This is a genomic window from Calothrix anomala FACHB-343 (genome assembly GCF_014696435.1).
GTDB lineage: Bacteria > Cyanobacteriota > Cyanobacteriia > Cyanobacteriales > Nostocaceae > Aulosira > Aulosira anomala_A.
Window position 1 is genome coordinate 1 of the sequence record NZ_JACJQG010000018.1, and the last position, 57,671, is coordinate 57,671.

General features: G+C 41.0%; 44 protein-coding genes, 1 tRNA gene and 1 pseudogene (1 of these 46 running past the window's edge). 17 read left to right on the top strand and 29 right to left on the bottom strand.

All coding sequences use genetic code 11. The features are described from left to right. Positions 1–94 precede the first annotated feature (94 nt). The 4 genes from H6G08_RS12385 to H6G08_RS12400 form a co-directional block, all read right to left on the bottom strand. Positions 95–703, bottom strand: coding sequence for a PAS domain S-box protein (locus tag H6G08_RS12385; protein WP_190542489.1), 609 nt, complete (start codon positions 701–703; stop codon positions 95–97). A gap of 882 nt (positions 704–1,585) precedes the next feature. Further along, entirely contained in the window at positions 1,586–4,408 is a 2,823-nt protein-coding gene (locus H6G08_RS12390; protein ID WP_190542492.1) for a family 10 glycosylhydrolase, read from the bottom strand. 391 nt (positions 4,409–4,799) lie between these two features. After that, positions 4,800–6,122 (bottom strand): TIGR03279 family radical SAM protein, encoded by a 1,323-nt coding sequence (locus H6G08_RS12395; protein ID WP_190542495.1) that lies wholly within the window; start codon positions 6,120–6,122, stop codon positions 4,800–4,802. A gap of 239 nt (positions 6,123–6,361) precedes the next feature. After that, positions 6,362–7,327, bottom strand: coding sequence for an undecaprenyl-diphosphate phosphatase (locus H6G08_RS12400; RefSeq protein ID WP_190542498.1), 966 nt, complete (start codon positions 7,325–7,327; stop codon positions 6,362–6,364). Positions 7,328–7,779: 452 nt separating this feature from the next. Between H6G08_RS12400 and H6G08_RS12410 the strand changes: the two genes are divergently transcribed. Continuing rightward, the gene (locus H6G08_RS12410; RefSeq protein WP_190542504.1) at positions 7,780–8,559 is read left to right on the top strand and encodes a DUF3120 domain-containing protein; all 780 of its coding nucleotides are present in this window, start codon (positions 7,780–7,782) and stop codon (positions 8,557–8,559) included. A 681-nt stretch (positions 8,560–9,240) separates the two neighbouring features. Continuing rightward, positions 9,241–9,996 carry a hypothetical protein gene (locus tag H6G08_RS12415; RefSeq protein ID WP_190542507.1) on the top strand — a complete coding sequence of 252 codons (756 nt, stop codon included), beginning with the start codon at positions 9,241–9,243 and terminating at the stop codon, positions 9,994–9,996. 365 nt (positions 9,997–10,361) lie between these two features. Here H6G08_RS12415 and thrC read toward each other — a convergent pair whose 3' ends face one another. Continuing rightward, positions 10,362–11,453 carry a threonine synthase gene (gene thrC / locus H6G08_RS12420; protein WP_190542510.1) on the bottom strand — a complete coding sequence of 364 codons (1,092 nt, stop codon included), beginning with the start codon at positions 11,451–11,453 and terminating at the stop codon, positions 10,362–10,364. 316 nt (positions 11,454–11,769) lie between these two features. Between thrC and H6G08_RS12425 the strand changes: the two genes are divergently transcribed. After that, the gene (locus tag H6G08_RS12425) at positions 11,770–11,961 is read left to right on the top strand and encodes a hypothetical protein (protein WP_190542514.1); all 192 of its coding nucleotides are present in this window, start codon (positions 11,770–11,772) and stop codon (positions 11,959–11,961) included. A gap of 139 nt (positions 11,962–12,100) precedes the next feature. Here the strand turns inward: H6G08_RS12425 and H6G08_RS12430 are convergent, their stop codons facing one another. Continuing rightward, on the bottom strand, positions 12,101–14,467 hold the full coding sequence (locus H6G08_RS12430; RefSeq protein ID WP_190542517.1) for a hypothetical protein: 2,367 nt from the start codon (positions 14,465–14,467) through the stop codon (positions 12,101–12,103). 197 nt (positions 14,468–14,664) lie between these two features. On the opposite strand from H6G08_RS12430, the gene H6G08_RS12435 reads away from it, so the two are divergent. Then, entirely contained in the window at positions 14,665–16,314 is a 1,650-nt protein-coding gene (locus H6G08_RS12435; RefSeq protein ID WP_242046139.1) for an iron uptake porin, read from the top strand. A gap of 155 nt (positions 16,315–16,469) precedes the next feature. On the opposite strand, the gene H6G08_RS12440 is transcribed toward H6G08_RS12435, so the two are convergent. The 7 genes from H6G08_RS12440 to H6G08_RS12470 all read right to left on the bottom strand — a co-directional run bounded on the left by H6G08_RS12440 (position 16,470) and on the right by H6G08_RS12470 (position 26,519). Further along, positions 16,470–18,158, bottom strand: coding sequence for an iron uptake porin (locus H6G08_RS12440; RefSeq protein WP_190542520.1), 1,689 nt, complete (start codon positions 18,156–18,158; stop codon positions 16,470–16,472). 711 nt (positions 18,159–18,869) lie between these two features. Continuing rightward, entirely contained in the window at positions 18,870–20,603 is a 1,734-nt protein-coding gene (locus H6G08_RS12445) for a diflavin flavoprotein (RefSeq protein ID WP_190542744.1), read from the bottom strand. A 104-nt stretch (positions 20,604–20,707) separates the two neighbouring features. Beyond that, positions 20,708–21,220 carry a phosphate-starvation-inducible PsiE family protein gene (locus tag H6G08_RS12450; protein ID WP_190542523.1) on the bottom strand — a complete coding sequence of 171 codons (513 nt, stop codon included), beginning with the start codon at positions 21,218–21,220 and terminating at the stop codon, positions 20,708–20,710. 339 nt (positions 21,221–21,559) lie between these two features. After that, complete coding sequence (locus tag H6G08_RS12455) at positions 21,560–23,290, bottom strand: diflavin flavoprotein (protein WP_190542526.1); 1,731 nt, start codon at positions 23,288–23,290, stop codon at positions 21,560–21,562. A gap of 767 nt (positions 23,291–24,057) precedes the next feature. Further along, positions 24,058–25,083 carry a 2-hydroxyacid dehydrogenase gene (locus H6G08_RS12460; protein WP_190542530.1) on the bottom strand — a complete coding sequence of 342 codons (1,026 nt, stop codon included), beginning with the start codon at positions 25,081–25,083 and terminating at the stop codon, positions 24,058–24,060. A 319-nt stretch (positions 25,084–25,402) separates the two neighbouring features. Then, positions 25,403–26,083: a PAS domain-containing protein gene (locus tag H6G08_RS12465; RefSeq protein ID WP_096646305.1), complete on the bottom strand. Its 681-nt coding sequence runs from the start codon at positions 26,081–26,083 to the stop codon at positions 25,403–25,405. Beyond that, the gene (locus H6G08_RS12470) at positions 26,064–26,519 is read right to left on the bottom strand and encodes a hypothetical protein (protein ID WP_190542533.1); all 456 of its coding nucleotides are present in this window, start codon (positions 26,517–26,519) and stop codon (positions 26,064–26,066) included. Before H6G08_RS12470 ends, H6G08_RS12465 begins: the two co-directional genes overlap by 20 nt. 533 nt (positions 26,520–27,052) lie before the next feature. On the opposite strand from H6G08_RS12470, the gene H6G08_RS12475 reads away from it, so the two are divergent. The 3 genes from H6G08_RS12475 (at position 27,053) to H6G08_RS12485 (ending at position 28,412) form a co-directional block, all read left to right on the top strand. Then, positions 27,053–27,364: a hypothetical protein gene (locus tag H6G08_RS12475; protein WP_190542536.1), complete on the top strand. Its 312-nt coding sequence runs from the start codon at positions 27,053–27,055 to the stop codon at positions 27,362–27,364. 227 nt (positions 27,365–27,591) lie between these two features. Then, positions 27,592–28,140 (top strand): GAF domain-containing protein, encoded by a 549-nt coding sequence (locus H6G08_RS12480; protein WP_190542540.1) that lies wholly within the window; start codon positions 27,592–27,594, stop codon positions 28,138–28,140. Positions 28,141–28,142: 2 nt separating this feature from the next. Further along, the gene (locus tag H6G08_RS12485) at positions 28,143–28,412 is read left to right on the top strand and encodes a Precorrin-3B methylase (RefSeq protein ID WP_190542543.1); all 270 of its coding nucleotides are present in this window, start codon (positions 28,143–28,145) and stop codon (positions 28,410–28,412) included. A 131-nt stretch (positions 28,413–28,543) separates the two neighbouring features. On the opposite strand, the gene H6G08_RS38680 is transcribed toward H6G08_RS12485, so the two are convergent. Both H6G08_RS38680 and H6G08_RS12490 read right to left on the bottom strand, forming a co-directional pair. Next, on the bottom strand, positions 28,544–28,993 hold the full coding sequence (locus H6G08_RS38680; protein WP_277877820.1) for a class I SAM-dependent methyltransferase: 450 nt from the start codon (positions 28,991–28,993) through the stop codon (positions 28,544–28,546). A gap of 18 nt (positions 28,994–29,011) precedes the next feature. Then, positions 29,012–30,112, bottom strand: a pseudogene (locus tag H6G08_RS12490) (RNA-guided endonuclease InsQ/TnpB family protein); the annotation flags it as partial. 61 nt (positions 30,113–30,173) lie between these two features. Here H6G08_RS12490 and H6G08_RS12495 point away from each other — a divergent pair. Beyond that, positions 30,174–30,347 carry a hypothetical protein gene (locus H6G08_RS12495; protein WP_190542546.1) on the top strand — a complete coding sequence of 58 codons (174 nt, stop codon included), beginning with the start codon at positions 30,174–30,176 and terminating at the stop codon, positions 30,345–30,347. A 19-nt stretch (positions 30,348–30,366) separates the two neighbouring features. On the opposite strand, the gene H6G08_RS12500 is transcribed toward H6G08_RS12495, so the two are convergent. The 3 genes from H6G08_RS12500 to H6G08_RS12510 all read right to left on the bottom strand — a co-directional run bounded on the left by H6G08_RS12500 (position 30,367) and on the right by H6G08_RS12510 (position 32,485). Then, positions 30,367–30,663 (bottom strand): hypothetical protein, encoded by a 297-nt coding sequence (locus H6G08_RS12500; protein ID WP_190542549.1) that lies wholly within the window; start codon positions 30,661–30,663, stop codon positions 30,367–30,369. A 254-nt stretch (positions 30,664–30,917) separates the two neighbouring features. Further along, positions 30,918–31,370, bottom strand: coding sequence for a response regulator (locus tag H6G08_RS12505; protein WP_190542553.1), 453 nt, complete (start codon positions 31,368–31,370; stop codon positions 30,918–30,920). 149 nt (positions 31,371–31,519) lie between these two features. Continuing rightward, on the bottom strand, positions 31,520–32,485 hold the full coding sequence (locus H6G08_RS12510; protein WP_190542555.1) for a cobalamin-binding protein: 966 nt from the start codon (positions 32,483–32,485) through the stop codon (positions 31,520–31,522). A gap of 116 nt (positions 32,486–32,601) precedes the next feature. Here H6G08_RS12510 and H6G08_RS12515 point away from each other — a divergent pair, with 116 nt between their 5' ends. Both H6G08_RS12515 and H6G08_RS12520 read left to right on the top strand, forming a co-directional pair. Then, on the top strand, positions 32,602–32,748 hold the full coding sequence (locus H6G08_RS12515) for a hypothetical protein (RefSeq protein ID WP_190542559.1): 147 nt from the start codon (positions 32,602–32,604) through the stop codon (positions 32,746–32,748). Continuing rightward, positions 32,721–34,739, top strand: a complete 2,019-nt coding sequence (locus tag H6G08_RS12520) for a PAS domain S-box protein (protein WP_190542562.1) — start codon at positions 32,721–32,723, stop codon at positions 34,737–34,739. The genes H6G08_RS12515 and H6G08_RS12520 overlap by 28 nt, the downstream gene beginning before the upstream one ends. A 169-nt stretch (positions 34,740–34,908) precedes the next feature. Here the strand turns inward: H6G08_RS12520 and H6G08_RS12525 are convergent, their stop codons facing one another. Together H6G08_RS12525 and pruA are read right to left on the bottom strand one after the other, a co-directional pair. Next, positions 34,909–35,373 (bottom strand): GNAT family N-acetyltransferase, encoded by a 465-nt coding sequence (locus H6G08_RS12525; RefSeq protein ID WP_190542565.1) that lies wholly within the window; start codon positions 35,371–35,373, stop codon positions 34,909–34,911. Between the two features lie 162 nt (positions 35,374–35,535). Then, the gene (gene pruA, locus H6G08_RS12530) at positions 35,536–38,511 is read right to left on the bottom strand and encodes an L-glutamate gamma-semialdehyde dehydrogenase (protein WP_190542567.1); all 2,976 of its coding nucleotides are present in this window, start codon (positions 38,509–38,511) and stop codon (positions 35,536–35,538) included. Between the two features lie 128 nt (positions 38,512–38,639). On the opposite strand from pruA, the gene H6G08_RS12535 reads away from it, so the two are divergent. Together H6G08_RS12535 and H6G08_RS12540 are read left to right on the top strand one after the other, a co-directional pair. Beyond that, positions 38,640–39,527 (top strand): class I SAM-dependent methyltransferase, encoded by an 888-nt coding sequence (locus tag H6G08_RS12535; RefSeq protein ID WP_242046140.1) that lies wholly within the window; start codon positions 38,640–38,642, stop codon positions 39,525–39,527. A 279-nt stretch (positions 39,528–39,806) separates the two neighbouring features. Continuing rightward, positions 39,807–40,493: an HD domain-containing protein gene (locus H6G08_RS12540; protein WP_190542570.1), complete on the top strand. Its 687-nt coding sequence runs from the start codon at positions 39,807–39,809 to the stop codon at positions 40,491–40,493. Here the strand turns inward: H6G08_RS12540 and H6G08_RS12545 are convergent, their stop codons facing one another. After that, positions 40,494–41,441: an RluA family pseudouridine synthase gene (locus H6G08_RS12545; protein WP_190542750.1), complete on the bottom strand. Its 948-nt coding sequence runs from the start codon at positions 41,439–41,441 to the stop codon at positions 40,494–40,496. A 1,489-nt stretch (positions 41,442–42,930) separates the two neighbouring features. On the opposite strand from H6G08_RS12545, the gene H6G08_RS12550 reads away from it, so the two are divergent. Both H6G08_RS12550 and H6G08_RS12555 read left to right on the top strand, forming a co-directional pair. Next, complete coding sequence (locus H6G08_RS12550) at positions 42,931–44,028, top strand: response regulator (RefSeq protein ID WP_190542573.1); 1,098 nt, start codon at positions 42,931–42,933, stop codon at positions 44,026–44,028. Positions 44,029–44,112: 84 nt separating this feature from the next. Beyond that, entirely contained in the window at positions 44,113–44,523 is a 411-nt protein-coding gene (locus tag H6G08_RS12555; protein ID WP_190542576.1) for a response regulator, read from the top strand. Positions 44,524–44,601: 78 nt separating this feature from the next. On the opposite strand, the gene cobA is transcribed toward H6G08_RS12555, so the two are convergent. The 5 genes from cobA to H6G08_RS12580 all read right to left on the bottom strand — a co-directional run bounded on the left by cobA (position 44,602) and on the right by H6G08_RS12580 (position 50,388). Further along, a complete protein-coding gene (cobA, locus tag H6G08_RS12560; RefSeq protein WP_190542579.1) occupies positions 44,602–45,384 on the bottom strand; it encodes a uroporphyrinogen-III C-methyltransferase in 783 nt (260 codons plus the stop codon). Beyond that, complete coding sequence (locus tag H6G08_RS12565; RefSeq protein ID WP_190542582.1) at positions 45,381–46,091, bottom strand: sirohydrochlorin chelatase; 711 nt, start codon at positions 46,089–46,091, stop codon at positions 45,381–45,383. Before H6G08_RS12565 ends, cobA begins: the two co-directional genes overlap by 4 nt. 53 nt (positions 46,092–46,144) lie before the next feature. Further along, positions 46,145–47,371 carry an RNA-guided endonuclease InsQ/TnpB family protein gene (locus tag H6G08_RS12570; RefSeq protein ID WP_190542585.1) on the bottom strand — a complete coding sequence of 409 codons (1,227 nt, stop codon included), beginning with the start codon at positions 47,369–47,371 and terminating at the stop codon, positions 46,145–46,147. Positions 47,372–48,037: 666 nt separating this feature from the next. After that, the gene (locus H6G08_RS38520; protein ID WP_313941850.1) at positions 48,038–49,171 is read right to left on the bottom strand and encodes a GUN4 domain-containing protein; all 1,134 of its coding nucleotides are present in this window, start codon (positions 49,169–49,171) and stop codon (positions 48,038–48,040) included. A gap of 8 nt (positions 49,172–49,179) precedes the next feature. Continuing rightward, positions 49,180–50,388: an RNA-guided endonuclease InsQ/TnpB family protein gene (locus tag H6G08_RS12580; protein WP_190542588.1), complete on the bottom strand. Its 1,209-nt coding sequence runs from the start codon at positions 50,386–50,388 to the stop codon at positions 49,180–49,182. Positions 50,389–50,446: 58 nt separating this feature from the next. Here H6G08_RS12580 and H6G08_RS12585 point away from each other — a divergent pair, with 58 nt between their 5' ends. After that, a complete protein-coding gene (locus tag H6G08_RS12585) occupies positions 50,447–50,638 on the top strand; it encodes a hypothetical protein (protein ID WP_190542591.1) in 192 nt (63 codons plus the stop codon). Between the two features lie 163 nt (positions 50,639–50,801). On the opposite strand, the gene H6G08_RS12590 is transcribed toward H6G08_RS12585, so the two are convergent. Next, positions 50,802–51,182 (bottom strand): DUF4359 domain-containing protein, encoded by a 381-nt coding sequence (locus tag H6G08_RS12590; RefSeq protein WP_190542594.1) that lies wholly within the window; start codon positions 51,180–51,182, stop codon positions 50,802–50,804. A 117-nt stretch (positions 51,183–51,299) separates the two neighbouring features. Here H6G08_RS12590 and H6G08_RS12595 point away from each other — a divergent pair. Continuing rightward, positions 51,300–51,372, top strand: a tRNA-His gene (locus H6G08_RS12595). 135 nt (positions 51,373–51,507) lie between these two features. Here the strand turns inward: H6G08_RS12595 and H6G08_RS12600 are convergent. Further along, complete coding sequence (locus H6G08_RS12600) at positions 51,508–53,874, bottom strand: hybrid sensor histidine kinase/response regulator (RefSeq protein WP_190542597.1); 2,367 nt, start codon at positions 53,872–53,874, stop codon at positions 51,508–51,510. Further along, positions 53,871–55,205 carry an ABC transporter substrate-binding protein gene (locus tag H6G08_RS12605; RefSeq protein WP_190542599.1) on the bottom strand — a complete coding sequence of 445 codons (1,335 nt, stop codon included), beginning with the start codon at positions 55,203–55,205 and terminating at the stop codon, positions 53,871–53,873. Before H6G08_RS12605 ends, H6G08_RS12600 begins: the two co-directional genes overlap by 4 nt. A gap of 748 nt (positions 55,206–55,953) precedes the next feature. On the opposite strand from H6G08_RS12605, the gene H6G08_RS12610 reads away from it, so the two are divergent. Then, on the top strand, positions 55,954–57,671 hold the 5' portion of the coding sequence (locus H6G08_RS12610; protein WP_190542602.1) for a sucrose synthase. The gene runs 703 nt beyond the window's last position; the window shows 1,718 of its 2,421 coding nt (coding positions 1–1,718); it begins with the start codon at positions 55,954–55,956; its stop codon lies off the right edge, out of view.

The following is a 57,671-nucleotide window of genomic DNA, read 5'->3' on the forward strand; positions in this document are numbered from 1 at the left end:
TGGGATATGCTTTACTCATGTTGCTCTCTCGGTGCTGTCTACTATCTATTCACAGCGTATACCGAGAGAGCTTTTTTACAATCTGTCCGACTTTTCAAACATCCTCTAAAATTTCCTCTGGTTCGTAGCCTAAAATATCGCGTATTTTCGGACTAACATAGGTATAAAGTCCGTTTTTATCTACTTCCCAAATTAAATCGCTGCTGGTTTCTACTAAGTGACGAAACCGTTCTTCACTATTTCTCAGTGCTTCTAGGGTAACTTGGCGATCGCTATTTGCTGGTTGCTGTTGGTTAAGATCGCTATCTAACAGTTGATAACTACTTTCTTTAGTGATTGTACCAATGAGTCGCTCTTGTTCATCTACAACTAACAGCAAACCCAAGGGTGATTGACGCAACTGAGTTAGCAATATTGCTAAATTCTCTAGTTGAGATTGCTTAAAAGTCATTGTTGCCGGATGCATTACTTGAGAAATTTTTGTGTTTTTGAGGTCAATTTCTGAAGCTAACAGCCTGACAATATCTTTTTCGGTTAAGCAGCCGAAGATTCTTGCAGATGAGGTAACTACAGCAATTTTACCTTGCTGCGACATTAAGGCGATCGCATCTAACAATAATGTTTCTGGTTCAACTGTTAAAGGCGAAAAATCAATTATTGACTCTAAGCATTTTATCCACAGCAGCTGCGGTATGGCTTGCATATGTTATTTCAAGCAAATTCCTGGTTGTATGTTTTGTATTTTTTTTAAGTCAACTCAATCTCATATTTTGGATATTTACAGGCTATGAAGATAGAAATCATCATTCTCAAGCAGTAAATCTGGCAAATTTGGGCAGGCAATAAAATTGCAATGAACCATCAATGATGTTTTTAGAATTTAGCATTTTTTTCCTCAGAAAGTGTCAATCTTTATAAACTTACATAGGAACAGATCGTCAATCATCTCGTCTTTGCATCACTAATGAACGTCAAAGTAGCAGTACAAGACAAGCAAAAGGTAGACTAGTGGCACAAGGGAGGTAAGCTAATCTGCTTTTAAGTTGCACAATCAATTGTGAGGGCTGTTGACTGTTGACTGTTGACTGTTGTACGGGCGGGTTCACAAATATCTTCGATTGTTAACGAGAATCTCGGTTAACCCGCCTCTACAGACTGTTGACAGCCCTGATTAGTAGTTATGCAATTTAGATGCACATTAGTTTATGACTAATTAACCTCACTCTAGGACTCATATTTGATTTGGAGACAAAAACCCATTATCAAGAAAAAAAGGCCTGTATTGCTTGATTTCTGAAATAGTTAATTAAATATAAATCTACATACACACAGATAAATACTAGCGTTTGTTCGCTTTGCTCGGCAGTAATTGAACTATTAATAATTCAATTGCATCATCACTAGAGAAACCAAGCCCCTACCAATATATTTGTAGTTTTTTTACAGAAATTGGTACAGTAAATTCACTGCACAAGTGTAGCCATTTGATATCAGTGTAGCAAAGGGGCGTAGGAGGCAGGGGGCAAGGAGCAGGGGGACAAATAACAATTGTACAGACGCGATTAATCGCGTCTCTAACAAATGACTATTGACCAATACGCGATAACATGTGCCGTTCGCCGTAACGCAATAATCTTTCAATAGTTGCTAGGCGATTTTCCCAAACTTTGACTTGATAGGGATTGTCTGTAGCTTCTTGGCGCATCCAGATTCTAAATTGAGATTGGAAACGAGTTAGGGAAGCCTTAGCCGCAATAAATTTACTGGCTGAAGGTGCATCTGCAAGCTGAGTTAATGCTGTTTGTAAACTTTGTGCTTGCTTATTAAATTCAGCAATTTCTGTTGCAGACATGCTCAGTTGTTCATTTTGTGACATCAGCTGCCATTCTTTTTGTAAGGCGGCGTAACGCACAGCCGCAGTTTGAAAAGGTTGGCGGTGGGGAATGGGTTCGTTAATTCTCGGTTGTACTTTACCTTGAGTATTACTAAAAACTTGGTGTAATTCATTATTTAAGTTTTCGACGGCAAAGAGTGCATAACCGCTAACTGGTAAATCTCTGACTAATTGCAGCTGATCGAATGCGCCAACTGTGGGTAAGGAAAGTAGGCGAATTCCTGGGACTAGTAAAGTTGCTCCTAATTTGGTAGAGATAATCCAAGGTTGGGCGAGACGTTGGAAACGCGGGGTATCTAAGGCGTAAGTCATGGGTACAACTAAATCGATATCTCCCTGTCTCGCCCAAACTTCCCAATTTTGTTGAATTTTCTGTACCCGTTCGATTTCTGGCAGGGGAAAGACGGCGACTGAGATGATGAGATTCGATCGCTTTTGCCGTAATTGTTGAGAAACTTGGGCGACAAAGCTATTGACTTGTTCGGTGCGAAATGCTGTCCATTGTTGCCACAAATCGCGATCGCTTGGGGAAATTTTCAACGGATCTACGCCTGTTCGTTGCTGAAACTGCTCTCTAGCAGCTTTACCATAACCGTAAACCCGCCCTGCTGCGGGATCTTGGAAGGGATAGCGAATGTAGTCTAGCTGAATCCCATCGACTTGGTAACGAGTAACGATTTCTTCGTAGAGTTTGAGTAAATACTGCCGCAGTTGGGGGTTAGCTGGATCGAAAAATGGTTTGGTTTGTCCTGCGGGAATAATGTTACCGCGATTATCGTAATTTGCCCAATCGGGATTAGCTGCTAAAACTGGGCCGAGATAATTAGACGGTTGGTTGAGAATTTCGTTATGGCGTTGATTACCCGCCGCAAATACCCATACCCAAGCGTGTAATTCCATACCTCTGGCATGAGCTAATTTCACTGCCGAGGCTAACGGGTCCCAACCGCGAACTAAGGGGTTTTGTTGGGGTGCTACTTGGCTGGGATAAATGGGATAACTGGCGTTGAGCGTTTCAAAAAATACAGTGTTAATGCCTGCTTGTGACAGTCGATCGAAAATTTGTGCCAGTCCTTGCTCGCTACCTGCGCGGATAATTGTGCCTCGATCCAACCACACGGAACGGATTTCTGGTTGAGCTAATGGGCGATCGAGGGGAAACTGTTTCCATAACAAAGCTTTGGCTTTCAACCACTGCTGACGCGCTAAAGCGTAGTTTCCTTGGGCGACTAATTGGGGTAAATTTTTGGCAATTTCTCTAGCTTGGGCGATCGCTTGCTCGCTATCGGGAATGGTAACACCAGATCGACTGGCAATGAAACCCGCCCGGTCTACCTTCAATCCTGGGGTGTTACTGGCTGTGCTTTCAGGGTTACCACTGGCGGAAACGGCGGCGGCGATGTGGGCACTTTGGACGCGCCCAATGAGATTTTCTAACTCTTGCTGTAAGGCGATCGCTTCTCCTCTGGCAATAGGCGCATTAGAATTGGGGACAACATCCAACCTGACTGTTTCTTCTAATTGGTCAATTGCTTCCCGGGAATTTTGGGGGATGACGTTGATTAGGGGTCTAGGTTGGGGCGCAGTGGTGATCGCTCCTGATGTGGGGGGATTCTTCGGTGGTGAGGTTTGGGGCGTGGTTGGTTGTAAAGCTGTGGGTGATGGTGTTGGTTTGGGAATGACTGGTTGTAAAGCTGCGGGTACTCCTGGTTGGGGATTAGTTTTTAGAGCAACTTCGGCAGAATTAGCGCAGCTAGGTGCGCCACCTTCAACTTTGCGGCTAGCGCTGGGGGGTAATTTCATGTGACGCTGAATCGCTGCTTGTAACCACGCCCGATCTAATTCGGCTGAGGTGACTGTATTCACTCCCCAACGCCAACCTAATAAGGTAGAACGATCGGTTGTGACAACGGCGGCTGGTTTATCTTGAGCATTCCACACTGCTACTGGTGCGCTCAAGCTTTCGGCGACGAGAACACCGCCATAAACTTTACCAAATAGTCCATCTTGATTGAGCCAATCTTCTGGGAGTTTGGTTTTGGTGGGTTGTAACTGCTGAGTTTGACTGAGGCTAAATCCCCAATAACCGCCTAACAGCGTCCGCAACAATTGTCTTACCCCTGGTGCTGACAAACTCCCCACAGGGCCGCTAGCTATTAAGCGTCCACCTTTACTCATCCATTCTTCTAAAGCGATCGCTTGGGCTGGTGTTAATGTCTCCACATTCGGTAAAAATAACACCCGGCGATCGCCCCAATCTGCCGGACTTCTGACATTATCTAAAGCAATTACACAATATTTCACCCCTGCTGCTTGCAAGCGGTTAGTAATTGTTGACCATTGATTACTATTATCTTGACTATAAACAATACTCAATACAGGTTCTGCATCTGCGGCATTTGCTGGTAAAATGCCCAAACTATTTAATAGTAAAAATTGCAAATTAAAAATAAGGAATCCGGCTTTTTTAATTTTTCGCTGTATATTTTTAAATCGCTCTTTTTGATGCTTCACTCCCCACTCCTCACTTTATTAGTTAGTTATGAACCGTCAACCAGCAACGCTTCAGCTTGGCAGCAATCAAGCGTAGTCAAAACTAAGTAACTAGTAGTTAATAGTTACCTTTTATACTGTTGACGGTTAAATTTTGACCTTAGCAATTTGAGATTTTCGATTTTAGATTTTAGAATATTTAGGTTCCGGCGAAGGCTTTTGTCGAACAAATCCTTGCAGGGGAAAATTTTCGATTTATAGCTGTAGCCAGATAGACTAGGACATTAAGCTAAGATAAAACCCTGACAATAAAAGTTTTTCTAGTCAGTCAACAGTCAACAGTCAACAGTCAACAGCTATAAGATTGAGGACTGTTTCAGCCACAATCCAAAATCGCTGGATTAGTTATCGTTTAAGCAATACAGGTATTGAGTAATTCTTCAATTCCGGCTACAGGGAAAATTTTAGTTCCGAGTTTGCTGGCAACTTCTGCAATACTCATATCATCTAAAAATAAAGATTCACCATGTTTTAGCATGACACTTGGCAACAAAATGCCATCACCTAAATCTTGGTCTTGTAAATTTAAAAGTAGATCGTGCCCTGTCAATAAACCTGTAACGCTAATCTGCTGTCCCCAGTAATCGCTAGCTAATGCGCGCATATTTACCTGCAAACCCCTCACAGCATTTAACTGTTGGAGAAGCGGTTGAAATGCCTTTTCTACTGCATTACCAACTACCCAAGTTAATTTTTTATGGGGAGAAATTTCTGACGGTAATGATTGAGCCGCAGCAGTGAATTGCTTAATAAATAACCGAATCGAACCAACACCATTATCAATTTGGGGATATTCTTCATATTCTTCTTCACTAGGCAATTCCTCACCTGCAATTAAAAACCATTCATCAGCTAACCAAACCACACTGGAACCGAACTTCTGCCGCAAGTCTAAAGAAAGCGATCGCACTTGGGAAATCACTTCTTGGGCTTTTGCTGGCGTTACCGGGATTAGTTCATCTTCTTGGGGACGAAACTTTGTTAACCCTACTGGTACCACCGCCACGGATGCGATCGTTGGTACTTCACCAGTATAAAATGACGCTAAATCCCTGATTGTGTGTTCCAAATGTATACCATCATTTATACCCGGACAAACGACAACTTGGGCATGAATTTGCAATCTTCTTGCTTGAAACCACTTAAGTTGTGACAAAATTTGCCCAGCGCGAGGATTTTTTAATAATCTAGTTCTAATTTCTGGTTCTGTAGCATGAATAGATACATATAAAGGAGACAGGCGCATTTGTTCAATTCGCTGCCATTCTTTTTCAGGTAAATTAGTCAGAGTTAAATAAGAACCATATAAAAAGCTTAAGCGGTAATCGTCATCTTTAAAGTACAAGCTAGAACGCTTACCCGGTGGTTGTTGATCGATAAAGCAAAATGGGCAGTGGTTATTGCACTGAATTAACCCATCAAATAAAGCTGATTCAAATTCTAGCCCTAAATCATCATCGTAATCTTTTTCAATTTCCAGGTGATGAGTTTTACCAGCCGCATCTAAAACTTCGAGTTCGAGAACTTCATCAGCACATAAATATTGATAATCAATTAAATCGCGGGGACGAGTACCGTTAATTGCAACGATCGCATCTCCCGCTTCAAAGCCAATTTCAGCAGCGATGGAATCTGGTAATACTTTGCTAATTCGGGCGGGATGGATTGTACTCATGAGTTAAGAGTCAAGGATCAACGAGAGGAAAGGGGGCAGGGGGCAGGGGGCAGGGGGAGAATTAACTTAATGCATGTCTAAATTGCATAACTACTAAATAAGGGCTGTCAACAGTCTGTAGGGGCGGGTTAACCGAGATTCTCGTTAACAATCGAAGATATTTGTGAACCCGCCCGTACAACAGTCAACAGTCAACAGCCCTCACAATGGATTGTGCAACTTAAAAGCAGATTAGCTTATTAACTATTTTTCAACAAACCGGCACTAATTGCCCCTAAGATGACGATACCAAATACCAATCGATACCAAATAAACACCCAGGTGCTACGAGTTTTCAGGAAGCGCAGCAAGCCGGCGATCGCAATATAAGAAAAAATCCCCGCCGAAATTACACCTGCAACTAAGGGAACGATTTGATCGTTGCTTAATCCGGCTTCCACAACACTTTTTAACTCAACCAAGCCGGCTAAGGTAATGGCGGGAATACCCAGCAAAAACGAAAACCTGGCGGCTGTTTCCCGTTCTAATCCCATAAATAACCCCCCGGTGAGGGTAGAACCAGAACGGGATACACCAGGGATTAAGGCTAAAGATTGGGCTAAACCCATCAATAAACCATCCTTCATGCTCAGTTTCTCAAAGTTGCGTTCCCGCTTACCGATTTGTTCCGCCAATCCCAATAACAGCGACATGACTATAGAAGCAATAGCGATCGAGCTTAAGCTTCTAATGGGAGAATTATCATAATCAGGAATAAATTTTTTAATTAACAGTCCAAAGAAAATAATCGGTACAGTGCCTAAAATTATCCCTAAAGCCAAGCGTAAGTCATAGTCATGATAATCTTTTAAAGCGATCGCTCTCACCGAACCTTTAACAATCCGTGATAAATCCGGCCAGAAATACCACAGTACCGCCGCAATACTACCCAGTTGAATAATTGCCGTAAAAGCTACCCCCGGATCGCCCCAACCCAGTACCACAGGCACAACTTTTAAATGAGCGGTACTACTAATGGGTAGAAATTCGGTCATTCCTTGGACAAAACCTAAAATAATCGCTTGCAATATATTCATTTGTTGCACCCCTTCACCCACCACTGGAGTAGGCTGGGTGCTGAGAACTTGCAGAGGAAATGCAGCTACCGAGAGGCTAGCAGATAGCGCACTCAACATTAAGAATTTTTGACGTTTCACTAAAGCCATTACGTTACCTGAGATCGCTGAAAATACAACCAATTACACAAATCAACCACCTGGGAAACCTACCAGGATAATCACAAAACACAGTTATAGGGTTATACATTTATCCCCACCAAGACGCGCCATTAATTTAGCACTCTCCAAGAGATTAGCGGTTAATAGCTAGAGTTTCCCTGAATTAGATTAAGTCTTGACGACAATCTTTTAAAGTTTCTGCGATCGCTAATTTGTCATTTGGTAGAGACGCGATTAATCGCGTCTCTACAATTTTCATTTGTCCCCTTTTCCTCCTTGTCCCCCTTGTCCCCCTGCTCCCTGCTCCCTGCTCCCTGCCCCCTGCCCCATTCCCCTCACCCATTTCTTGCAAAATCATGTATGATAAATATGCCCCTGGGGGGGATTTTTCAGTGTGATATCTTAAGTAAGATAAAGTTTAGTAACAATTATTAAAAACGTTGATTAATAATACATTGTCATCTTACGGTACTTCTACCAACTCTATAGATACTGAGTTACACAGCATTACTCAGGGGCGTAATAGCATCGGTGAGTTAGAAACAACACTCGCGCAATCGCCCAATCTGCCAATTGCACCAGCATCCACAAAGCTTTGGCTAGTATTAGCGGCGGCGGTATTTTTGGTATCTGTACCGGTATTTATTGAAGCGCCATTAGTGCGATCGCTTCCCAGCCTAAGTGTAGCGATGACAGGATTTTGGGTATGGCTGAGTTTTACCTTAATGTCACGTTCTGCAACTTATCTTTGGGGCGATTTGTTGTTGGGTTTTAGCTGGAGTTGGCTAGCAGGTGCAATTTATTGGGGATGGTTCCGTTGGGAACCCTTATGGCATTTACCAGTAGAATCTATCGGATTACCCTTTGCTTGTTGGTGTCTGGCGCGAAATTGGCACAAAGTTGGTAGCTGGTTTTATTTAGGTTCTTTATTCGGTACAGTCTTAACGGATGTGTACTTTTATGTAGTAGATTTAATGCCTTATTGGCGTCAAATCATGCGCGTAGAGCCTGAAGCTGTCTCCGCAATTTTACAAACTGCTCTCATTCAAGTACAAACACCTTGGGGGCAAACTTGGGCAGGAATTCTAGCTTTATTACTATTAACCTTGGGAATTTTACCTTTATTCAACCAAAAACGACATTGGTATGCCTTTGGTGGTGCAGTATTAAGCACCATTTTGGTAGACAGCTTATTTTTGTTAGCAGCAATTTTCGCTTAATCAATTCCTAGTAATAACAATTCAATATGAAGATGCATATAATTTAGCCTGCTTAGGCAGGCTTTGTTTATTTATGCCTAAGTTTGGAGCCTTGCAGCTTTAATGCGCAGCTTCACTTTAGTGCTGACTATGAACCTACTTAAAATCCTAATTAAAATCTGATACCAATTTAAAAAAAAGAATGCGACAGATAGTAGGGGCATGGCACTGCCATGCCCTCTAGAATATATTAGTGTGCCGCAAAATTTAAATTTCACTCTAAAAAAGCATTTACACCAGTACAATTACGCAAAAAATAGCTTAAAAATAGTCAATTGTATTACAGTTATCTTTCAACCAATAAAATTATTTGTAAGATTGATTGCTGTAAAGCCAGAAGCTATGCTGATACATTTTCATTAATTACAGGGTATTTCAGGTAAATGAGGTACAAGGGTAGGAGTGCGATCGCTCCTGTGGCTTTACAATTATCTGTACCTCACCAACTTGCAATCTGCTACATTTGTCAATATGGCAGTCAGCAAAAAAGTCAAGTAATACCAATTTGAAAAAAGAATGCGACAGACGGTAGGGGCATGGTACTGCCATGCCCTCTAGAATATATTGATGTGTCGTCAACATTATTTGAATTGGTATAACCGCAGAATTATACCTAAAAACTATCGATAATTAATCATAGTCGTGATTCAAAACTTACTCAGCAAAATTAGCGAACTGCTACAATCAGAACTGGCTGGATTAATTACCCAGACAGCAAAACATATTCTGGATATACCAATCTCAGATAAGGAAGCTGAATTATTACCATTAATTGCTATTTATCCCGGTAATTTAGAAATCAGTCCCAAGTTTAAACAAAGTAGTTCCATTCACCCAAGTCTGCAAGAACTACATCAAGAAATTATTCTCGATAATTCACCAGCAAATTGTACCTATCAATTGGATAAAATACCTGTTGAAGGTTTTACCTTATGCCATCTTATGATTGATGGAGAAGATAATCTGCTTGAGGAAAATCTTGATTTTTTTATCGATTACCAACAAGCAACAATTACTTTGAAAACAGATTTATCAAGAGCTAGTAAGCTGCTGATAGATTATTCTTTTATGAGTATCCTGGTAATCCAGGAATTCATGCAAGAATTTTTTATAGATATATGGGACGATAGCTTAACTAATATCGATAAATATTCTTCCTTGATTATGGGGATTATTCTTACTAATAACGATCAATTAATTAATGATTATAATCTCAATTCTCAATTAACCCCATACCAAACACATCACATTTTTAATACTCACCAGATTAACCAAATTCGGGTAATGAATGGCAGTTATAGCAGTTTCTCTAGCCCATTTAAATTTCAATTAAAATTTCAAGTAATTGGCCAATTAAGGATTAGGAAAACAGTTAGCGAATCTGGCGCGCCAATTTAAAAAATGCTAATTTATCGGGAATATCGAGTAAAAATTATGTTCATATCTGCCCACTTACCGCAAGAAACTCAAGTTTCTGGCTCATAGCTGAAGTCATCTCAAGATGACTAGATATTATGAAAATCTTGAGTCTACTGAAGTAGGAGCGGGTTCACAGATATGCTCCAATAATTCACGACTATCTCACTTACAGCAGTTTTCACCTATTTGAACCACATCTATCGTAGGGGCACGGCACCGACAATCTTTTGGTACATACAATAATTTTACTGATGCCGTGCCCCTACAGCGTGGTCTATTTACTTGGGCTTTATCCCTTGGAATTAATTCCAAGGCGGGCGAATCAGCTTACTTTGATATTTGCCTTAAAATCCCATCGCTTGGGCTACGGCTCCTAAATCGGCAGCAATTCCCTGTTTAAATTGGCTATTGCTGTGCTTAATGGCTGTATCTGGGTCTTTTAAACCATTACCGGTGAGGACGCAAACTACAGTTGCTCCTGAGGGAATTTGGTCTTTCACTTGCAATAGTCCCGCAACAGAAGCGGCGCTAGCTGGTTCGCAAAAGACACCTTCGCTGGAAGCTAACAAGCGGTAAGCATCGAGAATTTCTTCATCGGTGACGGCGCGAAATTCTCCTTGGCTAGCTGATTTAACAGCGATCGCTTTTTCCCAACTGGCTGGATTACCAATGCGAATCGCTGTAGCGATGGTTTCTGGGTGCGCTACTGGCTGTCCGTTTACCAAGGGGGCTGCACCTGCGGCTTGGAAGCCCATGACTTTGGGTAGGCGATCGCATTTCCCAGCTTGGTGATATTGACAAAAGCCCATCCAATAGGCGGAAATATTCCCCGCATTTCCTACAGGAATACACAGCCAATCGGGAGCATTACCTAAGGCATCGACAATTTCAAATGCGCCTGTTTTTTGTCCTTCTAGGCGGTAGGGATTGACCGAATTTACCAAAGTAATCGGATAGCTTTCCGCCATCTCCCGGACAATTTCCAAGGCGCGGTCAAAATTTCCTTTAATTGCTAAGACTTCCGCACCGTAAAGTAAAGCTTGGGCTAATTTCCCTAAAGCTACATAACCATCAGGAATCAGCACAAAAGCCTTCATTCCGCCCCTTCTGGCGTAAGCGGCGGCTGCTGCTGAAGTGTTACCCGTACTGGCACAAATTACCGCCTTAGCGCCTGCTTCCTTCGCCTTAGATATGGCCATAGTCATCCCCCGGTCTTTGAAGCTACCAGTGGGGTTAAGACCATCGTATTTCACATATACACGCACTTGCCTACCAATACGTTCGGCGATCGCTGGTACGGGAATCAGTGGCGTGTTACCTTCCAACAAGGTAACTACCGGCGTTTGTTCGCTGACAGGCAAGTATTGACGATAGGCTTCTATCAGTCCAGGCCAAGGTTGGCGATAAGATTTAGCAACAGACGGGCTTACAGTCACGGTGATTTATACAAATTTTTTAGTGCAAACAGAAAAATACCAGTGGTACACATCTTGCACCACTAAAGGCTCTTAACACAAGAATCTAGTAATTTCTTATGGGTTTGGCGTTTAACCATAAGTTTTATTTACTACTTTCCTCCCAGTTTGGCGATGTTTTCCCTGGAACACATCTTGGGTAATTGGAGTCTCTTATCACATAACTCCAAATCTATTAGAGTAAATGATAGAAACGATACAATTATTTAACAAAGCTTAAAACTACATTATTATAATATCTCTAATGGTGTGAGTTGAGTTGTGGATCGAGTTAACTATGTCTACCTATTCATCTAGTGTTTCTGACCGCTCTTCCCAGCAAGCTTTAGCAAGCAAGTTAAACAAGTCTTATTACCAAGACGATCAGCAAATCAAGTTCATGCACTTACAAGCAGAGATTGACTCTTTGCTGATGCAGTTGCAGAACCTCAAAGAACAGCGCCAATCTAGCAATAGCCAAGAACAATAAGCAAATCCCAGTCTGAAGTCTGGAGGCTCAAGGGACATGAAAAATGTCCGCAATTCCATGCAGTAAATTTACTGAATACATTCTCGCCTCTAGCAAGGCACCCTCCGGGTGTCTACATACTTCAGCCTGATTGCTGTCACTACTCAAAGCGTTGATTTTTCTGAGACCAGCGCTTGAGGCTGTACTGATTGCCATTCTCTACTAACAAAGATAGAGAGTGACTGTTTGCCAGTTTAGCGATCGCTGTCAGTGCTTGTTCGGAATCAGATTGAAAATCAGTATAAAGTACTTTACCGCTATCAGACAAGATGATTGTGCGGGGAAGGGATAAATTTTTTGGCGGTATAGTTTCTGGCTGTAAGGATTCTTTCAATAAAGCGATCGCTTCTGCAGAAATAGTCAGGATAGTTTCTGGTCGGGAATTATTGGTTAAATTCATCACCTGTACAGGCCAGTAACTCAATTGTTGCTGCATTTGTGGCAAACTAGGCATAGTACCTAGAGGAATTTGACCAGATTTTTGTAAAGTTCGCCACACCGTAGGCAACATAGCTTTAACTCTGGCGGGATCTTGTTGGGCTAGTTGTTCCACAGTTAGGGGTGATGGTTGTACCCATTCTAAAGCTGCATCTGTTAAAGCTAAAGGCTGGGGTTGCAGTAAGTTATTGCCATCGCGAGCAATTTTTTCTCCCGCTACTAGTAGGCGCAAAGCCCCATCCTGTAATTTGATACCTTGAATAGTCGCAGGAGCGATTTGTTGTTCGCCATTGGCTAACCAAACTACAAGTAAAATCTCTGGGTCAGAATAAATACCCAAAGTTTCCCAAATATATTTTGCCGGCGAAATTTTTGGTAGCTGTAAATTCGCAAAGGGGAAATTTAGCCAGCGTTTACCGTCATGAAAGGCACTCACTTCTACTTGATACCAAACTTCGCTATCGGAAAGTTGCAAACCTGCTTGGGGGTTTGGTCTAAGCCATTCTGTGCTAACTACCTTGGTAACTGGTTGGACTGCACCAATAATGCGGCTGGGGTGAGTAGAAATAATTCTGGGTTTAACCCCTTGATTATTCAGCATGACTAATAACTCTTGAATCCGCACCAGAGTATCAGTGCTAATTTTTGGTTGTGCTTGTAACCAAGAAATCGCTCTTTCTTCCCCCCGTTGTACAGCTAAAATTAAGGCTCCCCAAGCTGCAACTTCTGGGCGATTGGGGTTAACTCGCAATGCAGTGGTTGTGCGATTCCATAACCTACCCCCATCCATTTGTAAGAGAGTGGCTATTTCTTGGACATTCTCAGCAGATGCAGCAAATACTTCTAAAGCCTTCTCCCAGCGACCATCAATTAAATCTGCAAGTACTTCTTGACTGGGAATCGCCCAAATTTGATCGGCTTGGCTTTTAGTAATTTGCGAATGCATTTGCATCAGCGCCATTTGTCCTTGAACTTCTGGCGGAAATGGCTGTTTTCGCTGTTTTTCTAATGATTTCAACCATTGATAGGCTGGTGTCCATAGACCATTGCGGGCGAGTAATAAAGCATCTTGGTAAGAATTATCTGATAAGACTGGTGTTTTTAGCGAAATTTCGGCTAAGTGAATCGATTTAGCCGCTAATTTTGCAGATTTAACTTGATAAACGCGGATTTGCGGTTCTAAGCCGACTGTTTGGTCAATAACTAATTCTTTGGTAGCGTCGCCAGTTACTTGCTGCCATTTAGGTACTTGTCCATTGGGGCTTTTCCAAGCCAACATTTCATGGAGCTGTTGGCGCTGTGGATCGTAATAGACAATTTTACCGTAGGCGATCGCACCTGCGCCTTGGGGTACTTTACCTTGTAAATCAAACCAAATACCTGTTAATGGGGTTTCTCCGGTAAAGCGGTTTAATTCATTTAACGATAAGGGGAGGCTGTTTTCGGAATTATCTGCTTCACTATCTTCATTATTCGTAGCCCGAACAAAAGCTTCATCTGGCCCAGCGATCGCTAATTGGGAAACCAAATGGTAATATTTTTCCGGTTGGGATTGTAACTCTACATCTTGGGATTCTTGATACACCCGCAATTCGACAATTACTTGGCAATCTAATTGACAATTGGAGCGTTGTTGGATAACTGGTAGTAAAAACCTGTTTTGTCGATCCTTCGCCAAAGCGATGATTTCCCCAGCTACCAGTTTTTTTTGAATGAGGCTGGCTTTAATTTGTTTGAGGGTTTGGGGTCTTGTTCCCACATTGGCGACTGTAATTTGCGCCCATTCCGGTAAATATTTATTTAGCCAAATAATCTTCTCTGGATTGAAAATAAAAAGAATGCTAATCCAGCTAAAAGCAATCAGTAAACCAGCACTGCTCAATAATGCCGCGATCGCTATGATTGATATTAACCAATTTCCCAGCTGACTATTGGTTTGGGGTTTGACAAACAGAAGGTTGATTTTACCTGCACGAGGCTGACTTTTCCCTGAGGTTTTGGGCGTCAGCTTTCGCAACCGATTTACCATGCTAATTTTCACTCGTTCCAGAGAATCTATAGGGGCTAAGTAATTTATCTTTTATACTCGCGCCGCAGAAATATTGCCCAGAAATTTTTTATTTTTATTTGGCAAATAGTAGTGATTTTACTCAAGATGTTTAGCAATAAAGTTACATATACTGAAATTTCACCTGTGTAACTAGAGTAAAAAAGTTGAACAAAAAAATGATTAGCCACAGTAAGAGTAAAGCCTGGATGCTCGCATGGTTAATCATGGCGGGCGTCAATGGTGTTGTACAAAAAGCCACTGCGCAAGAATACAGCTTACCGTCCTCCACGAATCAGCCCGATCTAGAAACAGTAGATCCGATGTCACAAGTCACATCGGTGTCTCAACTCAAAGATGTACAGCCTACAGATTGGGCTTTTGGTGCATTGCAATCATTAGTGGAACGCTACGGTTGCATAGCAGGTTATCCTAACAGTACCTATCGCGGCGATCGCGCTTTAACTCGCTATGAATTCGCCGCAGGTTTGAATGCTTGTTTAGATAGAGTTAATGAGTTAATTGCAACAGGAACAAGTGATATTGTTACCCGCGAAGAACTCGACAAAATTCAAAAATTACAGTCAGAATTTGCTCCCGAATTAGCCAATTTACGGGGTAGAGTTGATAATTTAGAAGCACGCACTGCTGAACTAGAAGCTAATAAATTCTCCCCCACAAGTAAACTTTCAGGAATTGTTATCTCTGGTGTTCAAGGACGGACTAGCAATCGCGGTGACGTTAATCCTCGCGATGGAATTAAAGATTCCAATGATGCTGGTACAAATATTAATGTTGTCTCTCAAGCACAAATATATTTAACCACCCAATTTAACCCTCGCAGTTATCTATTTACAGGTTTGTTATATGGTATTGGTAATACCGATCCGCGATTTACTGCCAATAACGTTTCTCGTAATGATTTTTTTCTCGGTTATGAATTTAATACTAATAATGAATTAATTATCAGTGACCTCAATTATCACTGGCTAGTTACTGATAATTTAGCAGTGATGGCGGGAACAGAAGGCGTTAATATGACAACTGCTTTTCGCGGCCCTAATCGCGTAGAAAGTGCAGCCACAGGGCCGCTATCTTACTTTGCTCAACGCAACCCAATTTTAAATATGGGTTTTGGTCATGGTGGGATAGCTGTGGATTGGCAATTTGCTAAACGTGCCAGCTTACAAGCAATATATTCTAGTTATAATCCTGGCAATCCTGGTAAAGGTAGTGGTTTATTTGATGGCAACACTACTACAGGGGTACAGTTACTGCTAACGCCAATTAAGACTCTAGATTTGAGTTTATATTACGTCAATAATTACTCTACAGATGGTTGTTTGCTAACTTTTGTTGGGGATGAATGTTTAAGCGCCAACTCAGAACCTTTACAAACAAATGCTGTGGGTGCAACTGTCACATGGCAAATTTCACCTAAGATCACCCTTGGTGCTTGGGGTGGTTACACCAGTTCTTACATTCCCGGACAAACTGGGAGTGTAGAAACAACAAATTATATGGCATTTCTCAACTTTCCCGATTTATTTGGTAGAGGAAATCTAGGGGGAATTTATGTGGGACAACCACCGAAAATTACTAGCAGTAACTTACCTGATGGTAGCAATGTACCTGATTTGATTAATACAGGTTTAGGGCGTGCGGGCGGACAACCAGGAACGACAACGCAAATTGAAGCTTTTTATCGCATTCGCCTGACAGATAATATTAGTATTACACCAGGAATTATTCATATTATAGAACCTGGTCATACACCTAATAATGAGTCGGTGACTGTGGGTATTCTTAGAAGCACATTTCTTTTTTAAGATTGGTCATTGGTCATTTGTCATTTGTCAGTGGTCAGGGTTTTAGGTGTATTAACGTTTCTTGATATAGTTGGGGAGAATAAACCCAACTTAATGAATAAAGGCGGTGAGGAACATACCCCACCGCCTTTTTGCTTTTTTCTATCTCGAAGAATTTAGAAGGTGAAAGTGGTTCTTAAAGTACCAATCACTGCATCGTCGCTATTAGCAACTTGACCGGGACTGGTTAACCAAATCACGCCGGGAGTAATGGAGATATTGTCGCTGACACGATATTTATAGAACCCTTCAATGTGGTAAGGGCGATCGCCACTGATTCTACCTAAATATGGTTGGGCACCGGCAAAAACGCCCAAAAGGTTGCCTTTTTTACCAAAATCTGGTAAAGCTACACCCACACCATAGCTCCAAACTTCATCGTTACTATTGCCAATTAAGCTGCTAATGTCGCTGTACATTAAAAAGCCACTAATTGACAGTTTATCGCTAGGTTTGAAAGCAGCAGCCACACCATAGGAGTTACTGTTATAGGGATTACCACCACCAACAAAGTTAGCTGGTGCGGTACCTACGACACCTGAGCTAGATATTTCGCCAGTAGATGATCTGACAGATGAGCCTAAATCGAATAAAGCACTTCCACCTTTATGATAACCATGAACGTAGGTGGCGGCGAAAGATAAGCGATCGCCAACGTTTAAGTTTAATTGCGCTAAAGCCGCATAGTTACCTTCAAATAAGCCGAAACCTGGTGTTGGGGTATTTGCTTGAGATGCTAAATAACCTAAGGTTATGGAAGGTTGGAAACCACTATTACTGTTACCAAAAACAAAGTTTAAGCCACCGCCAGCACCACCGCCAATCCGGTAAATTGGGCTTTCAGATGCAAAGGTAGATAAAGCACCGTTACCACTGTCATAACCTTCAAAGTAGGGGTTCACGGTAGGTGCGTAATCGCTGTGAATACCGCCACTTGCGGCTATATATACTTGGGAGTTACCCAAGGGGAAGTAATAGGATAACCAGTCGATAATCGCGCTGTTACTACCAGTATTGCCCAGGTTAAAGGTTTGGGTACTTTCAAAGCTGTTACCGGGCAAACTTAACAAATTGGCGTTACCAGCTGCAATCCGGGTGTGTAAGGTATCTCTACCGGTAAAGCTGGTTTGTAAGTCTAAACGTATCCTGTCTTGAAAAACAGTTTTGTTATTGTTGTTGTCGCCAAAGGTATCAGTAACGACGAAGATTGCTTCACCAACTAACTTGGTGGTAGTCGAAAATTGATTTGCTTCTAGTTCTGCTGTCCGCGCTTCTAAAGAATCTACTCTACCGCGTAAGGTTGCTAATTCGGCGGAGAATTCTTCTTGTAAACGCTGGAGGGTAGCTAAATCTTGTTTAGTGACTAAGTCAGCTGTTGCTGTCGCAATCAGTTCGTTAACTCGATCTAAACAAGCATTTAAACCTGCTGCAAATTCATAACGAGTTAATGCTCTATTTCCTCGATAAGTTCCGTTAGGATAGCCGGCAATACAACCATAGCGTTCAACGAGAGATTGTAATGCTTGGAATGCCCAATCGGTTGGTTGTACGTCAGAAAATTGCGATACTGACGTAACTTGAGACATCGAGTCTTGATTAATTGCTTGACTAACTAAAACTTGATTCGCTTCTGTTTTAGCTGGTTTTGCTGGCTCTAAGGCAGTTGTAGCATCGCTAGAATTTTTGGCTGCTGCTGAGTTAGCAGAATTTAATATTTCCGCAGCCATGACACTAGACGAAGCTAATGCATTTGCACCCAAAAATACTGGTAGTAAGACCAGATTTTTCCACAGTAAATGAGACATATTTCCGTTTTCCTCTCCACGAAATATCCATAATTAATTGCTGGTTTTAGCAATTAATCTGGGAATTTCTGCACACCTATAAAGTAAGATACGTTACATTGAGTTATGATGTAAAGTCAAGACTCATAACTTAGCTTTTCTCGGTTTGAGATTGACTGCTGCGATCGCTGATTTTACATATCTGCTCTAATGCAACCTAAAATCAAGGGTTATTAATAGTTATTAGCAGCTAAATTAGCCATAAAGAGTGTTAGCTCTGGCTAACTCATGCTGAAACCAAATTTTAGCCCAAGATAGTTGTATCTATTATGCATAAAAATTTGTAATTTGCTACACAAAGTTTTACTTTTCTATTCCTAAAATTCATTCTTTTGATGCAGAAAAATCAACCAAAAATTTCTGTAGCAAAACTTACAAAATTTTAGTAAAACAACTGATGTAAAATAAATCATCTATCAGTCACTTTTACAAATAATTGAAAAAATACAGCATATTTGAGGTAAATGAGGTACGCGCTTCGGGGCATGGCAGTGCCAGTGCCCCTACAATCAACGATAATGTGTACCTCACCAACTGGCAATCTGTTGTATCTTAACAATTAATAATAATACTTAAATTTTCATGAAAAATTGTTATTAGTCAAAGAACCCCGACTTTTTCAAAAAGTCGGGGTTCTGAACAACAGCAACCTGTCAAATTAACCTCTCACGGTTAATACTGACTGCCAGATTTACGGTGTTCGATGGCGGTGACACCTTCATGTTCTAATACTTCACCCTTATCAACTACAGCATAAATTAAATATCTGTCGCCGCATTGGAGTTGATTTTGGACGGTACATTCTAAATAAGCTAAGGCTTCAGTGAGAATCAAACAGCCATTATCGGCGGTTTGGGTGGGAAGATGAGCAAAGGGATTTTCGCCTAAACTGCTTTGACGGGAAAAATAGCGGCGGACATTTCTACCTTCTTTGAGGATATTCAGGACAAATTTGTCCCCAGGATGACACATTAAATCGGCATTTTGTTCTTGAGCGATCGCAATCATAATTCCTGGGGGGTTAAAGGTTGCTTGAGATATCCAGGAAGTTAGGATACCTTTATGATGATCGCGATCGCGAGTAGTGACGACAGATAAGGAACCAATAATTCTACCTACAGCTTGTTCTGTGCGATCTACATGGGTTTCTGTGACTACCTGGCGAGAAGTCCGCAGTTTTTTGGTTTTTTTGAGGTTTTGGGCAAAGCTAGCACCTGCATCTTGACATTGCTGTAAAACAAAAGGAGTCGGGCTGAAGCGGACTCTAATTGTCTCAAAGCCTAAGCGATAATTGGCATCTTTGAGCTTATTTTCCAGTAAATCAATTGCCTCACCACTCCAACCGTAAGAACCAAACACCCCAGCTAACTTAGTTTTCGCCGCCGATGACAGGACAATTCCTAAAGCTGTTTGAACTTGCGTCGGTGCATGTCCACCTAAAGTGGGCGAACCAATAATAAAGCCATCGCAAGCTTCGACAATGCGAGTAATTTCTGCTGGTTCTGTGAGTTCACAGTTGATTGATTCAACATTAATGCCATTTTCAATTAAACCTTGAGCGATCGCATTAGCGAGAATGGCTGTATTTCCATAAGCTGAGGCGTAAAGTAAAGCGACGCTTAACTCCTGGGATTTTTGACCTTGACACCATTGACGGTAATCATAGGTAAAACGACTCAAACTATAACGTACCACCGGGCCATGTGCGGGAGCGTAACATTTAGCACCCAAAACTGTTAATTTATCTAAAGCAACTTCCACCTGCTTAGTTTGGGGCGCGTGAAGACATTCAAAATAGTATTTACGTTCCGCATCTAAAGCTTTCCAATCTTCATCGAATAACGTATCTTCACAGATATGAGCGCCAAAAAACTTATCAGTGTAGAGAATTTTCGTAGCGGAATCGTAGGTACATAGCCCATCAGCCCAACGGGGAGTAGGAACGGTAATAAATGAGAGTTGATGTCCTTGGCCTAAATCGAGGGTATCTTGCGATCGCACAGCTTGAATATGGGATTCCCATTCCGGAAAAGCAGTTTTTAAAGCATTAGCCGCCGGACGAGAACAAATTAAAGTTACTTGGGGCGCTAAAGACAGCAACTCCTTTAAAGTGGCTCTGCGGTTAGGATTGACATGACCAAGCACAATGTAATCTAAGGTAGTTAAGTCTATATGCTGTGCTATTTGTTCTAAGAAAATCTCCGTAAAAGACTCACCAGGAGGATCAATTAAAACCTTTTTATCGGCTTGAATTAAAAAAGAATTTGCTGTAGTACCGCGTTGACGGGAATATTCAATCTCAAATTTCAGACGTTCCCAAGTACGCGATCGCAATATCAAAGTATTAACACCAATCTCTGCAACCTGAACATCTCTACTGCGGTTGGGTATTAAAGTAGCATTCATAGTAACCTCTTGATATGGGGAATGGGGCATTGGGCATTTGTTAGAGACGCGATTAATCGCGTCTCTACAATAGTCATTTGTTATTTGTCTCTCTTCCTTTCTTCTTAACGTCCGTTGTTTTTAGCTAATTCTTCTAGATGGCGGCGTTTATAACGTTTGGATACTTCTTGTTCTGGATCGATACCTTCAAAGGTGGGGGGTAACCAAACTCGCAAGAAAAGTAGGATTCCTAAAACTAGTAAAAATGCACAAGTTGCTAACACTTGACTAGAAGTTATTTCTAATACGCCTTTAACAATTACTTCTCGCAAGGCGGAAACAATAGAAACTTCTACAGCTACACCAATAGATATGCGTTGTTCTTGGAGATAAATAATCAGCAGTCGGAATAATTCAACGAGGATCAGTAAAAAGAGAATATCAGCAGTGACAACATGAAAATCTAGGGGAGGAAGCAAGGAGAGAAACATATCTCTCACCTGAATCACCATGAAACTAAATAACCCAATACATAAAGAAATGACGATGATATCTTGGATAAATTCCAAGCTACGCACAATCCGACCCCGATTAATTTGGTACATGGGAGTTGGGTTATTTTCAGCAGGCTGATACATATAGCACTCTCAATTATTGTGTGAAGCGGTGTTATGAGAAGGCAGAAGGGGGACAAGGGGGACAAGGGAAGGGAGACAAAATAAATTCAAAATTCACGCATTCAAAATTCAAAATTAAGAATTCTATTTGACTGGGAGCATCCCAATTTTGACGCAATACCCTCAAGGGTATTGCTATACCAACAAAGCCTGCCTTCGCAGGCTATCAAACTTTTAGCCTGCGAAGGCAGGCTTCGTATTTCTAGCCCCACCCTTATAGGGTGAGGGCGTTTTTGCACATTTGGGATGCTCCCTATTTGACTTTTGTCCCATGCCCAATGCCCAATGCCCCATTCCCAATTAATAATGATTACCAATTTTGCGGTGGTGGACTGCTGTTAATCCATCGATTTTGGCGACTCTTCCTGTTTGCACGGTGCTATAAATAATCCAATGATCGCCACAATCTATGCGGCTGGTGATTTCGCATTCCATATAGGCTAAAGCTTCAGCTAAGATGGGCGATCCATTAGTTGCAGGATAAGTTTTTACGCCAGCAAAACGATCTGCACCGGGAGCAAAACGCTTGAGGAAATGTTTCATTAAGCCTTGATATTTGCCCTCTTCTAATACGTTTAACACGAAGCGATCGCCTACATGCATCAAAGATTCTATGGCTCTATCTTTAGAAACAGCAATGGCTACACCTAAAGGATTGAGGCTAGCTTGAGTTACCCAAGAGGCAAACATAGCACTTTGCACTTCGCCTTTTTTGGCTGTAATAATATATAGTCCGTTGCTAATGCGACCGAGGGCTTTTTCTAAATCTGTATTGATAGATTTGATTTGTTTAATAGTGCGATCGCGGGTTAACCATTGACCTAAATCTGTACCTGCTTCTTCACACAATTGTTCTGTAGATTGACTAGGATGTTCTTTAATTAAGATAGGTGGAAAGCCTTCGGTTAATCCTAATTCTTGAAATTTGTTGCGTAAGGGATAAACTGGTTCATCTTCGCCACCGCCTGATTCTAATAAGCCAATGGTTTGTTTTTGATGCGCCGCTGCTAAGATAGTACCTATCGCTGCATGTGCTGTCACTGAATTTTGGGATGGCATACTAATTACTAAACCCGCAGCTTGTCCGACTAATTCCCGCACTTCTTGGGGTTCAGCGCTATTAATATCGACTAATTCGACAGCAACACCTGTTTTAGTACAACCATGTGCGATCGCTCTCACTAATTGTTCGCTATAGCCATAATCTTCAGCATAAAACATAGCTACTAATGTTTCTGTTTTTGCTTGTTCTAGGCTCCAAGTTCCATATCTACCCAACCATTCAGAAATATGGTGTTGTAGTAAAGGCCCGTGTCCTGTCGCCACTGTACCAATTTCTAATTTTTCAATCCGCTTTAGTGCTGCTAAGACCGAACGTGCATTAGGCCCCATCAGGCAATCATAGTAATATTTAAAATCTTCTTCGATGACATTAAAATTCTCATCATAGGTGTGATCGTCGCAGTAATGCATTCCAAATACATCACAGGTATAGAGAATTTTTGTTTTATGGTCATAGGTCAAAATGGTATCTGGCCAGTGTAAATTCGGCGCAGAAATAAATTCTAATTCATGCCCATTACCTAAGTCTAAACGTTCGCCACTTTTCACCAATTTTGATTTAAATGGCTGGTGAACCATATTTTCTAAAAATTGAATTGCCACCTTAGCACCGACTATGGTGATATTAGGAGCCAATTCTAAAATGTTTCTCACCAAACCACTATGATCGGGTTCTGTGTGGCTCACAATTAAGTAATCTATCTGCCCTGGGTCAATTAATCCAGTCAACAATTCTAGGTATAAGTTCTCAAATTTGCGGTGAGAAGTATCTACCAAAGCGATTTTTTCGCCTTGAATTAAAAAAGAGTTATAGGTTGTGCCGTTCCGCAATCCAAATTCAATATCAAAACGTTCTCTATCCCAATCAAGACACCGAATAGCAGTAGTTTCCGCACCTATTTGTGCAGTTTCAATCGTCAATAGTCCAGGTGCTTTCGTAATTGGATTAGCTTCTGTAAGTAATGCCATGTGTTTTTACCAAAAAGATATTTTCTATAGTTAAAGTTCTTATTCTTATATTGACTGCAAACTAGTCAATTAGTAAAATGTTAATTTATAAAGTTAGTCATCAGTAAGACTTATTATTCGTCAGGCTGAATAATCATTGATTTACCTCAATATGTAGCATTGAAGTTTTAAATAATAATAAATAGGCTACTTTGGCTCTAGTTTGGATATTACTTATTTATTCAGAAAATAGAAGCTAAGGACTACAATATGAGAGTTTTATTCAAAAATGATGCGTCACAGGTGCGTAAAATATAGAAGATTTCAAGTAACACCAATTGGAAAAAAGAATGCGTCAGATTCTAGGGGCACTGGCACTGCCATGCCCTCTAGAATATTTTGATGTGTCGCAAATATTATTTGTATGCAAATAGAGGCATAAGTATGACTTTGCCCCTAGAGCGTGGTATTTTTACCTGATACAAATTTAAAAAGACAGTGCGACAGACATACAAGCCTAAACCCTTGTCCTGTCAGCATTCTTATAGCAATTTAAATACAGCATATTTCAAGTAAATGAGGTATGTGCTTCGGGGCATGGCAGTGCCAGTGCCCCTACAATCAACGATCGTTTATACCTCACCAACTGGCAATCTGCTGTAGTGTTTGCGCTACATCAATATATTCTGGAGGGTATGGCAATGCCATACCCCTACCATCTGGCGCATTCTTTGATAATTCGTAATTAATGAATTATTAATTACGAATTACGAATTAGTAATTATTGCTCAATTCACCAGTACTTTATTTTCTGCTGGTAGTTGGGCACGAATTTCATTTTGACAGGGGCGACCTTGTTCAATATCAGTAATATTAGATATGGTTGCCTCAGAAATATTACGCAAAGCTTCTTCTGTAAAGAAGGCTTGGTGTCCGGTGATTAGTACGTTGGGAAATGTTGTGAGATATTGGAAAACGTCATCTTGGATGATCTCATCAGATAAATCCTCAAAAAATAATTCTGATTCTTGCTCGTATACATCGACACCAAGATAGCCAATTTGCCCAGATTTTAACCCAGCAATTACTGCTTCGGTATCAATCAGCGCACCTCGGCTAGTGTTAATAATCATGATGCCAGGTTTCATGTGGGCGATCGCTTGCTCGTTGATTAAGTGATAAGTGTCTTCTGTCAGGGGACAATGTAGGGAGATGATATCAGAGTTAGCAAATAATTCTGGTAATTCTACATACTTACCACCGATGGCTTCTAATTCTTGGTTGCGAAACACATCATAGGCGAGGATGTGACAGCCAAACCCTTTCATGATTTGTCCGAGAATTAAGCCGATTTTTCCCGTACCGATAATTCCCACAGTACGCCCGTTGAGGTTGAATCCGAGTAATTTATCTAGGGAAAAATTACCTTCTCGTACCCGGTTGTAGGCGCGATGAATTTTGCGATTGAGGCTTAAAATTAAGCCTACTGCGTGTTCTGCAACCCCATAGGGTGAGTAAGCAGGTACACGCACAACGGTAATACCTAAAGCGGCGGCGGTTTTTAAGTCTACATTGTTGAAACCAGCACAGCGCAGCGCTATCAGGTGAGTTCCATGTGAAGCGAGAATCTCTAAAGTAGAAGCATCTACCTGATCATGTACAAATGCACAAACCGCAGGAAATCCGGCGGCTAAGATGGCTGTATCTCGATTTAGTCGGGGTTCAAAGAAGACTAAATCGTGCTGTTTGGGATTATTTGCAGCTTCTAAAAACTGCCGATCGTAGGCTTTGGTACTGAAGACTGCTACTTTCATGCAAAAGTTGAGTTTGACGCTGCATTATTTACAAACTAAATAATAGCTTGATTTTACAAAGCGCGATCGCTGTTGTGATGTTGTCAGCGCTAGACTTTCACCGTGATGTCAGCAAGTGTGGAATTACAGCAAAACTTTAGAATTCCTGATTATAGCTGTTGACAGTTGACAGTTGACTGTTGACAGACTTAAAAGCCTTTTATTGTCAGGGTTTTATCTTAGGTTGATGTCCTAATCTATCTGGCTACAGCTATATCTTTGCATCACAGCAATAATATTTAAAATAATCCCCTCCGTTTTTACAGGAGGGGATATGAATTTAAGCTGGTTCAAACACCCCTGAAGGAATCGGTACTAATTGCGGCGTTGATAAACAGATTCCCTGTCTATACCAAATCCCCTCAACTTCAAAAGCTTCAAACTGTGTGGTTAAAATTGCCCAAGCTTTTTCATTGAGTCCAGCAGAATAAGTCCAAGTGAATCCCCTATCGTTGTGCAATCTTTGTTCTAGTTCGGCTAAATCTTGCGGTAACCAAAACTGTGTCATGACTCTGTGTGTCGCAATTTCTGGCGGTGTTTCTAACATCTCAACCATTGGCTGATTCACAATGATTTGTTTGCGAGTATCTTGTCTCACTATACTTACAGGGCGATCGTTTTCTGCAGCCGCAACCATGCGGTATAACAACTCTGACGGGACATGTAGCTGGCTGCAAAATACCGCACCCTGATATTGCAAAATCCGCTCGGCTGTCTGTGAGGTTGTAGGCGCTGCTTTGGTAGCCATCCACCCAAAAAATTCAATCGGTTGCTTACAGCCTCGCCATTTAATCCGCACTTTACCATTAATTTTGTATGCAGTTTCGCTGAGTGCTTCTCCGTAGCTTTGCGCCAAGTAAGTGGCATCCCGCTTGGTTGGGGCTAAAATTGAAACCCCTTCATAAGACATTTTATAGTTCCACCCCGGTAAGTTGAGGATTTTAAGAATACTCGCACTCATCTTGTTTGACACCTTGAGAATCTTTAAATACTTTTACACCCTGTGTATCTTGATATACGGAAATTTTAAAAGTTTCTTGCCAGATTTTTTTTCTTTCCTCTTCTGGGATAGCTAAAGCGGATGTAATAATCGCAAAATCTCCTGGTGTTGGTAGTACTTCGCCTTTGGCTAAGGCGGGTAAGTTTTTCACCCCACAACGCTTGAGTTTTGCCATGTTGATTCTGACGACATCAGCAATTGTTTTTGGAGCTGCTTTTTGCACGTTGAGCGCATATACATCTGTTTTTTTAGCTATCCACTCTTGAGCCATCTCTTCTAAAGCGTCGCTTTGAGAAATGCCTAAGCGGGCACAAATACTTTTAAATTCTAGGGCTAATTCCAGGGGGATATAGCCACTAATTTGTTTGTAATCTTCAGAGCGCCTTCTGTCAGTCATAAGTCAAAATTGTGAATATTGTCCTTGTCTCTATTTTCTCTCATGAATTCCAAAAAGCAAGACATTCGTATTTGTCACATTTAAATGACAGCTTGACAAAAAAAAATGACAAGCTTAATATGAAGACTAGGAGCAGTAAACAGCTGAAGATCAAAGAAACGGTAGACCACCCAGAAGCTAGCTGCTTTTTTTGCTAGTTAGCTTCTCACCTTTATTTAGGAATCCAAAGGGTTTTTTAGACCCTTAAGTTCAGTATATATGCTCGTATTCATTCCGCAAGAAGAGATCGTCAGATCTTTAAATTTGCCTAGTTTAATTTACAGTTACATTACGGTATTAATGGTCTGTCTCCTGAATTTTGCTAGTTTGTCAGCACTGCAAACCTCATGAAACAAACTACCAAAGTCTATCGCACAAAGAATTTCGCGCCGTTAAAAGTAAGTCAAATTATTCGCACTCAACCACAGTAGACACCGTAATAGGGGCTTATTTGGGGTTGGAACCTATTCATAACATCGACTCGGCTAGAAAATATGACACAATTAACTTTCGATCAATTCGTTCATCCTTTATCTGAGTTTCCCAGCATTGTCCATTTGGAAGATAGCGATGAGCCGATGTTAGATATGTATACTATGGCAGGTGTATTACTGTATGCAGCTTGCGCCAATGGTAATTTAAAGGCGCAAGAAAATATTTTAGAAACATTAGCAGCCCATAGAGAATTAGATGGGAATGTTTTATTTGAGCGGTGTAGAATGGGCGATCGCGCGGCAATTTTACAAACCACAAGTCTGATAGTTGCTGGCTTAGAGAGCAGTATGGAGACAGTGGAAGTATTCTAGATTGTAGGACTTACGCACCGAACACAAAAACCCTTACAAGGGTGGTCAAAAGTCAAAAGTCAATGGTCAAAATTCAGGTTTTTGGACTATGGACTATTGACCATTGACAAAAAGCATGAAATATATCTGACACTGCGTAAGTCCTAGATTGGTGATTTGTATCGGTAGGGTGATGTTTTCCCTAGTCCAGACTAGAGAAAATATGACAAAAACTTACCGATCTATTGATGAATAGCTTAGTTCTGCCAAAAAATATTCAATCTGTGCTAGAGAGAAACAGCGATCCTGACGTTATTTTTAGGGAAATTTTACCCTTAATTGGCGAAGCGTTACAGTGCGATCGCTGTTTTCTATATTTACGTAATCCAGACAAAAAGCTGGCGCAAGTCGCTTATTATTGGCGACGCCATCCAGATATACCAGAGGCGACAACTTTCGACTGGGGATTAGAATCAGAGTCTTTACCCCAAGAAGATCCTTTATTTGCGGCGGCACTCCGCGCCGAACCTTCAGTTTATGTTGAAGATATAGAAACTGCTAGCCCAGAAGTTGTCAATAAAGACTTTGAGCATCAGCACATGGGACATAGAGCCTTAATTCATGCTCATTTGCGATATAATCAGCAATTATGGGGAATTTTGCAACCTGCTGTTTATGGGAAACCACGAATTTGGTCACAAAGCGATCGCGCTTTGGTGACAGAATTAGAAAATCAACTTACACCCATAGCGATCGCTTATGTCAAAGCGGTAACTGAATCTAAATTTGGTAATTAAGTATGGCAAAGCCAGATACTCCACTCACAGGAGAAGCATTAATTAAAGAAGTTTGTCGTCGGATTCGCGTGGCTCGCAGCTATTGGGATGCTCATAACAATGCAGCTTGTCGAGGTGAACGCGATCGCGCATTGACTCTTTACAATACATTAACCAAAGAGCAAAAACAGCAGATACCGCAAGTTTTACGGGTGTGGCTGCGTTATCGCAGTGAGAAATATTTTGGCGCACATCGAACGCAGCCTAAGTCAGCACGAAATCGAAATATATAAAATTTTACTGTTACCTTGGGCGCTCAATGCTTTTCTAGGATGCAGAAAAGTGCTTTGGGAAGGGGATCTAATGTCCCATGATATACCGTGTGTTTAGCCGAATGCAGAGCAAATTGCTCTTTGAATATCTGCTAAATTTCCTCTGGAGTAAAGCGATAAGGGCCTTGTTCTCTTGTCTCTTCTTGAGAGAAGCATTTCAGTAACAGATAGCGCTTTGGTTGTAATAAGTTCGCAACTGTTTGCACGTAAGTATCATAGCTGTGGGGTGGCAGAACATGAAAGCAGCCTCTGTCTAAAATCAAGTCGAAAGATTTTTCCAGATGACTGTTAAGAATATCATCTTGCTGAAACGAAATTTGTAATCCCTTCTGGTTTGCTTTGGCTGCTGCTTGACGAATAGCAGCCTCTGATAAATCTGTTCCCATCACCTGAAAGCCGCGTTCAGCTAGCGCGATCGCTTGGGTTCCCGGCCCGGTTCGTGAACTACCTACACTGACCTGACGGAGAGCGTGTAGGCTTCCAGCTTCATTGACAGATGCTTTTCCACCTTTCGGCTTATTAGTCTTACTCCGCCTCGGCATGGCAATAACGGGGTTCCCTCCGCCATTTTTTAATATCCGAACTCCTTGATTTCTGATGTTCAGTGCTGCGTTACCATCACGGTCATGATGAGTTTGGCATGATGGACAATCCCATTCACGGATATCGAGCGTTAACTCGTCAAGAACATGACCGCAGCACGAGCAGGTTTTGGAACTGGGAAAGAATCTTCCTATTTCTACAAGTTGTCCATCTTTGGCTTTCAACTTGTAGTCAAGAAAATTGACAAACATCCCCCAACCCGCGTCGGATATTGATTTTGATAGCTTGCGGTTCCGTACCATTCCCTTTACGTTTAAATTTTCTACAACGATGATTTGGCTTTCATCTACCAGCTTTCTACTTAATTTATGTAGGAAGTCTTGGCGGGAATTTGATACTCGCTCATGAACCTTGGCTACTAGTTTTCTGTATTTGTTTCTGGAATTACTTCCTTTAACTTTACGGGCAAATTTTTTCTGCTTCCTAGCTAGATTTTTCTCATGACGCTTAAGATGTTTTGGGTTTGAATGCTTGGTAACTTCTTCGCCATCATGAACAATAGCAAAGTCCTTTAATCCCAAGTCAATCCCAAGTGTTTTGTCACCTGTTGGTTGATTTGATTCACCTTCTACCTCACACAGGACAGAAGCGAAGTATTTATCTGTTGGAGTTTTGCTGATGGTGACAGTCTTAACTTTCCCTTCGATGTGTCGATGCAAGACTGCTTTAACGACACCAATTTTAGGAATTTCCAAACTTTCCCCTACAACTTTAACGTTTTGAGGATATTGGATTGATTGTTTGTGATGCTTCGACTTGAACTTAGGAAACTTAGCCCTACCTTCAAAAAAGTTAGAGTAAGCCTTGTTGAGATTAATCGCCACACACTGCAAAACAGCAGAATAACAATCCTCTTTCAACCAAGGATGCTCTACCTTTAACTGTGGAAGATAAGCTTTATAGACGCTTAATTTTAATGATTTTCCTGTTTGTTCATAGTGTTGAATGCAAGCGTTGAGGGCATAATTCCAGTACCAACGCGCACAGCCGAACGACTTGGCTAGAGCTATTTCTTGTTCACTTGTTGGGTATAGCCTAACCTTAACTGCTTTCAACACTTTAATCACCTCCTTGTTGCACCTATGCTAACATAAACGTGGGATAAATGAGGGAACAAAAATGAAAAACAAAGAGTTAAAAATCCGAATATCAGAACGCAGGTTAAATAAAGTACGCTTATACGCTGCTTGGTCTGATAAAACTATGACTCAGGTAATTGAAGAGTGTATTGACCAACTACCAAGCCCTAATATTGGCAATTCCGACGCTCGTACCTCGCTACCGCTTCGCTAACAACCACCTCACTCCCTCATCAACCTAATGGTTGATATTGGTCAGAGATGGTTTCGTCATTGCCCCAAAATTCATGAGGCAAAATGCGGTGTAGCTCTGCTTCCCGCATTATTGCCGTCCCACATCTTACCCCGAAGGGGTAAGATGTGGGGCTTCTTTTGGTTTCAGGTAAATCCAGGACTGAACCATTGCTCAGTTCTAGATTTAGGAGGGCTTCCTCAACATCTGGATCTAAGCTAGAGTTAAACCAGGGCATGTTTTCAACGGCTTGTTCTTGATAAAGCGCTTCCCAGTTCGGAAATTCTCGTTGAGTCATTATTAGTTCCTTTTTTTATTTCGCTTCTCTACAAGACGCTACGCGAATGCGTGTCAGTTGTCATTTTACAAATCTTTGCGACTCACCACTGACTACTGACAAAACTCCATTTATGGGTGGAGTTTTTTATTTATCGTACATAAAAGGGTTTAAGACCTCTACGTCTATACGTAGTATCATTTTCAGCCGGGGTTTAAATCCCCAACTGAAAATGTCTTTAATTTTGAATTTTGAATTTTGAATTTTGAATTGATTCATATAGTCGCTTTAGTTGGTGGAGGAATCCAGTAAACGCTGAGTGCATGAATAATGCTGACTAACATCTCAACTTCTGCTGGCTTAACTAAGCAAAAATTTACGCCTAACTCGTAAGCTGATTCAATATCTTCATCCAAAGCCGAGCCAGTTAACATTACTATCGGCATTTGCTCAAATTCTGCTTGTTTTTTTACCCAGTTCACAAGATATAATCCTGATTTTCCCGGTAGGCGTAAATCTGTTAACAGCAGACTTGGCAAAGGATGAGCTAATCTGTCTTGATAAGGAGGTTGTCCTGATAGATAACGTATAGCTTCTTCTGATGTTGTGAAGACTCGTAAATTAGGCAATTTACCTAATTTTGAGCGTTGCAAAGCACGCCTCACCAATAAAATGTAAGCAGCATCATCTTCAATATATAAGACAGTTCTGGCATCCAAATCTGCCATTGTTTTCACCTTCACTTCAGGCTCAAGTAAGCTTCGCTGACGCAGATCAACGAAACAATCAAGATTAGCAAGTTCCGGAATGTGGATGGAACTGCGATCGCTTTTATCTTGTTGTGGTTAGAGTTGAAAAACACGCCCTAGCCCCTAGCCTAAGCGCCCCTTACCGCCATCGCCGCCACCTCATCAGCCGCTAAAACTTCCCAAGCTGTACCTTTGTAACCATAAGCAAAAATTTCTGGATGTAACATTTCTGCCAAAATTTCTAGGGAATCTACCAACCTGGGGCCGGGACGGTTAAAGTAAGCATTGCCATCAGTAATGTAGACTCTACCAGTTTGCACAGCATGGAGTCCCTGCCATTCTGGAAGTTTAGTTAATAACCGTGCTTCTTGGCGAGTGCGCTGTAAATCCCAACCGCAAGGCATAAAAATAATTACATCGGGATTGCTGGCTACCAGTGTTTCCCAAGATATGGTAGCTGATGGCTGACCGGAGGAACTAAATAAGCTTTGTCCGCCTACTAAGTTGACTAATTCCGGAATCCAATTAGCACCTACCATCAAAGGATCTATCCATTCAATGCAAGCGACAGTAGGTAATTCTGTTAAAGACAATCCTTGGATTCTTTGCTGACAAATCTTCACCCGCGCTTCCAGGTCTTCTAGCAATTTTACTGAGTCTACTTCAAAGATATTACCGACCCGCTCAATATCTTGCCAAACATCTGCCAGTAAATTAGGCTGCAAAGAAATAATTTGTGGTGAGGTGTCAATTAGATTGGCAACTGCTTTTTCTACTTCTTGCAGACTCACAGCACAGACATCACACTGGTCTTGAGTCACAATATGGGTGGGCTTGACCTGCTCGAGAATATCAGTATTAATTTCGTAGATACTCAAAGCAGATTGCAATAAATTATTCACCTGTTGATCAATTTCCTGACTGGAAGCATTGCTATTTAACCGTGCTTTGGTACAAATCGGGCGATTTTGGATTTCTGGGGGATAGTCACATTCATGCGATCGCCCGACAATAGCATCAGCCAAACCCAGTGCCGCTAAAATCTCTGTTCCACTGGGAATGAGAGAGACAATTCTTATACTGCTATCTTTCATCGCTCCACCTCTGCAACAGCTGCTCTAATCTAATTGTCGCAAAATATATGAGGTAGCGTATCTCTATCTAAAGGAATAGACCAGTGTTTTCCGTTAACATTTAGTAATAAACTGAGATGGTCACCGATATAAAGGTAAAATTTCTATACCTCAAAGGCTTGAATTTCTGCCTAAAGGATGATAAAGATTTAAAAACCATCTCTGATGCGCGATCGCTAACTCAAAATGGCGTTTTATGTCTGAAGCAACGTTTGAAGGCATAATAGTACAAGATCGGGGAATAATTTTAAATGCTAATTATGTCCTGGTAGAAATGACTGATTATGAACTTGCAGAAGCGATCGGTAAAAACGGCCGGGAACTGATTGCGCTAGAATCACAAGAGTTAATGACAAAAAATATACTTTCTGGTTCGGAAATCCCTTGTGAAGTCATTGTAGTCAGAAAGGATGGCTCTACTTTTTCAGCAGAATTCCAAGGCAAAGTGATTTCTTACTCAGATCAAAAAATGCAGGTGGTTGCGGCTAGAGATATTACTGAATCTAAAAATTCCCAAGAAGTGTTGCAAATCCGAGAAAATGCGCGCCGAAAACAAAGCCAAACCCTAGTGCAACTAGCAAGAAGTAAGACATTTCAACAAGGTAATCTCAAAGCCGCCTTCCAAGAGATTACAGAAGCTGCTGCACGTACCATCTCAGTAGAGCGAGTAGGGGTGTGGTTATATAATCAAGACCACTCTACCTTAGAATGCGTAGATTTGTATGATGTCAGAACCAAAGAACACCGCAATGGTTTATCACTGCTCAAAGCTAATTACCCTAATTATTTCCAAGCCTTAGAAGCAGAGCGTAGCCTTGCGGTTGATGATGCCATCAACGATAGTAGAACTGAAGAATTATCTCAATCTTATCTTTTTGAATTAGGAATTGCATCTCTATTGAATGCCCCAATTTGGTTAGGCGGTAGATTAGTCGGCGTAGTCTCCCACGAACATTGCGGTGAAGTTCGTCAATGGACATTAGAAGAAGAGAACTTTGCCGGTTCTATTGCAGATTTTGTCACCCTCGCCATAGAAGCCAGCGAACGCAACGCCGCAGAAGCCGCACTACGTCAAAGTGAAGCAAAATTCCGAGCAATTTTTGAATGTTCTTCTATCGGGATTGGACTGATAGATATGCAAGTGCAAATAGTCGATGTCAATCCCGCGCTATGTCAAATGCTGGGTTACAGCCGTGAAGAATTATGTGGTAAACAATTCACAAATTATGTCTCTCCGCAAACTGGCGATTTAGAACTTTTAGAACAACTAATTTCGGGAATTAGTGCAGATCCACAACAGCTAATTGAAAGACATCGCATTGAAATGGAAAGGCTGTTTTTACATAAACAGGGAGGATTAGTTTGGACTCATTTATCAGTTTCTGTTATTCCCGATAGTTATGGTAAACCGGAATATTTCTTAACTATTATTGAAGATATTACCGAACGCAAGCAAACAGAATTAAAATTGCGTGCATCCCAAGCTGCGGCTGAAGCGGGGAGTCGTGCTAAAAGCGAATTTTTAGCTACCATGAGTCACGAATTGCGCACGCCTCTGAATGCAATTATGGGTTTATCTCAATTGCTGCAACAGGAAATGGTAGGGACTCTAAATGACAAGCAAAAAGAGTACATTAGTTGTGTGTATAGTAGTGGCGAACATTTATTAGCACTCATCAACGATATTCTTGATTTGTCCAAGGTAGAAGCAGGTAAAGAAGAACTTTTTTTATTACCTTTACGAGTGATAGATATATGTAATTCTGTAATTTCTACAGTTGGCGATCAAGCTTTAGATAAAGGATTACAAATCACCAGCAATATAGCACCCCAAGCTGATATTTGTGTTGCTGATGAACGGCGGATTAAACAAATGCTGTTAAATTTACTTACTAATGCGATTAAATTTACTTCTAAGGGAGAGGTTGCTTTAGAGGTAAGAAAAGTTAGCAATGGAATTACATTTACAGTTGCAGATACTGGTATTGGAATTGATGCTAATCAATTTCATTTTCTGTTTGAGCCTTTTAAACAACTTGATAGTCGGTTAAATCGTCAATATGAAGGTACTGGTTTAGGTTTAGCTTTAACGCGCAAATTAGCAAGGTTACATGGTGGTGATGTAACGGTAGAATCTACTTTAGGTAAAGGTAGTAGATTTACTCTGTTTTTACCGGATCGAGCATATTCGATGGATGAGGATAGTATATGTTAAAAATTCAAAATTAAAGACATTTATAAGTAGGGTGTGTTGTCGCGCAGCGCAACGCACCAATGCATAATTAATAATTTAAGGTGCGTTAGCCTACGGCATAACACACCCTACCCATAATTTATATTTACTTAGATGAATTCATACCAATTTAAATAGTGTTTGCGGCACATTAATATATATCTTGATATTCCTCTGATAATTTCTTCTTCATTTTGATATGAGGAATATCTGCTTCTATAAAGATTTCTCCTTCGGGGATGAAACCTAAATTTTCATATAAAGCTTTGATATATGCTTGAGAATGCACTACAATTTCTGGAATATTTTGATTAGCAATAATTGCTATTGCTTTTTCCATAAGTTTTTTAGCAATACCCTTTCCTCTGGCTGGAGATAAAACGGCAAGTCTTTCTATTTTGGCTGTTTGATTATCTAAATATCTAATTCTCGTAGTACCAACGGTTTCCCCATTTAAATAAGCAATTAAATGTTGAGATATTTCATCTTTCCCATCAAATTCTAAGGCAGAATCTACTCCTTGTTCTTGTTGAAATACGGCGATTCTAATTGCTTTTATTGCTGTAAATTCTTCTGGAGATTCAACTGTTTTAATGATTAAATCTCTGTTTGCCATTTCTCTGCGTTCTCTGTGGTTCAATAAAAGGTGGGCAATGCCCACCTTATTTATATAGTATTTATTTGCGACAATGCAGTTAATATTAATAAATTAACCGCCTTCGCGTAGCGTCTCGCAGAGAAGACGCCAAGGACGCCAAGAAAAGGAAAGAGAGGTAGGTTATTCTGCGCCTTCGATGGGTGCGAAACCTTGGCGTTGAATGTTTTCTGTGATGGTGCGGGGTTCTAGGAATTGTAGCAGGTAGTCAGGGCCGCCTGCTTTGGAACCAACGCCAGAAAGATTGAAGCCACCAAAGGGTTGACGAGCAACGATCGCACCTGTGATGGTACGGTTAATGTATAAATTCCCAACTTCAAATTCTTGCTGTGCTTGCTGGATGTGGGATGGGGTACGCGAATACAGTCCCCCGGTTAAAGCATAGTTAGTACCGTTGGCTACTGCTAATGCTTCCTCAAAGTTTTTGACGCGAATTACAGCGAGTACAGGGCCAAATATTTCTTGTTGAGCAATTATCCCATTGGGAGGGACTTCGCTAAAGATAACGGGGCCGATAAAATATCCTTGTGCTGGTGCGGGTAACTCTAAAGCTAATTTTGCTTCTGATTTACCTTTTTCAATATACTCGCGAATGCGATCGCGGGCGTTGGCATCAATTACCGGGCCGATTTGGGTACCGGGTAACTCGGTTTCGCCAATATTTAAGGATTTTGTGGCTTCTACTAACCTTTCCACAAAGCTATCGTAAATTGATTCTAGGACAATTACCCGCGAACAAGCAGAACATTTTTGTCCGCTATAACCAAAGGCTGATTGCACTACCCCAACAACTGCTTGGTCTAAATCGGCACTTTCATCAACAATGATGCCATTTTTACCACCCATCTCCGCAATTACCCGTTTCATGTGCTTTTGACCGGGTTTGAGGATAGATGCTTCTGCGTAAATTCTACAACCTACTTCTTGAGAACCAGTAAAAGCAATTACATGGGTATCGGGATGATTTACCAAATATGCACCAACTTGGGAACCTTTACCGGGTACATATTGATAGACACCTTGGGGAATCCCCGCTTCTACTAAAATTTCTGTGAGTTTGGCGGTAATTACCGAAGATGTTTCCGCCGGTTTGAGGAGAGTACAATTACCAGCAACTAACGCTGCTACAGTCATACCACATGCGATCGCTAACGGGAAATTCCAAGGCGAAATTACTACCGCAATTCCCCGTGGTTGATAAAGATAACGGTTGGTTTCTCCCGAAACATCATAATTTACCCCTTTATCCAACCGTTCCATTTCATCAGCGTAGTACTTACAAAAGTCTATCGCCTCAGAAACCTCTGCATCGGCTTCCTTTACCGGCTTGCCAACTTCCAACACAATCCAAGCTGAAAGTTCAGCGCGCCGTTGTGACATCAAATCCCCAGCTTTGCGTAAAATATCCGCACGTTGCTTCGCTGGTGTTTTCCGCCAAGCAGGAAAAGCCGCCTTCGCTGCTTTCATCGCCTGTTCAGCTTGTTCAATACTGATGAGTCCAACTTTCCCAATTACCTGACTAAAATTAGAAGGATTGAGAGAATCAATAAATATGGAAGTGTTAGTATATTCACCATTAATCAATGGTAAATAAGTTTTTCCCAACTGCTGGTGAACCGTCGCAAAAGCCGCAGCAGACTTCCTTCTCGCCTCCTCCTCTGCATAATCAGTATCCGCCGCACCCACAAACCCTGCACCATCTTCTTTAGGGTTTTGCGGAGATAACTTAGCTGCTGGTGGTGCTATTAATTCCTCAACAGGTCTATTCTCCAAATTTTGCCGTAAAAACGAACTATTCGCCGTATTTTCCAACAACCGCCGAATTAAATAAGCCATCCCCGGTAATAAATCACCGTAGGGACAATAAACGCGAACTCGGTAACCCTTATCCACCAAAGCCTTCGCCAGTTTATCGCCCATACCGTAAAGAACTTGCATTTCAAAACAACGGCGAGGAACTTTTAAACTTTCGGCTATGGCAATGGCTCTAGCTTGCGATCGCACATTATGACTACCAATGGCAGCATATACATATTGATGATTCTCTAGCAATAGCTGAGTTATTGCCTCAAAGTTAGCATCGCTGGCAGCTTTGTCATTATAAACCGGCTGCGGCCAATGTTTTTGGGCAGCTTTGATAGTTTCCTGATCCCAATATGCGCCTTTAACTAAGCGAATAGTCAAAGGATAACCGCGCTGTTTCAACCAAGCAATGACATCTCTAGCATCTTGCTCGCTATCGCGTAAATATGCTTGGATGGTAATGCCAATATCTGTTCTTTGCCTAAACTCTTCCTCCATTAATAAATTTTTCAGGATGTGAAGAGTTATATCTTTATAAGCATACTGTTCCATATCAAAATGAACAGCCGCGCCTAATTCTTTAGCATGACGTAAAAGAGTCCGAATGCGATCGCTAACTCTCGCCTCGCTACCCTCAGCATCTAAAGGATCGAATTGGGAATAAAATGCCGTTAACTTTACAGAAACCTGAACTTTTGCTAGCTGTTCCCCATCTGCTTCATCAATGGCGGGAATTGTTTTCCAATTTTGCGCAGCTGCTACCAATTGGGTAATTAATTCTGAATAGCGTTCTAAGTAAGATTTAGCTTCTGTTTCCGTAATTACCGCTTCACCAAGTAAGTCAATGGTGAAAGCCATTTTATCTTTACGTAACCGTTCAACGGTTTTGATAACTTGTGTAATATTTTCCCCAGCAATATATTTATGGGCGAGAGTTTCTACTGCTGTTGCAACTGTTGTAGCTGCGACTTGTCCCGGCATAGAATCAGGGTTAGCAAAATTCAGCATTCCCTTTAAAGCCGCAGGTAATTCTACAGATTCATCCCCTAAATATTCTTGTAAATGGGCAGCAATTTCCGGTTTGCTGCGTAAAGCTGGTAATGTATCGATAAAGCGAAACAATTGCACCCGTAAACCTGGATTGCTCATCGCCCAAGCTAGTAATTTATCATCCCAGCGCATTTGATCGCGCAAGGAAGCAAAAAACGAGCGATTTTCTTGGGTTACTTCTAGAAGTTGTTTAGCAATTTCTTGGGTTTTAGCTTCGTAGGTGCTGGTTTGTACTTGTAATACCACGGATAGTAAACTCCTAATTCCAGGTAAGGCTTGTAATTCCAAGCCTCTGTATTCTATTTTGACTCTTAGATTTTGTACTCACCATATTTCCAGAGTGTAAAATTTACTTCCAGAATCGGCAAACAGATATGCTACCCAATCGTGGTAGAAATTGGGGAGAGTTAGAGAAAAATTACATGACTAACAATCAGCAAGTGGATCTACCGTATTTTGATCAATTATTTGCGGACTTTGCCAAGGGAAATACGGAAGCGATCAAAGCTTTTGGTTTGCACGTACACTGGGGTTATTGGGCGAATCCTGCATTAGCAAATGGTTCAGTTGATGACTTTGCTACCGCCGCAGAAAATTTAACCAGAAGAGTCTGCGATGCTGGTGGTGCTGCGCATGGACAAAGTATTTTAGATTGTGGTTGTGGCTTTGGGGGGACTATTGCCAGTTTAAGCGATCGCTTTCATCATTTACAGCTAACTGGTGTAAATATTGACAACCGCCAACTCGAACGGGCAAGAGATCAAGTTAAACCTCGCAACCACAACCAGATAAAATTTGTCCAAGGAGATGCTTGTCAGCTAAGTTTTGCCGATAATTCCTTTGATTTAGTCTTAGCTGTTGAATGTATCTTTCATTTTCCCAGCCGGGAGCGTTTTTTCCAGGAAGCGTGGCGAGTTCTCAAACCAGGCGGAAAACTCGCTATATGTGACTTTGTCCCCCAAGACTTTGTCAGTCCCCTAATGAAGATTGGCGGAACATTGCTGCGCCCAGTAATTGGTAATACTTACGGACAAGTTGATAGTACTTTTACCCTTTCTGCTTACCGTCAACTAGCGAAAAATACAGGCTTTAAATCACTCATTGAAGAAGACATCACCGCCAATACTATACCTACATATCCATTGCTAAGACGACTGCAAACGGAAACAGGAAATCCAGAATCAGCAAATTCTACCTTTGTGACTGAAATCATTAGTCGCTTAGGAATACTGCGTTATTTGATTCTGTCTTTTCAAAAGTAAAAAATACTAAGAGAAAATAACAATTCAAAATTCAAAATTCAAAGATATGGTGGGCAATACCCACCATACAAATACTAAATCATTTGTGAAATTTACCAACTCTCAGTTTTTTCTCTTATCCTTGGCGTTCTTGGCGGTTCATTAAAAAAATACAGCAGATTTCAGGTAAATGCGCGCTTCGGGGCATGGCAGTGCCAGTGCCCCTACAATCAACGATATAATCTGTACTTCACCAACTAGTAATCTGCTGTATTTTCACAACTCAGATAGGATTGCTATATGCACCAAGAAACCTTACACAATATTTTATTATCTCGCTGGCAAGAAACAATTAAACATTTACCATTTAATCAAATAGCTGCTAATAAAATATTTAATGACATCATCACAGCCTATTCTACTCCTGAACGTTACTATCATAAACTTGAACATCTTCTGCATATTTTCATTACTATTGATAATTTAAAAACCTATGTTAAAGACAGACAATCTGTAGAATTTGCTGCTTGGTTTCACGATATAATTTATGACACTCAGGCTAAAGATAATGAAGAAAAAAGTGCAGAATATGCAGGTGAATTATTGCCTATTTTGGGAATAACAAATAATAATATTGACCAAATAAAACATCTCATTCTCAATACCAAACACCATCAAGCGGCGACGGATGATGTTGATAGCCAAGTCTTACTCGATGCAGATTTAGCAATATTAGCTGCTGACCCCATGCAGTATCAAGAATACGCCACAGCCATCCGCCAAGAATATGCATGGGTTCCCGAAGCTGAGTATATTGTAGGTCGTCAACAAGTTTTAGAGAAATTTTTGCAGCGCGATCGCATTTATTTTACCTCCTTGATGTACGCAACCGGCGAAGAAATTGCCCGCAGGAATCTTCGGCAGGAAATTGAGTATCTTCGGGACAAAGGAGACAATTGTACAGACGCGATTCATCGCGTCTCTTAGTTAATCATTAACCACTGACACCGCCGAACGTCTGCGCAAAACTTCCAGCAGCTTTAAAAATGTTGGCGGTGGGGGTGCTGTAACTTCAATCAGGTTTCCTGAGATGGGATGCTGTAACTTGAGTTTCCAAGCATGTAAAGCTTGTCCTGGTAAATTTACGCCCACGGAACGACCAGAACCATAAACAGAATCGCCTACTATGGGGTGTCCTATCTTAGCGCTGTGGACGCGGATTTGATGGGTGCGTCCGGTTTCGAGTTGGAAGTGAATTAAGGTGTAATTTCCCAATCTTTCTTTTATTTGCCAATGGGTTACAGCATTACGTCCGCCTTCTTCAATGGGAACTACAGCCATTTTTTTGCGGTCTTGGCGGTGACGACCGATGGGTAAATCTATTGTACCGCTTTCGGTTTTTGGCGCACCGTAAACTACGCCTAAATATTCCCGCCTTGCTGTTTTGGCTTGGAGTTGGGCTTGCAAATGTTGATAGGCGATATCTGTTTTGGCGATCGCGATCGCGCCTGTTGTATCCTTGTCTAAACGATGGACAATTCCCGGACGCTGTACGCCCCCAATTCCAGGGAGGTTGGGACAATGGGCTAATAAAGCATTCACTAAGGTACCATCAGGATGACCGGGCGCAGGATGAACAACTAAACCTGCGGGTTTGTTGAGAATGATAATTTGGTCATCTTCATAGAGAATATCTAAAGCAATAGCTTCTGCTTGCAGTTCTAGCGGTTGGGCTTCGGGAATTTCTAAATAAATGCGATCGCCTACTTTTACATTGATTTTTTTGGACGTACAAACTGTACCATTAAGTTGGACGTTACCTTGCTCAATTAACTGTTGAATCCGGGAACGTGATAAATCAGGTAATTCTTGCGTAAGGTAGCGATCGAGGCGTTCGCTGTTGGCTTGAACTTGTAAATTAAATTCGCTCACAATCTATCTAAATTAATTCCCCTGTCTTCAACTACTGCTAGTCAAGTTTTGGCTATTTAATTTTAACAAACCACCGCTTTTGTGCAGCCCTTGATTATAACCTAGAAATTATATTTAACCATGAGGTGCTTCACCCATCATTTAGATATTAGTAATTTATCTATAATTTCTAGGTCTAAATTTTATTGCCCTGCTCCTGTCATTTTTTCATTCATACTGAAGCTTTAGAATCTATGTAGGCTGCTACTACGAAGCGTAACCCACCATTCCACCACTGACAACTGACAATTGTACAGACGCGATTCATCGCGTCTCTTATATCAAAATTCATCGCGTCTCCTATATCAAAATTCATCGCGTCTCTTATATCAAAAATGATAAATTACTGCACATTTTTGCTGAGTCCGATAGCAATGATTAAATAAATTTTTTTTCATAATTCCGAGATTGACTTATCATAAATTTCATATATTTTCTTTCCCACTGCCTAAGTTTTGCAGTAACCTAGTTTTTATTGAGCAAATTAATTAATATCTACCATTTAGCTGAAAAATTCTATATTTCAGCTACTTACTATGTAAATATCCTTTAATCTCTAAAATTAGCCTATGGATCGATGAAACTAAAAAACGTTGCTTGTAGGCGCTACTAAAATTAATTTCTTGTTGACTGTTGACTGTTGTACGGGCGGGTTTACAAATATATTCTATTGTTAACGGGAATCTCGGTTAACCCGCCCCTACAGACTGTTAACGACTTGAATGGGATAATTTATTTTTTAGAGTTCCCTTGTTCAGTCAATGTAAAGTTTAAATTCGTGGTAATTTATTGTAAAAGTAATAATTTTATCCCAGAATACAGAGAAAATCTCCACAATCTCCCCCTGGGATCGAATCATTACGACTTACGAAAATGGCTCTGTAAATCAAGGCGAAGGTTGTCAAAAGTCCACAGGGAACTAGGGAATATCGACAGCCTCAACTATAAATTCCCAGACTCTTACGTAAGCCGGATCAGCAATTGGTTCTTCACTTAGTTACAATAAATACGGTGAGTTTAAAAGGAGTTAGAGCCAAGGCTAAATTAGCTGCAATCTCAAAGCGTCAAAACCCCTAGCAGTAGCGCTGTCATCGGTTTTAGCCTGAAGGCGGTACTCTACCTGTAAAGGCTGGTGTAAGGGCGATATTAAGCTAGATTAGCCAAAGATACAGAATGTAAAGCTGATTTTTGGAATACTATTTCCTAGCAAGAAGTATAGCCATTTTGCTACTGAGCGATCGCATGGCTGTTTTACTTCAGCACGAGTGCAGCCTAATGCACTATAGTGTGACAGGGAGTGGGGAGTTGGAGATTGGGCAAATTGCCTACACTCATGCAATAGTCAAGCGCTATGTTTAATTGAAGGCGCTTGTGACTTTATCCCTGGAATGCTGAGAAAGGGTTTCCACAAAATTCAACTGCAAATATTGCTTTTATATTAGAGCCGTTCCCAATGAAGACACTTCCTATTAGTAGATATCGGTTTTTTCAAAAGATTCAGCCCCTATCGCTTTTAAAGAAAATCACTAATAAGTCTGTTAGCGGATGCTTACAAGTATTTACTCAATCAGGTTCTTGGTCAATATATATAGATGAAGGTAAACTCATATATGCTTCTTACTCCGAAAAAATGTTTGAGCCGCTTTATCGGAATTTGCAGCGTTTAAGTAAACAAATTCCGACGATTCCCCCAAAAATTAACGAGCAGTTACGCGCCATATTTGAAACGGGAATTGACAACCAAGCCATACCAAATCCAGATTATTTAGCTATTTGTTGGTTAGTCAATCAAAAATATATTACTCCCACCCATGCGGGAATTTTGATTGAACAATTAGCCAGAGAATTTTTAGAAGCATTTTTACAACTAGAAGAAGGTAGTTACGAATTTATTCCCGAAAGTTTTTTAGACGATTTACCCAAATTCTGTCATTTAAATGTGCGCTTACTAGTAGAACATAGTCAAACATATCGGGGAGATTCTGTAGGGCGCGTCACATCATCACCTCATCACTCCAAACCAGGGGCATTTACCAACCCAAAACCATCCCAACCTGGGGTAAAAGTACCATCATCACTGAACTACCCGACGACTCAGTTAGCAGAAAGACCGCACTATATGCCCAATTATAACCACAATCGCGGTCATAGTTTGGAACAAGTTTCTCCTCCAATTAACGACACAAAAACATACACGATTTTTTGCATTGATGATAGCCCCAGTGTATTGAATATCATCAAGAACTTTTTGGACGAGCAAATGTTTTCTGTTGTTGGTGTCACCGATTCCTTAAAAGCTTTAATGGAAATTCTCCGCACCAAACCCGACTTAATTTTATTAGACATTACCATGCCTAATTTAGATGGATATGAGTTATGTTCGCTATTGCGAAAACATTCACAATTTAAGAATACACCTGTAATCATGGTGACGGGAAAAACCGGGTTAATTGATAGAGCCAAAGCCAAAATGGTGAAAGCCTCAGGTTATTTAACCAAACCTTTTACCCAAGGTGATTTACTCAAAACCATTTTTCACCACATGGTGTAAGTAAGTGGTGTAAGCAAGTGGTGTAATTTCTAAATCAGCAGTATAACGATACCAAGCCAATACATTTTTGTAGGGGGTTGAGGTTTGAGTATTACTTGGGCTGGGAAAATTTTGATTATCAAAGATTCTCTGCGAGAATGGCAAGTAATTAGTCATTATCTCGAAGATTGGGGATACAACATTATTAAAGCTTCTCATGCTCAAGAGGCTTTAGAAATAGCGTTAGAAGAAAAACCAGATGCGATCGTTACCGACGTAGTTAGTCCAGCAAAAAGCGGTTTTGAATTATGCCGCTTTTTGAAAATCCATTTAACTCATCAAAAAGTGCCAATAGTTGTCTGTAGCAATAAAAATCAGGCAATTGATAACTTATGGGCGAGGAAACAAGGTGCCGATGTTTATTTAACTAAGCCTTTCACTCCTGAAGATTTACTGAGGGCAATTCAATCAGCAACCAGGTGGAATTATATTGTACCACGAATTGTTGCTCTTTAACAATAGGGCATGGGGCATGGGGCATGGGGCAAGTCGTCAACCGTCAACAGTCAACCGTCAACAGTCAACCGTCAACCGTCAACCATGAGGACGACAACCAGATAAAATACTGTGCATGTTCACGACTGCGCCAATAACAGCGATCGCGGGGGCTTCAAATCCGGTGTTTTCGACTTGCTCGACTATGGTGCCGATTTTGCCAATTAATTCTTCTTGATCTGGGCGCGTACCCCAACGGACTAAACCTATTGGGGTGTCTAAACTCAAGCCTGCGGCGGTCAATTGCTCGACAATATAAGGTAAATTGTGAATTCCCATGTAAATCACAATGGTTTCGGAACCTTGAGCGATCGCACTCCAATTAATACTCGGTCTATACTTACCCGCTGACTCGTGACCAGTCACAAAAGTTACAGATGAACTATACAGCCGATGGGTTAAGGGTATCCCGGCATAGGCTGGGGCGGCGATACCCGATGTAATTCCTGGCACAACTTCTACAGGAATGCCCGCTTCTACTAATTCTGCCATTTCTTCGCCACCGCGACCAAAAATAAACGGATCGCCACCTTTGAGGCGTACAACTATGGCGTGTTCCTGGGCTTTCTCAATTAGCAGCTTGGTTGTATCTTCTTGTAAAAGCGAATGTCTTCCCATCCGCTTACCCGCATTAATTTGTTCTGCTTGGGGGTTAATCATTGCCAGAATTGCGGGACTCACCAATGCATCATAAATTACCACATCGGCGCATTCCAGCAGACCTTTACCTTTGAGAGTCATTAATCCTGGATCTCCAGGCCCCGCACCTAACAAATATACTTTTCCCAAAAACTTATTCTCCTGCGTATCTGTAGCGTTCATGTATTTATAGAATCCCAGATTAACTGGGCTAATTCTTGTGTATTGGCACCCAAGGGCGGTGCTAAATAAAAATTTACAAGGGGAAATTGTAATTTTAACTGGTCTATGGATTGGGCGATCGCATCGGTGATGCTACCAGGGAATAAAAAGTATGGCAAAATTGCAATTTCTCTTTTACCAACAGCAATCAAATCTTTGACTTTTGCTTCTAAACTCGGAGCTATAGACCAATAAGCGACCATTGCGCCTAAATTTTCTGCCATTGCTTCTACTTGCGCTTGCGAGCTTGGGCGACGGCTACCATGTGCTAAAATAATCCATGATGCTGTATTTTTTGGCGAAATTTGTTTGGCGAGTAAGCTTTTTAAATTGGGATGAGTGCCTATATATGGTTGTAAATCCACAATCATATTTTCACCAAGGGCTTGTTGCGCTAAAGCTATTTCATCGGGAATATCTTTCATAGCATGTACTCCCGGCGCTAGAAATAAGGGTATCACCTGCAGGCGATCGCACCCAGCAGCTAAAGCCGTGACAGCAAATTTTTTAATCTGCTGATGCAAAGGTTCCGGCTGCAATTCTAAACAAGCACTATCAAAGATACCTTCTTTTGCTTGCTCCCGGATCAACCCCAACAACTGCTGGACAGCAATTTCCGGACGGGGATCGCGACTTCCGTGAGATACCAGCAGATATGCACAAGACATGGGCAAGGGTTGAGGGTTTAACAGTTATCTTTAATATGTTACTTAATAGTGAACTACCCACACTGACCTGACGGTACAGTGTGGGCTTCTGTACTCACGGGGGAGTGCCGCAGATGAGACTTTCGCCCCATCTTTGGTCTTACCTCCCCTCCTACAGCAGAGACGGCTGAACCTTCCGCCTTTAGCATTCTGACACCCTCTGCTCTAATGTTTATCGCAGCGTTTCCATCGCGGTCATGATGTGCGCCACAGTGAGGACAAGTCCATTCCCTCACATCCAGTGACATCTCGCTAACCTGATAGAAACAATTAGAGCAGAGCTTGGAACTGGGGAACCATCTGTCAATTTCTACCAACTTCGCACCTTTGCGTTCTAGTTTGTAGGCTAAGAAGTTGGTAAACGTTCCCCATCCAGCATCAGATATTGCTTTTGCTAACTTGTGATTAAGAACCATGCCCTTGACATGAAGATTCTCTACTATGACAGCTTGGCTATCGCTGACCAACTTGTAACTAAGTTTATGTAAAAAATCTTGCCTTGAGTTACTAACCCGTTCGTACACTTTAGCGACAACTTTACGATATCTATTCCTTGAATTACTCCCCTTTTGTTTACGCGCTAATTTTTTCTGCTTACGCTTCAAATTACGCTCATGCTTGGCAATATGTCTTGGGTTGTCGTATTTAGAAATCTTTTCGCCATCAGTGACAACAGCAAAATGCTTCAAACCTAAATCAACACCATAAATCTTGCCTTCTGCAACCGTTGGAGCATCTCCCTCCAATTCAGTCAGGATAGATGCAAAATACTTTCCTGACGGGGACTTGCTGACGGTTACGGTTTTAATTTTCCCCTCAATTGGTCTGTGGATTTTGGCTCTAACTATCCCGATGTTACCGGGAAGTTTGACATTACCATCCACAATTTTGACGTTTTGTGGGTATTGAATCGACTGCTTGCCGTGCTTAGATTTGAATCTAGGAAACCCCGCACGCTTATCAAAAAAGTTCTTATACGCAGTGGTCAGGTTGAGAGTTGTAGCCTGCAAAACTTGACTATAACAATCAGCCAGCCACTTGGTATCCTCTGCTTTTTTAAGCTTGGGTAAAAGCGCATTGAGTGCCGACTGTCCCAGTCCCTTACCCGTCTGTTTGTAAGTCTCAATTGATTTATTTAGAGCGTAATTCCACCACCAGCGAGAACATCCAAATGCCTGCGCCAATAGTGTTTCTTGCTCTTTTGATGGGTATAAACGAACTTGAACAGCTTTATGTAGCACTCAATATCACCTCCTTGATTTTTATATCTTACTACTATCTACACTTACTAGTAAAGCAAAACCGGAAAATATTTGGCTACTCCTCATGCATCTTCTCTCTTACCAAAGAGCGGTTGATGATGATCAAAGATGCAATCGTCGCAGCCCGCCTTATATCCCGCCACTGATTCTGAGTACAGAATTCAGTGGGGGACGAGGGCGCGATTCAGTTAAGTAGGCGATCGCATTTTCAACCAATCCGCCCTCCAATTACACCATCCCCGTAGGGGCGGGGTTTCCCCCATAGGTGTCAACTTAAGTTCAAAATAGCCTTTTTCTTAGCTTTGTTGCCCGCCTGAGAATGAATTCTCAGGCTAATAGTCCAAGTCTACTGAAGTAGACTCAAGATTTTGAGGATATTTAGGAATCTGACGATGACTTTGGCTATTAGCAAGGAACTGAAGTTCCTTGCGGTAACTGAGTTTCGCCTTAAGTTAACACAGGTGGGTTTCCCTAATCCACCTTGCAATTACACCATCCCCGTAGGGGCGGGGTTTCCCCGCCCTTTGCGACAATCCAGAAATAAATTAATTAGACACAAGCGTAATTCGATTAGCTCAACCCCATTCCTACCACCGCATTGATTAATCTAAAATCTAAAATCCAAAATCCAAAATCTAAAATTAATTAACAGTTTGCCAATTTTGCATTTAACGCATTCAAATGTCGCCATACTTGAGTCCCCGCAGCCCAGTTATGAGAGGGTAAATGTCCTGGCGGTGCTGACAAGCGAAACGATAATTGCTGCACAGAAGAAGGAGAAAGGGCTAAACTCCAGCCAATCGTCGCGCAAAACTTAGCATAATCGCCGTCTACGCTGTCGTAAATTTGCTTCTGGACGCTAAAACCAAACCTTCCCTTACTATATTTTTTCCACAATTCGTCAATTATTTGTAAATCTTCACAAGGTAAATTTTCAATATCGCCAGTAAATAGATAGCTACCTATAGGCTTTCTAATAGCTTGACACATCAGCGCCCAAGTTTGTTTATCTGCTGCTTGCCATTGTCGTAAAGCTAGTAAATCTCTCAGGTGATGATAATCAACGCCAGCTTGAGATTTTAAATTATCACCTGACTTTGGCTTTCCAGGCTGGGAAGACTCAAGTTTAATGGCGCAGTTGAGTGCTACTAAGGCTTCCGCCGCCGATTTGTAGCGTTGGGGAAGGGAATTTTGCAGAAGTTTATCGAGAATTGCGGCGAGGCGATCGCTTACCGCATCTTTATTTAAAATATAATCGCGCCACACCCAGCGATCGCTCGTCACATCAAATAAATCAAAGGGAGAAATCCCCGTTAACAAGTAAATACAACTTACCCCTAAACCGTAAATATCGCTAGCGGGAAGCGCTTTCCCCCGCATGTGTTCTGGAGCCATATATCCGGGACTTCCCACCGTTGTCCCCGTATACAGCAAAGCTGTAGCTGTAATTTGTTTCGCCACGCCAAAATCAATCAACACCAAATCCTTCCCAGTTCCCCCAACAGCAGTTCGGCGCATGATATTTGCTGGCTTAATATCCCGATGAATGACTTGGCGCACATGAATAAATTGCAGCACTGGTAACAACTGCTGCAGAATTTCCCAAATTTGCGCTTCGCTAAAAAGTCCTTGGGTTTCTAATTCCTGTGCTAAAGTCTGTCCCGGAATCCATTCTTCCACCAAATATAAATCGGTGTCTAATTCAAAGTACTCTAGCAGTTGGGGAATTTGGGGATGCTGCAACTCTCTCAGACGGACTGCTTCTTGACGAATTGACACTCCCCTGCCTAAAGGCGAGGGGATTCTAACTTCTTCCTAGTTACTTGCTCAATCAAGCTTTCGCCAGAAAGAGCAGAGGCAACTAGTCCATTAGCGTTACTTGGGGATTGCCCATCCCTAGCTTGTCTTGCAAGATTTAAAATGTTAATTGCTGCATTTTCGTCTCTATGTAGACTACATCCACAACTACAAACATGGGTGCGAGTTGATAGAGATTTTTTCACAATCGCGCCACAATTTGAACATTTTTGTGATGTGTAATGTGGCGATACAGCAACAGCTAACTTACCAAATTTACCAGCAAAATACTCAATCCATTGCCTAAACAAATACCAGCTAGCATCAGAGATTGACTTAGCCAAACAATGGTTTCTGAGTAAGTTACGCACTTGTAGGTTTTCATAGGCTACTAAGTCGTTAGACTTGCACACGTTACGCGCAATTCTCTTTGCGTGTTCATTCCGTTGCCTACTTATTCTCAAGTGCTTTCTGGCAAATATAGCTCTAGCTTTTTTACATCCTGATGAACCTTTTTTCTTTTTGTAAATGCGGCTTTGAGCGTGTTTAACTGACTTCTCAACCTTTCTTAAAAACTTTGGATTAAATTCTTGATGTCCGTTTGAATCAGTGTAAAAACTCTCCAATCCTACATCCAAACCAATTTCATTACCTGTCAATGGTTGAATATCTTTAATTTCAACATCAATACAAAACTGACAGTAATAGCCATCAGCACGACGCACCAATCTAACACGCTTAATCGATTTAACAGGGTAGATTTGAATATCCCACTTGCCCAGAAGTTTTAACTCACCAATACCTTTTTTATCAGTAATGGTAATACGGCGTTTGATTGGGTTTATTTTCCAGCCTGATGTCTTGTACTCAACCGAGCGATTATCATGCTGAAACCGGGGATACCCCTTTTTAAGAGCTACTTTCTTTTTACAATTATCGTAAAACCTTGATATAGCTAACCATGCTCTCTCGGCTGATGATTGTACAGCCATCGAGTTTAAGTTAGCCACAAATTTAAATTCGTTGCGTAGTTCCGTTGAATACTTGTTGAGCGCAAATCTATCAATTTTTGCTTCTGGTGGGGCATCCATCCAATATCTCAGACATTTATTTCTAATGAACTGAGTAGTCTTAATAGCTTCCTCAATTGCTAAATATTGAAGTTTTTTAGCTTTGATTTTGTATTCTAGAACCAGCAACTTGACTCACTTCCTTGCCTTGCTTATACTATGTCTAGCATAGGTGAATGTTCTAAATATGTCAACTGCAAAAGGTAAAAAAAGAGTAAAAAACATCCCGGTTCTATACGATGAACCAAAAAAGAAAAGAGGCGTTATGCTTACAGATACAGCTTGGCATTCTATACAAGAATTAGCCGCAAAAAATAATGTTAGTGCTAGTGAATATTTAGAAGAGATGATTAGAAAACATTGCGTCACTGAGGCGTAAACGCCTTCTGGCGGCTTTCATGAGGCAGTGCGTTGGACGGGTTCCCCGGCTTGAAGCAACTGCCGTCCCCTTGCCTGAAGTACGCTTGGACGGCGCTGTGCGCCTGTTCCTCAAGGGTTTTCAGCCTGCCATCCTTATAAAAGTATTCCCAACTCATTACCGATCATCGCTGTTGTGCTGAGTAGGTATAAAAGTTATTAAAAGCTCCCACAGTCTCAAACTTATAAGAAGGTATCAGAGAACTCACTTTTAAGTCTGTTTGATAAATACTAAACAGTAGATAATCTTGTCTTTGCGTCGTAGCGGCAATAATATCTCGCATTTGGGGTTGAATTGAATCTACAGTTTTTTCGCAATTAAACTTGACTAAAGTTTCCAAAAAGTTCTGAGTTTTCTGGCAAACATCGGTTTTGAGATATAAGCTCAAGCGTTGTACAGCATAGTCTTGATATGCAGCCCCAGAGGGATTGGTCTTAGCCATGATCAAACCCACAACAGCTAGACCTGCTACTCCTAGATATGCAATAATATTTAATGGTTTCATGTTTTTCAGCTATGATTTGTTTTGGTCATCAGACTACAAATTAACTGAGTCCGTTCCAAGAAAAAAACATTCTCTTGATCAAATTAGCAGAGACGTGTTATACTCAGGTAGTTAATGGCGAGCGTAGCCAAGTGGTTAAGGCAGTGGTTTGTGGTACCACCATTCGTGGGTTCGAGTCCCATCGTTCGCCCTCTAAAAAAATAGACTTAAACATTCTCGCCCATGAGTGAGATATAGACTGTTTTCAGCAATACTAACATGGGTTTAGGGCACTGGGCATGGGGCATTGCTTAACAGTCACCAGTCAACAGTCAACAGTCAACAGTCAACAGTCAACCAATTGCTTTATAGTAGTTTCCAGTTGTTTAAGTTTGACTGGTTTAGCTAGATAATCGTTAGCGCCAGCAGCAAGACAACGATCGCGATCGCCTGACATGGCTAAAGCGGTGAGGGCGATAATGGGGATATGGGCGATTTGGCTATCTTGACGGATGCGGGCGATCGCTTCTATGCCGTCTAATCCTGGCATTTGAATGTCCATGAGAATAATATCAGGATGTTGGCTTTGGGTAATTGCGATCGCTTCTTCTCCATTTTGAGCCACCAGCAACCGAAAGCCTCTAGCTATGAGGTATTGGGAAATGGTGACGATATTGTCTTCGTTATCTTCTGCTAATAACACTAAAGGCGCTGTTTTCCCGGTTACTAGGGTATCTGTGTCCCTGGGTGCTAAATTTGCGGATGCAGTCGGGGAATTAGGTAAAGATATCTCTATTTGAGAACAGCTAGCAGGTAACTGAATGGTAAAACAACTACCCTTTCCCAGTTCGCTGACTAAACTGACTGAACCTTGATGCAGTTCAGCAATTTGTCTAACTAAGGTTAATCCTAAACCAGTTCCCTCATATTGGCGGTTGAGTTTGCTGTCTACCTGGACGAATGGTTGAAAAAGTTTATTTTGATAAGATTCGGGTATCCCAATTCCCGTATCGCTGACGGCGAAACACAGCCAATCTTCTTCTGTCTGTTGTTTGCGGTAAACATTTAAGTTGACTCTTCCACCATTGGGGGTAAATTTAATGGCGTTGGTGAGTAAATTAATCAGCAATTGACGCATCCGCAGTTCATCTACGGTGATATATTCGCCGCAATCCGCCTCTATATGGGTTTTTATGGTAATTTCTTTGTTTCGCGCCTGTTGTGTGACAAATGCCAAACTTGATTCACACAAATAAGCGATCGCTACTGGGGAAATTCTCAATTCTAAATGACCGGCTTCAATTTTAGAAACATCTAAAATATCGTTAATTAAAGCTAAAAGATGTTGCCCGCTATTTTCTACAGTCAAAATTGACTGTTTTTGTAGCTCGTTCACTGATCCATAAATTCCTTCGAGCAATAACTCGCAATTGCCCAGAATCACATTCAGGGGAGTGCGCAATTCATGACTCATGTTAGCGAGAAATTCACTCTTGGCTTGGTTCGCAAATTCCGCTTGTCCTTTAGCTACAGCTAGTTCAAAGGTGCGTTCTTCTACCCGTCGTTCTAAATGTTCTCGATCTAACTTTAATTGCTCGGCCATTGTGTTAAAAGTCTGGGCGAGAATACTGACTTCATTGTTCCCAATTACAGGTACATACTGATTTAAATCTCCCTGGGTTAAACGTTCAGCAGCTTGGCTAATGTTGAGAATCGGTTGGGTAATCTGTCGCGATAGCAAGTAAATTGCAAACATTAACAGCGCAGATGCTAAACAACCGCACAGCAAGAAGCTCAAGACTAAACTATTAGCAGGCGCAAAGGCTTCGGCTTGAGTCATTTCGGCAATTAATCCCAAGTTATATCTGGGTAACCAACGATACACGCCAATTACAGGCACGCCATATTGATTACGGTATAAGGCCATACCATTTTCTTGAGCGATCGCGCGATCGATGGCTGCGCTTTTCATTGGTACATCCACAACCGAATCTGCTGGATTCAGAGATTTATCTGTTCTTGTATTTAAAAAAGCAACGGCTTTTAAATTAGATTCTCCTACCAAGTAAAAAGCTTGAGTTTCCGTTTTTAGGGTACTGGCTAACAATAGCTGGCGCAATTCAGTAATATTCAGATCCACCGCTAAGACTCCCATCTGTATCCCGGAACGATCTTGTAAGGGTGTGGCTACTGTAATTACTGGTTTGCGTTCTGAGTTCAAATAAAAATTAGGTGTAATTGAATTTAAATTTTCTTGAGTCAGAAAAGTAACAGGATAACCGCTAGGTGAATACTTATTTTCTTTGCCAGGAGAGAGAGAACAAAAAGCCACAAAACCGCTATTTCTAGTAATACAAATATTGCTCAGATTAGTTTTAATCTTTGCGGTTTTATGTAAATATTGTTGCAGACGATTGTAAGCTGCTTGACGACTGGGAGAATTTTGATCGGAGATTAGTTTGGGTACAACCTCAACAATCTCAGTTTGTTGAGCAAGTTGGAGTACATCGCGCAATTGAAAGTTAATCCAGTAGTCTAGTTCTTGGGATTTAAAATCTAGGGAATTGTTTAAGCGCGTGACAACTTCTCTCTGTAAATTTTGGCGAGAATACCAGCAAGCGCTCGCAGCAGCTACCCCAATTGCCACCCAAGAAATAATCGAAAATCGATAGACCAACTGAGACAATAAACTGTGGCGATTCCAAGCAATCATGGTTTTTTCTCATATTTTTGCCAAAAATTGGCGATTTGTTCAATTCCCCAATCAGCAGCTTGCTTAGGCGAAGCATTGGTGAGAATAACACGATGTATAATTTGCGACCAAAGTTGTTGTGTGTAAATTTGGCTCCAAACGGGGTGGAGTTTGTCATATTCAGGTAGGCGAGACTGATTGTAAATCGCCAAAGCTGCGGCTGAATGAGGATCGGCTGGTTCTTGCCAGATGGGATCTTTTAACAATTGAGTCATAGTTGGTAAAATTCGCCCATTAAATCCTTGAATGAGGCGCTGGAGATTATGAGGTTGCAGCAGATATCGCAGAAAATCTATGGTGTTTTGTGACTTACGCTCCTGTTTAATCGCCAAAATTTGATTAAGTACTCTAGGTACTTGCAAAGTGGTACCGTTCATTGTTTTGGGGTAAGTTATTAATGTGCCAATATCTTGATAACGCTGCCTAGCACTTTGATTATATTGGTTATTCTCTAATTTTTGGGTTCTGGGAATAGATAAAGTCATGTTGACAGTCATCAGGACTTGACGATTGAGAAATGCGATATTATTGCCTGAACCTGACCAATCTAAAGCATTTGCTGGGATGTAGCCTTGGCGGTAAAGGTTTGTAAATTCAGCGATCGCTTCAGTAAAAAGCTGTCGGTTCTTAGTTTCAACTATAACTAAACCATCTTGATGATTAGCGATCGCCACATTATGCGCATCTAAAAACAGTTGAAAAGCGGCTGCGGTGTCAAAACCGCTTGCAGACATACACAAACCCAATCCATAGATGTTAGGGTATTGACGCGATCGCAATTTGGTTTGCGCTGTTTGCCAAAATTGCCAAAATTGATGCCATTCTTGGGGAATATCGCTCTCGCCATAGCCAATTTCAGCTAGAGAGTCTTTCCAATAATGAATGTAAGCATCCGATTGACCGATGGGTAAGGCATAATAACTGCGATCGCCTTGGACTCGATTTTGATACAGTACTTGAGTTAATACATCAGCTTGAAAATTTGACGCGATCGGCTCAATTACCTCAGATAAATCCACCAGTTTATCTTCCCATGCCAATAAAGGAGCAAAGCAATAAGTTGATTTAATGGAAAATACAATGTCAGGCTCTTTGCCATTATTGGGATTTTTCAAAGTTTCCCATAATGTTTGTTCAATAAAATCATCGGAAACTAACTTTAAATTGACTTTTTTGCCCGTATAACGCTGCCATCCGGCAACTATCTGCATAATGCCTTGATTTTCTTCGCTTAAGTACCCGCGCTCCCATAAAATAAATAGTTCTTCACTAGTCGCGGAATTAACTGTCACATCAGTTTTTTTGCTGTGAGTACAACTTTTGACACCAGAGAACAAAAGGCTCCCAAAAAATAACTTTTTGAATTGTCTTCTGGTGAGCATTGCAGTTTACAATCACAGGATCAAGATAAAGTAATCTTCCATTATGGCATTACTATTTTATTTGGGTTTAATTCTTCATATTAGTATTTGCCTGAATACTGGAATAACTTGCAGTCAAAAGCAAATCTTTAAAAACTAGCTATATTTTCTCTCATCAAAGTTTACTTTCGTGAGACTTATCATTAAGAAGGCAGAAGTACTAAGGCAGAGGGCAGAAGGGAATCCCCATAAATAAATTTAGGGGATTTATATAAGGACAAAGTATTTCTTGCGCCTACTCGTTGAAATACATATTTCTTTATTTTTTCATAAATAAATTTAGTTGCTCTGTTCCCTTTTGGCAGAGGGCAAAAATTGTATTTCTTCCTTCTGCCATCTGCCTCCTGCCCTCTGCCTTTCATTGGTCAAATTATATTTATTTAAGAAACAATATTTTTGTCAGTAAGCTTGGCAGTTTATTTATCTTGACTGTGAGATCTGCACTACATTTTAAATTAATTTAACATCACAAAAATCTAGTCGTTCAAATATTTACACAGTAAGACTTTCAGGGATCGCACCTATAAAAAGTACATAAAATTCTCTGCCTTTAGTTAGAGTGCAACGAATTAGACAATAGATATTTTAAGTAAAGTAACGCAAGTTTTCAGGAGATACTATGTCTGAATTAATCCAAACAGTTCTCAATAGTGAAGAAAAAAGTGATTTGCGTTCCTTTATCAGCGAACTGCGCCATCAAGAAAATAAATATCTATTACGTAATGATATTATTAATTCATATAGTGAATATTGCACAAAATATGATATGTCTGAAGAATATCGCCATTCTTCACATTTAGCAAAATTAATTTACTATACACAAGAAATCATTCAAGAAGATTCAAATCTCTGCTTTATTATTCGCCCGAAAATAGCTAGCCAAGAAATTTATCGGCTGACGGAAGACTTAAAAGTTGAGAAAATGAATGTGCAGGAATTGTTAGATATGCGCGATCGCATAGTCAACAGATATCATCCCAATGAAGGTGACTTGCTAGAACTAGACTTTGGGCCATTTTATGATTATTCTCCAGTTATTCGCGATCCCAAAAATATTGGTAAAGGTGTAAACTTCCTCAACCGCTATCTCTCCAGCAAATTATTACAAGATGCAAAACAGTGGTTAGAGAGTTTATTTAATTTCTTGCGTTTACATCAATATAATGGCGTACAATTACTCATAAACGATCGCATCCAATCACAACAACAACTTTCCGAGCAAGTAAAAAACGCTATCAGCTTTGTGAGCGATCGACCTGCTGATGAACCCTATGAAAAATTCCGCTTCACCTTGCAAACAATGGGTTTTGAGCCGGGTTGGGGAAATACAGCCCAGCGCACCCTAGAAACCTTAAATATTCTGGATGAATTAATCGATTCTCCCGATCCCCAAGCTTTAGAAGCCTTTATTTCTCGCATACCGATGATTTTTAAAATCGTCCTGGTATCTCCCCACGGTTGGTTTGGACAAGAAGGAGTATTAGGGCGTCCCGATACTGGGGGACAAGTAGTTTATGTCCTGGATCAAGCCAAATCCTTAGAAAAGCAACTCCAAGAAGATGTCACCCTCGCTGGTTTAGAAGGCTTAAATGTCCAGCCCAAGGTAATTATTTTAACCAGATTAATTCCTAACAGCGATGGTACTCTTTGTAACCAGCGTTTAGAAAAAGTTCACGGCACAGAAAACGCTTGGATATTGCGCGTACCGTTGCGAGAATTTAATCCCAACATGACACAAAACTGGATTTCCCGGTTTGAGTTTTGGCCTTATTTAGAAACCTACGCCATCGATGCAGAAAAAGAAATCAGAGCAGAATTACAAGGAAGACCAGATTTAATTGTTGGTAACTATTCTGATGGTAATTTAGTCGCATTTCTCCTCGCGCGGAAGATGAAAGTTACCCAATGTAATATTGCTCACGCTTTAGAAAAATCTAAATATTTATTCAGTAACTTGTACTGGAACGATTTAGAAGATAAATATCATTTTTCATTGCAATTTACTGCTGATTTAATTGCCATGAATGCTGCTAACTTTGTCATTAGCAGTACTTATCAAGAAATTGTGGGAACGCCGGATAGCGTAGGACAATATGAATCATATAAATGCTTCACCATGCCAGATTTATATCATGTAGTAAATGGCATTGAATTATTCAGTCCTAAGTTTAATGTTGTGCCCCCAGGAGTTAACGAAAATTACTATTTTCCCTATACCAAAAATCAAGACCGAGTAGAGAGCGATCGCTTGCGAATTCAAGACATGCTTTTTACCCTAGATGATCCAAGTCAAATATTTGGTAAACTCGACAATCCCGACAAACGCCCTATTTTTTC

Bases quoted from the DNA above. Each gene is read 5' to 3' on its own strand.
- H6G08_RS12400 (WP_190542498.1), bottom strand. From the start codon at position 7,327: ATGGCTTTAGTGAAACGTCAAAAATTCTTAATGTTGAGTGCGCTATCT.
- H6G08_RS12525 (WP_190542565.1), bottom strand. From the start codon at position 35,373: ATGGCAAACAGAGATTTAATCATTAAAACAGTTGAATCTCCAGAAGAA.
- H6G08_RS12510 (WP_190542555.1), bottom strand. From the start codon at position 32,485: ATGAAAGATAGCAGTATAAGAATTGTCTCTCTCATTCCCAGTGGAACA.
- H6G08_RS12460 (WP_190542530.1), bottom strand. From the start codon at position 25,083: ATGAAAGTAGCAGTCTTCAGTACCAAAGCCTACGATCGGCAGTTTTTA.
- H6G08_RS12535 (WP_242046140.1), top strand. From the start codon at position 38,640: ATGCTACCCAATCGTGGTAGAAATTGGGGAGAGTTAGAGAAAAATTAC.
- H6G08_RS12495 (WP_190542546.1), top strand. From the start codon at position 30,174: ATGAAAAACAAAGAGTTAAAAATCCGAATATCAGAACGCAGGTTAAAT.
- H6G08_RS12450 (WP_190542523.1), bottom strand. From the start codon at position 21,220: ATGTATCAGCCTGCTGAAAATAACCCAACTCCCATGTACCAAATTAAT.
- H6G08_RS12435 (WP_242046139.1), top strand. From the start codon at position 14,665: ATGATTAGCCACAGTAAGAGTAAAGCCTGGATGCTCGCATGGTTAATC.
- H6G08_RS12520 (WP_190542562.1), top strand. From the start codon at position 32,721: ATGTCTGAAGCAACGTTTGAAGGCATAATAGTACAAGATCGGGGAATA.
- H6G08_RS12590 (WP_190542594.1), bottom strand. From the start codon at position 51,182: ATGAAACCATTAAATATTATTGCATATCTAGGAGTAGCAGGTCTAGCT.
- H6G08_RS12565 (WP_190542582.1), bottom strand. From the start codon at position 46,091: ATGTCTTGTGCATATCTGCTGGTATCTCACGGAAGTCGCGATCCCCGT.
- H6G08_RS12455 (WP_190542526.1), bottom strand. From the start codon at position 23,290: ATGGCATTACTTACAGAAGCTAATCCAATTACGAAAGCACCTGGACTA.
- H6G08_RS12395 (WP_190542495.1), bottom strand. From the start codon at position 6,122: ATGAGTACAATCCATCCCGCCCGAATTAGCAAAGTATTACCAGATTCC.
- H6G08_RS38680 (WP_277877820.1), bottom strand. From the start codon at position 28,993: ATGCCGAGGCGGAGTAAGACTAATAAGCCGAAAGGTGGAAAAGCATCT.
- H6G08_RS12550 (WP_190542573.1), top strand. From the start codon at position 42,931: ATGAAGACACTTCCTATTAGTAGATATCGGTTTTTTCAAAAGATTCAG.
- H6G08_RS12425 (WP_190542514.1), top strand. From the start codon at position 11,770: ATGTCTACCTATTCATCTAGTGTTTCTGACCGCTCTTCCCAGCAAGCT.
- H6G08_RS12485 (WP_190542543.1), top strand. From the start codon at position 28,143: ATGGCAAAGCCAGATACTCCACTCACAGGAGAAGCATTAATTAAAGAA.
- H6G08_RS12385 (WP_190542489.1), bottom strand. From the start codon at position 703: ATGCAAGCCATACCGCAGCTGCTGTGGATAAAATGCTTAGAGTCAATA.
- H6G08_RS12480 (WP_190542540.1), top strand. From the start codon at position 27,592: ATGAATAGCTTAGTTCTGCCAAAAAATATTCAATCTGTGCTAGAGAGA.
- H6G08_RS12445 (WP_190542744.1), bottom strand. From the start codon at position 20,603: ATGAATGCTACTTTAATACCCAACCGCAGTAGAGATGTTCAGGTTGCA.
- H6G08_RS12430 (WP_190542517.1), bottom strand. From the start codon at position 14,467: ATGGTAAATCGGTTGCGAAAGCTGACGCCCAAAACCTCAGGGAAAAGT.
- H6G08_RS12515 (WP_190542559.1), top strand. From the start codon at position 32,602: ATGGTCACCGATATAAAGGTAAAATTTCTATACCTCAAAGGCTTGAAT.
- H6G08_RS12600 (WP_190542597.1), bottom strand. From the start codon at position 53,874: ATGATTGCTTGGAATCGCCACAGTTTATTGTCTCAGTTGGTCTATCGA.
- H6G08_RS12440 (WP_190542520.1), bottom strand. From the start codon at position 18,158: ATGTCTCATTTACTGTGGAAAAATCTGGTCTTACTACCAGTATTTTTG.
- cobA (WP_190542579.1), bottom strand. From the start codon at position 45,384: ATGAACGCTACAGATACGCAGGAGAATAAGTTTTTGGGAAAAGTATAT.
- H6G08_RS12505 (WP_190542553.1), bottom strand. From the start codon at position 31,370: ATGGCAGATTTGGATGCCAGAACTGTCTTATATATTGAAGATGATGCT.
- H6G08_RS12475 (WP_190542536.1), top strand. From the start codon at position 27,053: ATGACACAATTAACTTTCGATCAATTCGTTCATCCTTTATCTGAGTTT.
- H6G08_RS12540 (WP_190542570.1), top strand. From the start codon at position 39,807: ATGCACCAAGAAACCTTACACAATATTTTATTATCTCGCTGGCAAGAA.
- H6G08_RS12500 (WP_190542549.1), bottom strand. From the start codon at position 30,663: ATGACTCAACGAGAATTTCCGAACTGGGAAGCGCTTTATCAAGAACAA.
- H6G08_RS12465 (WP_096646305.1), bottom strand. From the start codon at position 26,083: ATGAGTGCGAGTATTCTTAAAATCCTCAACTTACCGGGGTGGAACTAT.
- H6G08_RS12585 (WP_190542591.1), top strand. From the start codon at position 50,447: ATGTCAACTGCAAAAGGTAAAAAAAGAGTAAAAAACATCCCGGTTCTA.
- H6G08_RS12470 (WP_190542533.1), bottom strand. From the start codon at position 26,519: ATGACTGACAGAAGGCGCTCTGAAGATTACAAACAAATTAGTGGCTAT.